Source organism: Nocardiopsis alborubida (assembly GCF_012396365.1).
In the GTDB taxonomy this organism is placed as follows: Bacteria; Actinomycetota; Actinomycetes; order Streptosporangiales; family Streptosporangiaceae; genus Nocardiopsis; species Nocardiopsis alborubida.
This window is the reverse complement of sequence record NZ_JAAXPG010000011.1, coordinates 115,344-173,014: the sequence shown is the minus strand read 5'-3', so window position 1 is coordinate 173,014 and position 57,671 is coordinate 115,344. Positions and strand designations below refer to the sequence as shown.

Annotated in this window: 50 protein-coding genes and 1 riboswitch (2 of these 51 cut by a window edge); of the genes, 13 read left to right on the top strand and 37 right to left on the bottom strand. The window is 73.3% G+C overall.

Annotated elements, in window-relative coordinates:
* From pheT to HGB44_RS13725, 15 genes are all read right to left on the bottom strand, one after another.
* Positions 1-2,017: the 5' portion of a phenylalanine--tRNA ligase subunit beta gene (gene pheT, locus HGB44_RS13795; protein WP_061082715.1), read on the bottom strand. 470 nt of this gene lie to the left of the window's left edge; 2,017 of the gene's 2,487 nt are visible here — the first part of the coding sequence; it begins with the start codon at positions 2,015-2,017; the stop codon falls past the left edge of the window.
* A complete protein-coding gene (pheS, locus tag HGB44_RS13790; RefSeq protein ID WP_061082714.1) occupies positions 2,017-3,135 on the bottom strand; it encodes a phenylalanine--tRNA ligase subunit alpha in 1,119 nt (372 codons plus the stop codon). Before pheS ends, pheT begins: the two co-directional genes overlap by 1 nt.
* A 186-nt stretch (positions 3,136-3,321) precedes the next feature.
* Positions 3,322-4,461 (bottom strand): sensor histidine kinase, encoded by a 1,140-nt coding sequence (locus tag HGB44_RS13785; protein ID WP_061082713.1) that lies wholly within the window; start codon positions 4,459-4,461, stop codon positions 3,322-3,324.
* 536 nt (positions 4,462-4,997) lie between these two features.
* Positions 4,998-5,849: a TrmH family RNA methyltransferase gene (locus HGB44_RS13780; protein ID WP_061082712.1), complete on the bottom strand. Its 852-nt coding sequence runs from the start codon at positions 5,847-5,849 to the stop codon at positions 4,998-5,000.
* Positions 5,850-5,859: 10 nt separating this feature from the next.
* Positions 5,860-6,231 carry a 50S ribosomal protein L20 gene (gene rplT / locus HGB44_RS13775; RefSeq protein ID WP_061082711.1) on the bottom strand — a complete coding sequence of 124 codons (372 nt, stop codon included), beginning with the start codon at positions 6,229-6,231 and terminating at the stop codon, positions 5,860-5,862.
* A gap of 162 nt (positions 6,232-6,393) precedes the next feature.
* A complete protein-coding gene (rpmI, locus tag HGB44_RS13770) occupies positions 6,394-6,588 on the bottom strand; it encodes a 50S ribosomal protein L35 (RefSeq protein ID WP_013154086.1) in 195 nt (64 codons plus the stop codon).
* A 176-nt stretch (positions 6,589-6,764) separates the two neighbouring features.
* Positions 6,765-7,331: a translation initiation factor IF-3 gene (infC, locus tag HGB44_RS13765; RefSeq protein ID WP_071622443.1), complete on the bottom strand. Its 567-nt coding sequence runs from the start codon at positions 7,329-7,331 to the stop codon at positions 6,765-6,767.
* A gap of 418 nt (positions 7,332-7,749) precedes the next feature.
* On the bottom strand, positions 7,750-8,586 hold the full coding sequence (locus HGB44_RS13760) for a shikimate dehydrogenase (RefSeq protein ID WP_210751608.1): 837 nt from the start codon (positions 8,584-8,586) through the stop codon (positions 7,750-7,752).
* A gap of 11 nt (positions 8,587-8,597) precedes the next feature.
* Positions 8,598-11,102: an endolytic transglycosylase MltG gene (gene mltG, locus HGB44_RS13755; RefSeq protein ID WP_168444016.1), complete on the bottom strand. Its 2,505-nt coding sequence runs from the start codon at positions 11,100-11,102 to the stop codon at positions 8,598-8,600.
* Positions 11,102-11,587, bottom strand: coding sequence for a Holliday junction resolvase RuvX (gene ruvX / locus HGB44_RS13750; RefSeq protein WP_061083573.1), 486 nt, complete (start codon positions 11,585-11,587; stop codon positions 11,102-11,104). The genes mltG and ruvX overlap by 1 nt, the downstream gene beginning before the upstream one ends.
* Positions 11,588-12,178: 591 nt before the next feature.
* On the bottom strand, positions 12,179-14,845 hold the full coding sequence (gene alaS, locus HGB44_RS13745; RefSeq protein WP_061083574.1) for an alanine--tRNA ligase: 2,667 nt from the start codon (positions 14,843-14,845) through the stop codon (positions 12,179-12,181).
* A gap of 237 nt (positions 14,846-15,082) precedes the next feature.
* Positions 15,083-15,580, bottom strand: a complete 498-nt coding sequence (locus tag HGB44_RS13740; protein ID WP_231972669.1) for a hypothetical protein — start codon at positions 15,578-15,580, stop codon at positions 15,083-15,085.
* Between the two features lie 392 nt (positions 15,581-15,972).
* Positions 15,973-16,518 carry a hypothetical protein gene (locus HGB44_RS13735; RefSeq protein WP_061083581.1) on the bottom strand — a complete coding sequence of 182 codons (546 nt, stop codon included), beginning with the start codon at positions 16,516-16,518 and terminating at the stop codon, positions 15,973-15,975.
* Between the two features lie 54 nt (positions 16,519-16,572).
* The gene (locus tag HGB44_RS13730; protein ID WP_061083575.1) at positions 16,573-16,851 is read right to left on the bottom strand and encodes a hypothetical protein; all 279 of its coding nucleotides are present in this window, start codon (positions 16,849-16,851) and stop codon (positions 16,573-16,575) included.
* Complete coding sequence (locus HGB44_RS13725) at positions 16,848-17,240, bottom strand: DUF948 domain-containing protein (RefSeq protein ID WP_061083576.1); 393 nt, start codon at positions 17,238-17,240, stop codon at positions 16,848-16,850. The genes HGB44_RS13730 and HGB44_RS13725 overlap by 4 nt, the downstream gene beginning before the upstream one ends.
* A gap of 384 nt (positions 17,241-17,624) precedes the next feature.
* On the opposite strand from HGB44_RS13725, the gene HGB44_RS13720 reads away from it, so the two are divergent.
* Complete coding sequence (locus HGB44_RS13720) at positions 17,625-19,208, top strand: serine/threonine protein kinase (RefSeq protein ID WP_061083577.1); 1,584 nt, start codon at positions 17,625-17,627, stop codon at positions 19,206-19,208.
* Positions 19,209-19,320: 112 nt separating this feature from the next.
* Here the strand turns inward: HGB44_RS13720 and HGB44_RS13715 are convergent, their stop codons facing one another.
* From HGB44_RS13715 to HGB44_RS13700, 4 genes are all read right to left on the bottom strand, one after another.
* Positions 19,321-20,664 carry a replication-associated recombination protein A gene (locus tag HGB44_RS13715; RefSeq protein WP_061083578.1) on the bottom strand — a complete coding sequence of 448 codons (1,344 nt, stop codon included), beginning with the start codon at positions 20,662-20,664 and terminating at the stop codon, positions 19,321-19,323.
* A gap of 30 nt (positions 20,665-20,694) precedes the next feature.
* Positions 20,695-22,725: a SpoIIE family protein phosphatase gene (locus HGB44_RS13710; protein WP_061083579.1), complete on the bottom strand. Its 2,031-nt coding sequence runs from the start codon at positions 22,723-22,725 to the stop codon at positions 20,695-20,697.
* Positions 22,726-23,395: 670 nt separating this feature from the next.
* Entirely contained in the window at positions 23,396-25,150 is a 1,755-nt protein-coding gene (gene aspS, locus HGB44_RS13705; RefSeq protein ID WP_061080903.1) for an aspartate--tRNA ligase, read from the bottom strand.
* A 275-nt stretch (positions 25,151-25,425) separates the two neighbouring features.
* Positions 25,426-26,103, bottom strand: coding sequence for an MBL fold metallo-hydrolase (locus HGB44_RS13700; RefSeq protein ID WP_061080904.1), 678 nt, complete (start codon positions 26,101-26,103; stop codon positions 25,426-25,428).
* A 453-nt stretch (positions 26,104-26,556) separates the two neighbouring features.
* Between HGB44_RS13700 and HGB44_RS13695 the strand changes: the two genes are divergently transcribed.
* Positions 26,557-27,789, top strand: coding sequence for a DUF349 domain-containing protein (locus tag HGB44_RS13695; protein ID WP_061080905.1), 1,233 nt, complete (start codon positions 26,557-26,559; stop codon positions 27,787-27,789).
* A gap of 57 nt (positions 27,790-27,846) precedes the next feature.
* Here the strand turns inward: HGB44_RS13695 and HGB44_RS13690 are convergent, their stop codons facing one another.
* The 14 genes from HGB44_RS13690 to pyrR form a co-directional block, all read right to left on the bottom strand.
* Positions 27,847-28,827 (bottom strand): DUF11 domain-containing protein, encoded by a 981-nt coding sequence (locus HGB44_RS13690; RefSeq protein ID WP_061080906.1) that lies wholly within the window; start codon positions 28,825-28,827, stop codon positions 27,847-27,849.
* Positions 28,828-29,008: 181 nt separating this feature from the next.
* Positions 29,009-30,202 carry a methionine adenosyltransferase gene (gene metK / locus HGB44_RS13685; protein WP_061080907.1) on the bottom strand — a complete coding sequence of 398 codons (1,194 nt, stop codon included), beginning with the start codon at positions 30,200-30,202 and terminating at the stop codon, positions 29,009-29,011.
* A 291-nt stretch (positions 30,203-30,493) separates the two neighbouring features.
* Positions 30,494-31,687 carry a bifunctional phosphopantothenoylcysteine decarboxylase/phosphopantothenate--cysteine ligase CoaBC gene (gene coaBC / locus HGB44_RS13680; RefSeq protein WP_061080908.1) on the bottom strand — a complete coding sequence of 398 codons (1,194 nt, stop codon included), beginning with the start codon at positions 31,685-31,687 and terminating at the stop codon, positions 30,494-30,496.
* Positions 31,688-31,933: 246 nt separating this feature from the next.
* The gene (rpoZ, locus tag HGB44_RS13675) at positions 31,934-32,200 is read right to left on the bottom strand and encodes a DNA-directed RNA polymerase subunit omega (RefSeq protein WP_013154112.1); all 267 of its coding nucleotides are present in this window, start codon (positions 32,198-32,200) and stop codon (positions 31,934-31,936) included.
* 120 nt (positions 32,201-32,320) lie between these two features.
* Positions 32,321-32,908, bottom strand: a complete 588-nt coding sequence (gmk, locus tag HGB44_RS13670) for a guanylate kinase (protein ID WP_061080909.1) — start codon at positions 32,906-32,908, stop codon at positions 32,321-32,323.
* 351 nt (positions 32,909-33,259) lie between these two features.
* The gene (gene mihF / locus HGB44_RS13665; protein ID WP_017565056.1) at positions 33,260-33,583 is read right to left on the bottom strand and encodes an integration host factor, actinobacterial type; all 324 of its coding nucleotides are present in this window, start codon (positions 33,581-33,583) and stop codon (positions 33,260-33,262) included.
* A gap of 408 nt (positions 33,584-33,991) precedes the next feature.
* Complete coding sequence (gene pyrF / locus HGB44_RS13660) at positions 33,992-34,708, bottom strand: orotidine-5'-phosphate decarboxylase (RefSeq protein ID WP_061080910.1); 717 nt, start codon at positions 34,706-34,708, stop codon at positions 33,992-33,994.
* Between the two features lie 318 nt (positions 34,709-35,026).
* Positions 35,027-35,968 carry a dihydroorotate dehydrogenase gene (locus HGB44_RS13655; RefSeq protein WP_061080911.1) on the bottom strand — a complete coding sequence of 314 codons (942 nt, stop codon included), beginning with the start codon at positions 35,966-35,968 and terminating at the stop codon, positions 35,027-35,029.
* A gap of 52 nt (positions 35,969-36,020) precedes the next feature.
* A complete protein-coding gene (locus HGB44_RS13650) occupies positions 36,021-36,920 on the bottom strand; it encodes a dihydroorotate dehydrogenase electron transfer subunit (protein ID WP_061080912.1) in 900 nt (299 codons plus the stop codon).
* A 309-nt stretch (positions 36,921-37,229) separates the two neighbouring features.
* Positions 37,230-40,532, bottom strand: coding sequence for a carbamoyl-phosphate synthase large subunit (gene carB / locus HGB44_RS13645; RefSeq protein ID WP_061080913.1), 3,303 nt, complete (start codon positions 40,530-40,532; stop codon positions 37,230-37,232).
* A 16-nt stretch (positions 40,533-40,548) separates the two neighbouring features.
* Positions 40,549-41,685 (bottom strand): glutamine-hydrolyzing carbamoyl-phosphate synthase small subunit, encoded by a 1,137-nt coding sequence (gene carA / locus HGB44_RS13640; RefSeq protein WP_061080953.1) that lies wholly within the window; start codon positions 41,683-41,685, stop codon positions 40,549-40,551.
* Between the two features lie 53 nt (positions 41,686-41,738).
* Positions 41,739-43,040, bottom strand: coding sequence for a dihydroorotase (locus tag HGB44_RS13635; RefSeq protein ID WP_061080914.1), 1,302 nt, complete (start codon positions 43,038-43,040; stop codon positions 41,739-41,741).
* Positions 43,041-43,206: 166 nt separating this feature from the next.
* Positions 43,207-44,115, bottom strand: a complete 909-nt coding sequence (locus tag HGB44_RS13630) for an aspartate carbamoyltransferase catalytic subunit (protein ID WP_061080915.1) — start codon at positions 44,113-44,115, stop codon at positions 43,207-43,209.
* Positions 44,115-44,744, bottom strand: a complete 630-nt coding sequence (gene pyrR / locus HGB44_RS13625; protein WP_061080916.1) for a bifunctional pyr operon transcriptional regulator/uracil phosphoribosyltransferase PyrR — start codon at positions 44,742-44,744, stop codon at positions 44,115-44,117. The genes HGB44_RS13630 and pyrR overlap by 1 nt, the downstream gene beginning before the upstream one ends.
* A 499-nt stretch (positions 44,745-45,243) precedes the next feature.
* Here pyrR and bldD point away from each other — a divergent pair, with 499 nt between their 5' ends.
* Together bldD and HGB44_RS13615 are read left to right on the top strand one after the other, a co-directional pair.
* A complete protein-coding gene (gene bldD, locus HGB44_RS13620; protein ID WP_013154123.1) occupies positions 45,244-45,738 on the top strand; it encodes a transcriptional regulator BldD in 495 nt (164 codons plus the stop codon).
* Between the two features lie 394 nt (positions 45,739-46,132).
* Complete coding sequence (locus HGB44_RS13615; protein ID WP_061080917.1) at positions 46,133-46,747, top strand: GNAT family N-acetyltransferase; 615 nt, start codon at positions 46,133-46,135, stop codon at positions 46,745-46,747.
* Here the strand turns inward: HGB44_RS13615 and metF are convergent.
* Positions 46,659-47,588: a methylenetetrahydrofolate reductase [NAD(P)H] gene (metF, locus tag HGB44_RS13610; RefSeq protein WP_061080918.1), complete on the bottom strand. Its 930-nt coding sequence runs from the start codon at positions 47,586-47,588 to the stop codon at positions 46,659-46,661. The genes HGB44_RS13615 and metF overlap by 89 nt on opposite strands.
* 258 nt (positions 47,589-47,846) lie before the next feature.
* Here metF and HGB44_RS13605 point away from each other — a divergent pair, with 258 nt between their 5' ends.
* The 4 genes from HGB44_RS13605 to HGB44_RS13590 all read left to right on the top strand — a co-directional run bounded on the left by HGB44_RS13605 (position 47,847) and on the right by HGB44_RS13590 (position 52,574).
* Positions 47,847-48,929: a polyprenyl synthetase family protein gene (locus tag HGB44_RS13605; RefSeq protein WP_061080919.1), complete on the top strand. Its 1,083-nt coding sequence runs from the start codon at positions 47,847-47,849 to the stop codon at positions 48,927-48,929.
* A gap of 114 nt (positions 48,930-49,043) precedes the next feature.
* On the top strand, positions 49,044-50,369 hold the full coding sequence (locus tag HGB44_RS13600) for a DUF418 domain-containing protein (RefSeq protein ID WP_061080920.1): 1,326 nt from the start codon (positions 49,044-49,046) through the stop codon (positions 50,367-50,369).
* A gap of 106 nt (positions 50,370-50,475) precedes the next feature.
* Positions 50,476-51,369, top strand: a complete 894-nt coding sequence (locus HGB44_RS13595; RefSeq protein ID WP_061080921.1) for an SDR family oxidoreductase — start codon at positions 50,476-50,478, stop codon at positions 51,367-51,369.
* A gap of 200 nt (positions 51,370-51,569) precedes the next feature.
* Positions 51,570-52,574: a zinc-binding dehydrogenase gene (locus HGB44_RS13590; RefSeq protein WP_061080922.1), complete on the top strand. Its 1,005-nt coding sequence runs from the start codon at positions 51,570-51,572 to the stop codon at positions 52,572-52,574.
* Here the strand turns inward: HGB44_RS13590 and HGB44_RS13585 are convergent.
* Positions 52,571-52,831 (bottom strand): hypothetical protein, encoded by a 261-nt coding sequence (locus tag HGB44_RS13585; RefSeq protein WP_061080923.1) that lies wholly within the window; start codon positions 52,829-52,831, stop codon positions 52,571-52,573. The two genes, HGB44_RS13590 and HGB44_RS13585, sit on opposite strands and share 4 nt — an antisense overlap.
* Before the next feature lie 27 nt (positions 52,832-52,858).
* On the opposite strand from HGB44_RS13585, the gene HGB44_RS13580 reads away from it, so the two are divergent.
* A complete protein-coding gene (locus HGB44_RS13580; protein WP_061080924.1) occupies positions 52,859-53,056 on the top strand; it encodes a hypothetical protein in 198 nt (65 codons plus the stop codon).
* A 104-nt stretch (positions 53,057-53,160) separates the two neighbouring features.
* On the opposite strand, the gene thiE is transcribed toward HGB44_RS13580, so the two are convergent.
* Positions 53,161-53,829 carry a thiamine phosphate synthase gene (gene thiE, locus HGB44_RS13575; protein ID WP_061080925.1) on the bottom strand — a complete coding sequence of 223 codons (669 nt, stop codon included), beginning with the start codon at positions 53,827-53,829 and terminating at the stop codon, positions 53,161-53,163.
* A 76-nt stretch (positions 53,830-53,905) separates the two neighbouring features.
* On the bottom strand, positions 53,906-54,259 hold the full coding sequence (locus HGB44_RS13570; RefSeq protein ID WP_061080926.1) for an Rv2175c family DNA-binding protein: 354 nt from the start codon (positions 54,257-54,259) through the stop codon (positions 53,906-53,908).
* A gap of 82 nt (positions 54,260-54,341) precedes the next feature.
* Positions 54,342-54,453: riboswitch (TPP riboswitch) on the top strand.
* Here HGB44_RS13570 and thiO point away from each other — a divergent pair.
* From thiO to pknB, 4 genes are all read left to right on the top strand, one after another.
* Positions 54,422-55,633, top strand: coding sequence for a glycine oxidase ThiO (gene thiO, locus HGB44_RS13565; RefSeq protein ID WP_168444015.1), 1,212 nt, complete (start codon positions 54,422-54,424; stop codon positions 55,631-55,633). Its footprint overlaps the riboswitch before it by 32 nt.
* 5 nt (positions 55,634-55,638) lie before the next feature.
* Positions 55,639-55,845: a sulfur carrier protein ThiS gene (thiS, locus tag HGB44_RS13560; protein WP_061080928.1), complete on the top strand. Its 207-nt coding sequence runs from the start codon at positions 55,639-55,641 to the stop codon at positions 55,843-55,845.
* A gap of 2 nt (positions 55,846-55,847) precedes the next feature.
* On the top strand, positions 55,848-56,606 hold the full coding sequence (locus HGB44_RS13555) for a thiazole synthase (protein WP_061080929.1): 759 nt from the start codon (positions 55,848-55,850) through the stop codon (positions 56,604-56,606).
* Positions 56,607-57,027: 421 nt separating this feature from the next.
* A protein-coding gene (pknB, locus tag HGB44_RS13550; RefSeq protein ID WP_061080930.1) for a Stk1 family PASTA domain-containing Ser/Thr kinase crosses the window boundary here: on the top strand, positions 57,028-57,671 show its 5' portion. Its footprint extends 1,393 nt past the window's final position; the window shows 644 of its 2,037 coding nt (coding positions 1-644); its start codon is at positions 57,028-57,030; its stop codon lies off the right edge, out of view.

The window sequence follows — 57,671 nt, the reverse complement described above, 5'->3', positions numbered from 1 at the left end:
GCCACGGAGCGTGCTGGTCGGCCTCGACCTCCAGCTCGACCCCCGCGACGCGGGCGACGTCGCGCGCGGTCTGGATCGCGTCGGCCCAGCCGGCCTCCCGGCCCGGGCCCCACCATCCGGCGCGTTCGGCGTGGCCCGAGATCACCGCGCCCACCCGGCGCGGCTGGTCCGGCAGTGCGGCCTCGATCCGGGCCAGTTCCTCGGCGTCGGGCCCGCGGTCCACCGCCAGCATGGGCGCGCGCGGGGCGCCGGGCCGGGGCCGGTAGACCAGGCCCGTCTCGTACAGGGCCACGTCGGTGAATCCGCGACCCGCGTTGCGGGCCAGCGCCTTGAACAGGCCCGGCAGCAGCGTGGTGCGCAGCAGCGGCTCGCCCTCGTTGAGCGGGTTGGCCAGGCGCAGGGCGACGCGGCGGTCGTCGTCGGCCGCCAGCTGGAGGCCGTCGAGGTCGCGTTCGCCGACGAAGGGGTAGTTCAGCACCTCGTGGAAGCCGGTCCCGGCCAGGGTGCGGCCGACCGCGCGGCGCAGGCGCTGGCTCGCGGTCAGGCCGCGGCCCGAGGCCCGCGGGCGGACCGAGGGGATGTTCTCGTAGCCCTCGAAGCGGATGACCTCCTCGGCGAGGTCGTTGGGGTCGGTGATGTCGGGTCGCCAACTGGGCGGAACGACCCTCAGCAGGTCCCCGTCGGCCTCCACCTCGCAGCCGACGGCGCGCAGCCACCGCCGCGTGGTGCCCTCGGGGTAGTCCACCCCGGCGACGGCGCCCGCGTGGGAGGCCCGCACCGTGACCGGCTCGCGCGCGACGGTGCGGTCCAGGTGGGTGTAGGCGGTCTCGACCGTGGCGCCGCCCAGCTCGGCGAGCAGCTCGACCGCGCGGGTGGCGGCGGCCAGCTGAACGGCAGAGTCCACGCCGCGCTCGAAGCGGCGGGAGGACTCCGAGGACAGCTGGTGGCGCCGCGAGGCGCGGGCGATGTGCATGGCGTCGAAGTGCGCGGCCTCGACCAGCACCTCGGTGCTGGTGAGGGAGATCTCCGTGGTCAGGCCGCCCATGACCCCGGCGATGTTGACCGGGCCGCTGTCGTCGGCGATGACGATGTCGTCGGTGTCCAGGGAGCGCTGGACGTGGTCCAGGGTCTCCAGCTTCTCCCCCGCCCCGGCGGCGCGCACCCGCAGGGGGCCCCGAAGCCGGGCGCGGTCCCAGGCGTGCAGCGGCTGGCCGAGTTCGAGCATCACGTAGTTGGTGACGTCGACGGCCAGGGAGACGGGGCGCACGCCGCACTGGTGCAGGCGGCGCTTCATCCACAGCGGGCTGGGCGCGTCGGGGTCGAACCCGGTGGCGCCGCGCAGGACGTAGCGGTCGCACAGGGCGGGGTCGATCTCGGCGGGGTGGCCCTCGCCGCCGGACTCGGCGACGGCGACGTCGGCCGGGTCGCGAAGGTCCACCCCGTACAGCGCGGCGGCGTCGCGGGCCACGCCGCGCAGGGACAGCGCGTAGCCGCGGTCGGGCGTGACGGCGATGTCCAGGACGTCCTCGCGCAGGCCGAGCGGTCCGATGGCGTCCTCGCCCACCGCGCCGAAGCCCTCGGGCAGGACGACGATGCCGCTGTGGTCCTCCCACAGGCCCAGCTCGCTGGCGGAGCAGATCATGCCCGCCGACATCCGGCCGTAGGTCTTGCGGGCGCCGATCCGGAAGCCCCCGGGCAGTTCGGCGCCGGGCAGGCAGACCACGACGAGGTCGCCCTCGGAGAAGTTGCGGGCGCCGCAGACGATCTCCTGCGGCTCGCCGGTGCCGTTGGCCCCGCCCACGTCGACCCGGCAGTAGCGGATGGGCTTCTTGAACCCGGTGAGCTCCTCGATCTCCAGCACGCGGCCGTACACGATGGGGCCGGTGATGTCGGAGCCGAGCTCGTCGACGGTCTCGACCTCCAGGCCCGCCAGCGTGAGGCGGCCGGCGAGTTCGCGGGCGGTGGTGCCGACCGGAAGGTCGACGTACTCCCGCAGCCAGCTCAGGGGGACGCGCATCAGTTCTCACTCCCGAACGCCGAGGTGAAGCGGATGTCGCCCTCGACCATGTCGTGCATGTCGCGCACCCCGTGCGCGAACATCAGTGTCCGTTCGATTCCCAGGCCGAAGGCCCAGCCCGTGTAGACCTCGGGGTCCACGCCAGCGGCGGTGAGCACGCGGGGGTTGACCACGCCGCAGCCGCCGATCTCGATCCAGCCCTCGCTGGAGCAGGTGCGGCAGGACGCGTCCGGGTTGCCCACGGAGGCGCCCCGGCACACGAAGCACTCCATGTCGACCTCGGCGGAGGGCTCGGTGAAGGGGAAGTAGGAGGCGCGGAAGCGCGTGCGCAGTCCCTCGCCGAACACACCCTCGACGTAGGCGTCGATGGCCCCGCGCAGGTGCGCCAGGGTGACGCCCCGGTCCACGACCAGTCCCTCCAGCTGGTGGAAGACGGGGCTGTGGGTGGCGTCGAGCTCGTCGGTGCGGAAGGTCTTGCCGGGCGCGACCACGTACACCGGCAGCTCCCGCGAGAGCAGGGCGCGGATCTGCACCGGCGAGGTGTGGGTGCGCATGACCAGGCCGGTCTCGCCCCCGTCGGGGCCCTGCACGAAGAAGGTGTCCTGCATCGTGCGGGCGGGGTGGTCGGGCTTGAAGTTGAGGGCGTCGAAGTTGAACCACTCCGCCTCGATCTCGGGGCCCTCGGCGATCTCGAAGCCCATGCCGACGAAGATGTCGGCCACGCGCTCGGCGACGGTGGTCAGCGGGTGGCGGGAGCCGCGCGGGGCCCGGTCCCAGGGCAGGGTGACGTCGACGCGCTCCTCGATGAGGACGCGCTCGTCGCGCTCGGCCTCCAGGACCGCCTGGCGGGCCTTGAGGGCCTGGCCGACGTCGCGGCGGGCGCCGCCCACGCGCTTGCCCGCGTCGGCCTTGGCCGCGGGGGGGAGCGCGCCGATCTCCCGGTTGGCCAGGGCCAGCGGGGAGCGGTCCGAGGCGTGCGCGAGCCGGACCTCCTTGAGTTCGGCGAGGTCGGCGGCGGCCTCGACGGCGGCCAGCGCCTCCTCGCGCATGCGGGCGACCTCGTCGGGGTGCAGGGGGGTCACCTCGACCGGGTCGAAGGAATTGTTCGGTGCAGACATGGTTGGTTGCCTCGCCGCCGACGTCCCCGGCATGGAGGACGGGCGGCAGTCACGGTCCGCGGCGGGGCGGACGAAGCCGACAGGAAGAGCACAGGCGGATTTCGGGCGGGCCCGGCCAAGGACGTGTGTCGCGGGGCCCGGGGCACGCCGTTGCGCCCACCGGGGAGGCTGGAGGGTCTGAGGGCCTCAGACGAACTCGGGTGCCCCGGCGGGCATGGTAAATCGGAACTCCGCGCCGCCGCTGGGGGCGCGTCCGACGGTGATCGTGCCGCCGTGGGCCTCGACGAGGCCCTTGACGATGAACAGTCCGAGGCCGGTTCCGCCCCGGCGCTTGCTGCGCCAGAACTGGCGGAAGACGCGCGGAATGGTCTCGGGCGCTATGCCCTGGCCCTCGTCGCGCACCGACACCGCTGTTCCTCCCTCGCAGGGCTCGATCACGACACTGACAGTACCAGCGCCGTGCCGCACCCCGTTTTCCACGAGGTTCGACAGGATCTGCTCGATCTTGTCGGCGTCGAGCCACATGCGCGGGAGCTCCCCGCGGGTCTCGACCCGGAAGCGCTCCTCCGGTTCCCCGGAGGCGACGCGGCCGGCCACGACCCGGCGCACGGCTTCGGGCAGGTCCACCACCTGGCGGCGCACCTCCAGGCGTCCCGACTCTATGCGGGAGACGTCGAGCAGGTCGTGGATGAGGCGCGTGACACGGTCGGCGTCGGCGTTGACCGTCTCCAGCATGAACAGCTTCTGCTTGTCGGTGAGCCGTTCCCACTTGGCGAGCAGGGTGGAGGTGAAGCCCTTGACGCTGGTCAGGGGTGAGCGCAGTTCGTGGGCAACCTCCGAGACCAGGTCGGCGCGGGAGCGCTCGGCGTGCGCGGAGGCGTCCCGGAGGGTGACGACCAGGCGGACGAGCTCTCCCCCGGGGCGGGCGCGCACGTAGCGCGCGGCGACGAGGACCTCGCGGTCGTCGGGCAGCAGGAGGGCGCGCTCGGCCTGGCGGACGCGGTCGCGCGCGCCGCCGTAGGGGTCGCTGGCCTGCCACCAGTCGTTTCCGTCGATGCCCAGGAGGGGCAGGACGGCGCGGTAGTCGCGACCCAGGGCGGACTCGGCGGGGATGCCCAGGACATGGGCGGCCTGGGTGTTGAAGAGCACGACGCGACCGCGGGAGTCGGCCACGACGACGCCGTCGGGCAGGTCGTCCGCGTGCAGCGGGGTGCCGCCAGGTCCCGCGGGCGAGCCGCCGTCGACCTCCCACAGGGCCGCGGGGACGTGAGCGGTCCCGCTGCCCGAGTCCTCCGCCGGGTGGTCCACCTGCCGGCCGCTGCCCACGCCTCTCCCCGCTCCCCTTGAAGGTCCACGACCACAGGCTCCTGGGCCGAGGACCGCTGACCGGTCGTGTCCGCAACACCCGTGGTCACCACCGCAGGTTGTCTACCCTGCACTTCCACCTGGTACGCCTCGCGACCCGGGAACGGGCGCCCGACGACAGACGAGCGTACAAGCCCCCTACCGGCGGCTCACCGCCCGGGAACGGGGACCGCGGGCCCGAGCGCGCGGCGCGTGCTCACGCGGTGTCGTCAAGCCTGCCGGGTGGGGCAGGAAGGACACAGCGTCGCACCCGTGACACGGGTAGCCCGCCGGGCCCTACGCGTGACGCGCATGGACCCTCCCGGGATCCCTCGGCCCCGACCCTATAGGCAGGCGGTGCCGGTGCACGTGCACTTCGGACGAACGCGGCACCCGGAACCCGCACGGGCGCCGGGGGTCGGACCCGCGCCCGGGAGCCCCGAAAACGCACCCGGACAGTAACCCTCAGTGACTGACCCCGCCGTGAGCTGGGCCGATCCGAATCAGTCCGGACCGGCTCAGGAACGCCGCTGCTGCCGCGCGGTGGTGTAGAGGCAGACCGCGGCCGCGGTGGCCAGATTCAGGCTTTCGGCCCCGCCGTAGATCGGAACGCTGACCGCGCCGTCGGTCAGGGCGACGGTCTCCTCGGGAAGTCCCCAGGCCTCGTTGCCGAACACCCAGCCGACCGGGCCGTCCAGGTCGCCGCTGTCGGCGACGGCGTGCAGGTCGCGCTGGCCGCTGCCGTCCGCGGCCCACACCCGCGCTCCCACGCCGCGCAGGAAGTCGACGGCGCGCGCCACGGGGACGCCCACGACCACGGGCAGGTGGAACAGGCTTCCCGCGGAGGCCCGCACGCACTTGCCGTTGTAGGGGTCGACGGAGGCGTCGGTGAAGATGACGACGTCGGCGCCGGCCGCGTCGGCGGTGCGCAGCACCGTACCCGCGTTGCCCGGGTCGCGGACGTGGGAGAGCACGGCCGCGAGTCGGACGTCGCCGACCTGCTCCAGGGGGACGTCGACGAACTCGCAGACCGCGATGATCCCCTGCGGGGTGACCGTCTGGGCCAGCTCCGACATCACGTCCAGGCTGACCCTGTGGGTGGGCACGTCCACCGCGCGGGCGGCGTCCACCAGGTCGATGTGGCGCTGCATGGCCTCCGCGGTGGCGTAGACCTCGACCACCCCGGGGGCGGTCCCTCCGTGGGGGGACCGCCCCCGGGTACCGTCGACCGCGGCGGCCAGGGCCTCGCGCACTGCCTGCGGGCCCTCGGCGAGGAAGCGCCGCTCGCGTTGGCGGAAGGTGCGCTTGGCGAGCCGCCGAACCCCCTTGATCCTGGGTGAGCGGATGCTCGTGAACTCGTGGCTCGCCATCACCGCTCGCCTAGGCCGCGGCCTCGGTGGGGAGGGCCTTCTTGGCCGTCTCCACCAGGCTGGCGAAGGCGGCCTGGTCGTTGACCGCCAGCTCGGCGAGCATACGGCGGTCGACCTCGATGCCGGCCAGCTTCAGACCCTGCATGAAGCGGTTGTAGGTCAGGCCCTGGGCGCGGGAGGCGGCGTTGATGCGCTGGATCCACAGGCGACGGAACTGCCCCTTGCGGTCCTTGCGGTCCCGGTAGGAGTAGGTCATCGAGTGGAGCATCTGCTCCTTGGCCTTGCGGTACAGGCGCGAGCGCTGCCCGCGGTAGCCGCTTGCCCGGTCGAGGACGACCTTGCGCTTCTTCTTGGCGTTGAGAGCCCGCTTCACGCGTGCCACTGGAACTCCCTAGTTGTCTCTTCCGGCGCGCGCGGCGCGCCGACCGGCCCGGCTGCGTCGAACCCGGCGGCCGTGTTGCTTCGGTGGTTCCCTCCCGGGGGCCGTCACCGCACCGGCCGTGGCCGGCGGATGGGCGCTTCCGCGGAGGGGAGGGGCCCGGGACTACTTGCCGAGCAGCTTGCGCATGTTCTTGGCGTCCGCGGGGGAGAGCACGGCCTCGTTGCCCAGCTTGCGCTTGCGCTTGGAGGTCTTGTGCTCAAGGATGTGGTTCTTGTTGGCACGGCGGCGCATGATCTTGCCGGAGCCGGTGACCTTGAAACGGTCCTTGGCCCCACTGTGGGTCTTGTTCTTCGGCATGTCGCCGTCGTCTCCTACTCCGTCGGAGTGCCACCCGCCCCGAGGGGGCGGACGACACGGTTCTTCCGCTGCTCTGGCGGGGACACCGCGCGCCGAGGCGCCGCATCCGGGCCGTGCGCAGCCCTGCTCACCACCCGGCCCCTGCCGGTGACCGGGCGGTGGAGGACTTCGCGCCGCTAGGCGTCCGTGCTCTGCTCGCGGCGGGTCTTGTCCCCCGCCGCCGCACGGGCCTCGGCCTTGTGCTCGGACCGCCGCTTGTGCGGGCCGATCACCATGACCATGTTGCGACCGTCCTGCTTGGGCTGCGACTCCACGGTGCCGAGGTCCTGGACGTCCTCGGCCAGGCGCGCCAGCAGGCGGCGGCCCAGCTCGGGCCGGGACTGCTCGCGTCCGCGGAACATGATCGTCACCTTGACCTTGTCCCCGCTCTTGAGGAACCGCACCACGTGACCCTTCTTGGTCTCGTAGTCGTGCGGGTCGATCTTCGGGCGGAGCTTGATCTCCTTGATGATCGTGTTCGACTGGTTCTTGCGCGACTCTCGGGCCTTGACCGCGGACTCGTACTTGAACTTGCCGTAGTCCATCAGCTTGGCGACCGGCGGGCGCGCGGTCGGCGCGACCTCGACGAGGTCGAGGTCGGACTCCTGGGCGAGACGCAGGGCGTCCTGCACGGAGACGATGCCGACCTGCTCGCCGTTGGGTCCGACGAGACGGACCTCAGGCACCCGGATACGGTCATTGATGCGGGGCTCTGCGCTGATGAGACCCCTCCCTAGCTATGTCGATTACCTGGGACCGGTCGCCCGCCTGGTGGCGGACGGCCGTGTGGACCGGGCCGCCCTCGTCCGTCGGGCCGCCGATCGCGTCGGGGTCCGCGTACAGCGAAAACCCCGCCAGCGTGTGCAAGCGGGGTGATCCGACCGGATATTCCCAGCGAGGACGGACGCGCGGACCGGGCACCCCGGACACGGGTGCTCGGTCGACAGAACGCGGCACGATCGATCGCCGGGCCGGAACCTACGCGGGCGGTACCCGGCAGGTGGGAGGATCACCTCCGCTTGCGGTTCCGGTGTGAGGCACACCGGACCAAGTCGATACCTCATAGTACCAGTGCCCGAAGCCCGTTCGTCCCACCCTGCCGGACGCCGCCTCCGACCGCGCTCAGGCGGAGGCGGAGCGGCGGGCCAGTTCGGCCTCACCCGCCGCGCGCATGGCCTCCACGGGCACGTCCCGGACACCGGTCATCAGGCGGACCTGTTCGACGGCCTGGTGCAGGAGCATGGGGAAGCCGCCGACCACGCGTCCGCCGCGCGCGGCGACGGCCGCCGCGGCGCGGGTGGGCCAGGGCGAGTAGACGACGTCGAACAGGTCGGCGCGCGAGGCGGCGAGCAGGTCGGCGTGGGCGTCGGCCGCACCCGAGGGCAGGGAGGACACGACCAGGTCCGCGTCCAGGTGCTTGTCCACATCGGCGAGCGGCGCGACCTCCAGCGGGTGGCCCATCCGGCGGGCCGCGGCGGCCACCTGCCCGGCTCGGGCCGTGTCGCGGGCCAGCACGGTGACCGGGGCGGTCAGGCCGAGCAGGCGCAGGGCGGCCAGCGCGGAGGCCGCCGTGGCCCCGGCGCCCAGGACGACCGCGCTGCGCGGAGCGCCGGTTCCGGCCTCGGTCAGGGCCGCGGCGATCCCGGCGACGTCGGTGTTGGAGGCGTGCCACCCCCGCGCCCCCCTGACCAGGGTGTTGGCCCCGCCCACCTGGAGGGCCAGGTCGTCGACCGTGTCGGCCAGCTCCAGGGCGCGGCGCTTGAGCGGCATGGTCAGGGACAGCCCTGCCCACTCCCCGCCGAGCCCGGAGAGGAAGGGTGCGAGCTCCTCCTCCCCGCATTCGTGCAGGCCGTAGGACCACTCGTCCAGGCCCATCGCCGCGTAGGCGGCGGTGTGCAGGACCGGTGAGAGCGAGTGGGCCACCGGCGAGCCCAGGACGGCGGCGCGCACCGGTCCCATGTCAGCTCTCCCTACCATTCGGCCTGGTTCTCGGCCACCATCTGGTTGTGCTCCTCCAGGGTGGTGGAGAAGCCGGTCTCACCGTTCTCGGGGTCGACGAGCGCGAAGTAGAGGTAGCCCTCGTCGGCCGGCTCCAGCGCCGCCTCGATGGCGTCCACTCCGGGGGCCACGAACGGCCCGACGGGCAGTCCGGTCATGCCGTAGGTGCTGTAGCCGCGCGGGTCGGCCTCGCAGGAGGCGCGCTGCTCGTCGTTGAGGAAGGTGCCCTCCTCGCCCAGGACGTAGAAGCACGTGCTGTCCATCTGGAGCTGCATGCCCTCCTCCAGGCGGTTGTGCACGACCGCGGAGATGAGGGGCATGTCCTCCTTGGTGCCGGTCTCGGCCTGGACGATGGCCGCGATCGCCATGATCTCGTTGGCGTCGTAGCCCAGTGCCTCGGCCCTGATCTCCAGGTCGAGCTCCTCGGCGACCTGGGTGTGCTGGGTGACCATCGTCCTGAGCACCGAGAGCGCCTCGGTCCCCGGGTCGAACCGGTAGGTGGACGGGAACAGGTAGCCCTCGGGCCCCTCGGTGGCGTAGTCGGGCAGGCCCAGCTCGTCGGTCTGGGCGTAGGCCTCGTCCAGCTCCTCCACGGTCAGGTCGGTGGCCTCGGAGATCCTCTCGAAGATCCCGTCCGTGCGCAGCCCCTCGGGAATGGTGACGCGACCGCCGACACGGCTGGCCGGGTCGAGCAGGGCGGCCACGGCGGCCTCGCCGCTCATCCCCTGGGCCAGGGAGTAGGTTCCGGGGGCCAACCCGGAGCCGAGCTCCTCCTCGGGGACGGCGCCCAGAGCGTTGAGGAACGCGCGGGAGCTGGCCACGACCCCGGCCTCCGCGAGGTTGTCGGCCACGATCGAACCCGCGTCGCCCTCCTCGATGACGAACACGGTCTCGCCGCTGCCCTGGCCGTCGAAGTCGGCGGGCAGGACGTAGGTGCGGATGACGGCGTAGCCGCCGCCCACCACCACCAGGAGCAGGACGAGGACCAGCACGATCGTCAGGGCCCTGCTCCTGCGGCGGCGCTTCCTGCCGCCCTTGCCCGCGTTGGCGCGGGCCCTCTTGAGCTCCTTGGCCTTCCGGCGGCTGCTGCGGCCGCCGCCGTAGGCCTCGGCGATGTCGGCGAGGTTGGGCTCCTCGTACTCGTCCTCCTCGGGCTCCTCCTCCGGTTCCTCACGGCGGCCGCGCCTGCGGCGGCCGCCGCGCCGGCCGCCGCCGTCGTCGGCCGCGGGCGCGCGGCGGGAGCGGCGGGGACGGGGCTCGGCCTCCTCCTCGGGCTCCTCCTCGGCGAAGGACTCGTCGGGCTCCTCCTCAGGGGCCTCGTCCTCCTGCGGGACCTCCTCCACGGGGGCGCCGCGCCTGCGGCGTCCGCCGCGGCGGCGGCCTCCACGGTCCTCCTCCGCCTGCCTGCGGCGGGAACGGCGCGAACGCGGCTCGGGCTCCTCCTCCGGTTCCCCGTCGAAGTCCTGGGCCTCGAACGCGCCGGAGTCGGGCTCCGGAGCCGGGGTGAAGGCGTCGGTACCGGGAAAGGCACCGCTGTCGGCGGGGGCGTCGGAGCGCTCGTCCCACGGGTCGCGGTCGGCGCGCGCGCGGCGGCTGCGACGGGCCGGGGGCTCCTCGACCGCGGCGAAGGCGCCGGTGTCGGCGGAGCCGCTGACGCCGGGGAAGGTCCCGGAGTCGAAGACCCCGCTGTCCTCGGGGGCGTCGTCCAGGAAGCCGCCGGTGGGCTCGTCGTCGCGCCTGCCGCGCCTGCGGCGGGCGCGACGGCCGCGGGGCTCCTCCTCGGGGGGCGGGGCCGCGGCGGCCGGGGCCTCGTCGGCCGGGGCGCCGCGCCTGCGGCGTCCTCCACCGCGGCGGGGCTCCTCGGGCTGGGGCTCGGGCGGGGGTTCGGGTTCGTGCTCGGGGCGGGCGCGGCGGCCGCGCCGGGTCGGCTCCTCCTCCGCGGCGGGCGCGGCCGGAGCGCTCTGCGCGGGCCGGGCGGGCGCGGCGGACTCGCCCAGGTTGGCCAGGGCGGCCAGGGCGTCCTGGGTCGGGTCGCCCGCCGGGCCGGTCTGCCGGGAGCGCGCGGGGCCCTGGGAGCGGGGCGGCGCGGGCTCCTGGGGCCGGGGAGCCTCCTGGTCCTGGCGTCGGGGGGCGCTGGAGCGGGCGGCGCGTCCACCGCGCAGGGCGTCGGCGGCGCCTCCGCGCCGGGCGGGGCCCGAGGGGCCCTCCGCGGGCGGCTCGGCGCGGTGCCGGCGCCCGGAGCGCTGTCCTTCCGGGCTCAGCGGGTCGTATCCGCCGCCGCGGGGCCCGTACCGGGGCGTGCGGAACTCACCCGTGCCGGACTCCTCGTTCCAGTCCGCCGGTTCGGGGCGCGCCCTGCGGCCGCGCGGGGGCGGCTGCGCGGACGGGGGGTCGCTGAGCGGGTCGTAGTCGTAACCGCGCTCGCGGTCGGCTCGCCCACGATAGGGAGTGTCGGGGTAGTCGTCCCTGTCGTTCATCATTCTCCCTGGCTGGAGCGGACGATCTCGCCCGGGGGATGGCCTGTTGACCGTTCCTGGTCCAAGGCGCTCTGGAGGAGCACGGTGGCGGCGGCCTGGTCGATGACCGACCTGCGGGCCCGGCCGCCCTTGGCGCCCTTGGCGGCGAAGGAGGCGCCGGAGAGCAGCTGGCCCTGGGCGGTCACCGTGGTGAGGCGCTCGTCGACCAGGCGGACGGGGACGGGGTGCAGGAGAGCGGCGAGCGTGCGCGCGAACTCCCTCGCGGAGCGGGCCGCCGGGCCCTCCTCCCCCGACAGTGAGGCAGGGTAGCCCACCACGACCTCCCGTGCCTCCCGTTCCAGGACCAGCAGGGCGATGCGCTGGGTGTCGCCCCTTCCGCGCCGGATGGTCTCGACCGGGCTGGCGAGCGTACCGCTGGGGTCGCTCGCGGCGACTCCGATACGGGCGTTGCCGGGGTCGACGGCCAGGCGCACACCGTGCCTCACGAGGACCTCTCCCCAGAACCGGGAGCGGTGCTCGGGCGGGCCGTGCCATTGCGGACACGGCACCGCGGCTGGGAAATCCTCAACACGGTGGTCCTGTTCATCAGCTGGATCGCGGGAAACTCCGCACAGACAGCCGTGTGATCGGCTGTGACGCGCCACAGTATGCCCGATTCGATGACAGCACGCAGCCTCAACGGCGTTGATCGCCGTGCGGGGCCGCGGGCCGCGTCGGCCGCCTCGTACGGGGCGGTTCCGGCGGGGCCCGGGTCGGACGCGTTCCGTCAGAGTGTAAAACACCCCGGAGCCGGTGCTGCGCGGACGGACGCCGCAGCGGTACACGGCCGCCGGACCCGGGGCGGTTCCCCCGCAGGTGGCGACGGGTTCGATTCCTCTGGGGACCACCGTGCCCGAGCGCCGCGAAATCCTCCACATGATCACTCTTGGTTATGCTACATATTCATTTCGTGTCCATGTGGGGTTCGGCTGGCGCGTCCGAGGAAACGGACGGGTCCCGTGGTACTCGTCACGTCCGCGCACACGCGTCGGGCGTGTGCGGCACCGGTGCCGCACACGCCCGTTCGAGCGGTCTGCCTAGCCCCTGGCCACGCGCTCCTCGACTGCGCGCAGGGCCTCGTCCACCTTGGTGGCGTCGCTGCCGCCGCCCTGGGCGATGTCGGGCTTACCGCCGCCACCGCCGCCGAGCGCGCGGGCCGCGATGCCCACCAGCTCGCCCGCCTTGATCCCGGCCTTCTGCGCGGCCTTGTTGGTCGCGATCACCACGACCGGGCGGTCCTTGGGCACGGCGGTCATCGCCACGACCGCGGGCTCGTCCTCGCCGAGGCGACCGCGCACGTCCAGCACCAGCTTGCGCAGATCGTCGCCGCTGGCGCCCTCCGGCGCGGGGGCGGCCACGACCAGCGCGGCGCCGTGGCGGCGGGCGCCCTCGGCGATCGAACCGGCCGCCTGGAGCACCTGGGCGGCGCGCAGCTTCTCGATCTCCCGCTCGGCGGCGCGCAGCCGGGAGACCATGGAGTCGATGCGCTCGGGCAGTTCCTCGCGCGGGGTCTTGAGCTGCTCGGACAGCTGCCCGACCAGGGTCGACTCCTTGGACAGGCGCCGGAAGGCGTCCACGCCCACCGCCGCCTCCACGCGGCGCACACCCGAGCCGATGGAGGACTCGCCGAGCAGCTTGACGATGCCCAGCCTGGCGGTGGAGGGCACGTGGGTGCCGCCGCACAGCTCGACGGAGTAGTCGCTCATCTCCACGACGCGTACACGGTCGCCGTACTTCTCGCCGAACATGGCCATGGCGCCCATCTTCAGCGCGTCGTCCAGGCTCCTCTCCTCGGTCTGCACCGGGATGTCGCCCGCCAGGACGGTGTTGACCTCCTCCTCGACCTCGGCCAGGCGCTCGCCGCCCAGCGCGCTGTCGGCGGTGAAGTCGAAGCGCAGCTGGCCGGGGCGGTTCTCCGAACCGGCCTGGCCCGCGGACGGGCCCAGCGCGTTGCGCAGCGCCGAGTGGATGAGGTGGGTCGCCGAGTGCGAGCGCTCGATGGCGTGGCGGCGGCCGGTGTCGATGCCCGCGTGCACGGTGTCGTCCAGGACCACCTCCCCCGAGCGGACGGTGCCGCGGTGCACGAACAGGCCGGGCAGAGGCTTCTGCACGTCCTCCACGTCCACCACGCCGCGGCCGTCCACGGTCAGCGTGCCGGTGTCGGCGAGCTGGCCTCCGCTCTCGGCGTAGAACGGGGTGCTGTCCAGGACGATCTCGACCTTGTCCCCCGCGCGGGCCGCGGGCGCCGAGACGCCGTCCACGACGATGCCCTTGACGTGCGACTCGCTCTCGGCCTCGGTGTAGCCGAGGAAGTCGGTCTCCCCCGCGCCCTCCAGCAGCCGCGCGTACAGGGAGATGTCGGCGTTGCCGAGCTTCTTGGACCTGGCGTCGGCCTTGGCGGTGTCCTTCTGGCGCTGCATGAGCTCGCGGAAGGAGGACTCGTCCACGGACAGGCCCTGCTCGGCCGCCATCTCCAGGGTGAGGTCGATGGGGAAGCCGTAGGTGTCGTGCAGCTGGAAGGCGTCCGAACCGGAGAGGAGGGTGCCGCCCCCGGCACGCGTGCGCTCGGCGGCGCGGCCGAACAGCGCGGTGCCCGCGCGCAGGGTCTCGGCGAAGTTGCGCTCCTCGGTGTCGACCACACCGTGGATGACGTCGGCCCGGTCCAGCAGGTCGGGGTAGATGTCCTTCATCGCGTCGATGCTGACCTCGGTCAGCTCGTGCAGGAAGGCGGTGTCGGTGCCCGAGAGCAGGCGCAGGTTGCGGATGGAGCGGCGCAGGATGCGGCGCAGGACGTATCCGGCCTTCTCGTTGCCGGGCCGCACGCCGTCGCCGACGAGCATGACGGCGCTGCGCACGTGGTCGGCGACCACGCGGAGCATGACGTCCTGGTCCTGGTCGTCGCCGTAGCGGGTGCCGGTGAGCTCGGCGGCGCGGTGCAGGACACGGCCGATGATGTCGGTCTCGTAGATGTTGTCGACACCCTGCATGACCGCCGCGAGGCGCTCCAGGCCCAGGCCGGTGTCGATGTTCTTCTTGGGCAGCTCCCCGAGGATGGGGTACTCCTTGCCGCTGCCCTCACCCCGCTCGTACTGCATGAAGACGAGGTTCCAGATCTCGATGTAGCGGTCCTCGTCGGCCTCGGGGCCGCCCTCGACGCCGTACTCGGGACCGCGGTCGTAGAAGATCTCGGAGCAGGGGCCGCAGGGACCGGGCACGCCCATGTCCCAGTAGTTCTCCTCCTTGCCCATGCGCTGGATGCGCTCGGGCCGCACGCCCACCTTGTCTCGCCAGATCGCCTCGGCCTCGTCGTCGTCGAGGTAGACGGTGACCCACAGCCTCTCCGGGTCGATGCCGAAGCCGCCCTCCTCCACAGGCGTGGTGACCAGCTCCCAGGCCAGCGGGATCGCCCGCTCCTTGAAGTAGTCGCCGAAGGAGAAGTTGCCCAGCATCTGGAAGAACGTGGCGTGCCGGGAGGTCTTGCCGACCTCCTCGATGTCCTTGGTGCGGATGCACTTCTGCACGCTGGTGGCGGTGTCGTGGGGGGGCGTGCGCTGACCCAGGAAGTAGGGCTTGAACGGGACCATGCCTGCGGGCACCAGCAGCAGCGTGGGGTCCTCGGCGATGAGGCTTGCCGAGGGCACCACGGTGTGTCCGTTCTTCTCGAAGAAACTGAGGAAGCGGCGCGCGATCTCTGCCGTCTCCATTGATGCCCTCCTGCTGCTCGGCTCCGCCGCCCCGGGCGGCGTGCGTGTCCCTGTACGGGACCGTTGTCACGCGTGGTCGGTAGGCGCCCATCGTAGAGGGAACCGTGGTGCCAGCGCGCGTGGTTTGCGGGTGGCCGCCGGGGCCGCCCTGATCAGGACAACGGCGGCGGCCTGGTTGTTCCAAGGCTATCGCCGCCGACCACCGCCGGGCCCCGTTCGGACGGGGCCGCGTCGGTGCTAGGACAGGTAGAACGCCCGGACCCGGGGGGTGAGCATCAGGCCGATCATCACCGCGGCGAAGGCGAGCGGGACGAGGGAGAAGTAGTCGCCGGCGATGACGGCGACGAGCAGGATCAGGGACGCGACGCCGTGGAAGGCGACCACTCCCCACAGCAGGCCGCCGCGGCGGCGCCCCATCAGGGAGGCAAGGGTGGTGGAGACGACGCCGTAGGCCAGGGGGACGAGGGCGACGGCCCCGGTGAAGGCGGCCAGGAAGCTGAAGGCGCCCTCGTCGGCCCCTCCCGCCATCTCTCCCACGCCGAAGCCCAGGAGGGCGATGGCGCCGAGGAAAAGGCCCAACAGGATGCCGATGGGCCCGCCGATGAACATGAGCACCCGGACGGCGACGGCCTGTCCCGGCATGCCCTGGAAGGCCGGGTACACGGGGGGCGGGGGGACCTGGCCCGGGAAGCCGTAGCCGACCGGAGGATGGCCGGGGACGGGGTGACCCTGCATCGGCTGAGCTGCCGGAAGTCGCCCCGGAGCGGGCTGGCCGGGTACCGGATAGCCGGGCGGGAGCTGCCCGGGGAGGGGCTGGCGGGGGTCGGGCTGCGGCGAGGGGTGCACGGGTGATCCCTTCCGGATCGCGAGGGGGGAGCGTCTGAGGCCGCGGACGACCGGGGATGGCGGGGACGGCCGCCCCGCCGGGGCGGGCCCGAGGCGGCGGGAGGTCGCGGGCACGGAGCCGGGGGTTTCCCTTTCGGTCTTTCCGTAACACCGACCGCCAGGACACGACTGTACAGAGAGCCTCCGACAGGACACGAAACGCGCAGGTGGAACGCGATACCGCACACGGCGAGGGGGACCGCGATCCCTCGCGGTCCCCCTGCGGCGCCGGCCGGCCCGCCTCAGTAGGCGGCGGGAGCGGAGCGGGTGTAGTAGGCGCGCGTGCCCCCCAGCAGCATGAGCACGATCATGAGGACGGCGAAGGCCAGCGGGACGACTGACCCCACGGCTCCGGTGACCGCGTTGAACACCAGGGTGAGCGCTGCCAGGGCCTGGAAGACCACGACCGACCACAGAACGACCGCGCTGCGGCGGCCCATCAGCGCGGCGAGGAGGGTGGACAGGGCTCCGTAGACGAACGGGACGGCACCGACGAGCGCGAAGAGCAGTCCCGCACCGGTGGAGGAGATGGGAAAACCCGCCCCTTCCCGCACGCCCTGCATGAACTCCTCGCTGAACCGGCCGCCGCCGGAGGCCATCGCGGCGGCCAGCCACAGCAGCCCGCCGAACAGCAGGCCGCAGACGCCGCCGATGAACATCAGCACCCGCACGGCAACCGCCGCGCCGGGCATCCTGACCGGTCCCGACGGGAAGTGGGCGCCGTAGGGCACCGGCTGCTGCGGATGACCGCCCCGGTAGGGGCCGTTCGGAGGCTGCTGCGGGTGCACGGGCGGCTCCAGCGTGAGGGGGATGCGTGTCTCGCGGACCACTTTAGGGGACGGCTAACCGGCCCCGGGCAGCCCGCGGTCGCCGGCCCCCGGCAGGGGGCGGCGCCCCTTCTCGGGGGCGTACCGGCGCAGGAGTTCCTCCTCCTGCTCGCGCACGGCCTCGGCCAGGTCCTCGTTGAGCTCGCGCAGGGCGCCCCGGTACTCGTCGACCCGGCCCTCCACGCGCTCGGCGATACCGTCCGGGGTGAGTGCGCGCCGGGCGCGGTGGACGCGGTGGACCGCGTAACCGCCGATGGCGGCCCCCGCGGCGAGGTAGAACAGTCTGCCGATCACCGGGTCGCCTTCCTCCTGCGGGTGCGCACGACCGCCAGGGCCCTGCGCTGGCCGAGGACGCGGCGTACGCCGTAGGACAGCGAGGCCACCTTCACCAGCGGACCGGTGAGCACCGAGCGGGTCAGCGCGGTCATCGTGGAGACGTCCTCGGAGCTGGCCTGAACGTTGGCGGTGATCTCCTCGACCCGCTCCAACGAGGTGTTGGTGCGCTCCACCGTGGACGCGACGTCGTCCAGCAGGGGCGGGGTGCGCTCCCCCAGTTCCGACACGACCTTGGTCGCCTCGTCGATGAGCTTGATGAGTTTGACGAGCGCCACGCACAGGAACGTGGCCAGCACCGCCCAGACCACCGCGGCGACGAGCGCGGCGACCTCTCCTCCGGTAAGCATGCGGGCTCCGTGGGCAGATAGAGGGTGACTTCGAGGGTGTGCGGCGGCCCCTCGCGCACGCGCCGGGACCGGGGACCGGGGGACGCCGGCGACCGCGCCGGGCCGGGCGCCGCGAACGGGCGTTCCCTGGCTCGGCGGATCCTCCCCTGTGGTCCGCGCGGGACGGGCCGGTTTCGGCCGACCCTATCGCGTCCCGCCTCCGGGTGAGCGAGGACGCCACGGCGCGTCCGCACCCCCGCGGGATGGCCGGTCCGGGCCACGGGGATCGACGGCCCGCCCGCCCCGGGGGACAATCGTCCGCAAGCCCGGTCCTTCCGAAAAGCTGACTACGATGTGCGGACACTCAGCCGCCCCCTCGGCCCCAGAAGCATCGACAGGACGCTCATGAGCCCTCGTTCTCCCCGAGAGATCTCCGTACTGGTACCGCCGGACCTGGCCCCCCTCTATCCGGACGACCCCTCACGGATCGGCCCCTACCTCGTCCTCGGGCGCCTCGGGCAGGGGGGCAGCGGCACCGTCTACGCCGCCGTGGACACCGCCTCCGCCAGCGCGGGCGACCGCCTGGTGGCAGTGAAGGTCCTCACATCCCCCGAACTGGAGTCCGCGGACGCCTACCCCGCGCTGGAGCGGCGCCTGCGGGCCCTGTCCGGCGTCGACCCCGCGCGCGTGGTCGTCCCCCTGGTCTTCGACAGCGACGCCAACCCCCCGTGGCTGTCCATGCCCTACATGGCGGGCGAGCGGCTGTCCCACTTCGTCACCAAGCGCGGCGGGCTGGGCACCGGCAAGCTCGTCGCGCTGGCCACCGGCCTGGCCGAGGGGCTGTCCGCGCTGCACGCGCGCGGCGTGGCGCACGGGTCGCTGCGCCCCAGCGAGATCCTGCTGGAGTCGAACGGCCCGCACATCATGGAGTGCGCGGTCGTCGCCTCCCCGGAGCGGATGCGCGGGTCGGGTGCCACCTGGCTGAGCCCCGAGCGCTTCCGGGGCGGGGCGGCCACGCCCGCAGCCGACGTGTTCGCCTGGGGCGCCGTGGTCGCCTTCGCCGGGACCGGGCGCCTGCCCTTCGGCCCCGGGGAGCCCGAGGAGATCGCCGAGCGCGCCGCGCAGGGCTCCTTCGACCTGACCGGTCTGGCCAGGGGGCTCCAGCCGGTGGTCGGGCGCTCGCTGGACCCCGACCCGGACGGCCGCCCCAGCCTGCGCGAGGTGATCGGCGCGGTCATCGCGGTGTGGCAGGCCCAGAACGCCGTGGAGGGCGGCGGGGGCTCCCACGCCGGGGGCGCGACCGCGGCACCGGACCGCGACGAGCTGGCGCGCATCCTGGAACGCGAGTGGCACGCCGTGGAGCCCCCCGCGCGGGTGCCCGAGGTCATCCGGCTGGAGGGACGCATGTCCAACCGGCGCCCCACCCGGGCGGTGTTCCTGGCCGGGAGCGCGGTGCTCGCGCTCGCGCTGGTCGGCGGCGGCGTGTGGGGCGTCTCCCGGCTGCTCGCCCCCGGGCAGGGGGACGCCCTGGCCTCGGATGCCGCCGGGGAGGAGGCCGCGTCGCCGAGTCCCGTCGCCGAGGAGGACCCGCTGACCCTGGTGGTGCGGTTCGACCCCGCCGAGCAGGAGTCCCCCGAGTCCGGGCCGTGGGTGTACACCCCCGTCGACCGCGAGGACGAGCCGGTCCGCGGCCAGGGCATCCCCAGCCATTCGGCCTGGGCCGAGCAGTGGGACGCGGCCGGGGAGCCCGGGGAGGCCGTCATCGCCCCCGACGCCGCGGTGCTCTGCGCGAAGTTCTGCGCCGCGCCCGAGCACCTGTTCATCGACGACGAGGGCCGGGGCACCTGGGAGCTGACCGGGAGCGACTTCGTCGACTACCTGTCGTGGGGCCCGGTGGTGATCGTGGAGGTGACCTTCGCCGAGCCCGCCGAGGAGGGGGACGACGGCCCCCGCGAGATCGTGCGGGTCACGGAGCTGTTCACCGACTGACCGCCGTGGACGGGCACCCGTGCCCGGGTGCCCTCCCCGAAGGCGTGCGCTGTCCGGTCCCGTCCGCCGCACGCGCGGCTCACCGCGGCATCGCGGACCCGCTCCCCCGCGCTCAGCCGCGTTGGCCGCCGCCCCGCAGGACCTCCTTGATGCGTTGGAGGACCTCGCTGAAGCGCCGTTCGGCGCCGTGCTGGGTGGGCCGGTAGTACTCGCGGTCGGCGAGCCCGTCGGGGGCGTGCTGCTGGGGGGCGACGCCGCCGGGGAAGTCGTGGGCGTAGCGGTAGCCCTTGCCGTGGCCGAGTTCGGCGGCGCCCCGGTAGTGGCCGTCGCGCAGGTGGGCGGGGACGGGTCCGGCCAGGCCCGCGCGCACGTCGGCCGCGGCGGCGTCGATGGCGGAGATGACCGCGTTGGACTTGGGGGCCAGGCTGATGTGGATGACGGCCTGGGCGAGGTTGATGCGGGCCTCGGGCATACCGATGAGCTCGACGGCCTGGGCGGCGGCCACGGCGGTCTGGAGGGCGGTGGGGTCGGCCATGCCGACGTCCTCACTGGCGTGCACGACCACGCGGCGGGCGATGAAGCGGGGGTCCTCCCCCGCCTCGATCATGCGCGCGAGGTAGTGCAGGGCGGCGTCGGGGTCGGAACCGCGCATGCTCTTGATGAAGGCGCTGACGACGTCGTAGTGCTGGTCACCGGAGCGGTCGTAGCGCACGGCGTGCCGGTCGACGGCGCGCTCGACGTGTTCGGCGGTGATGGTGACCGGCTCGGCCGCGGGCGGGCCGGCGACGAGCGCGGCGGCCTCCAGGTAGGTCAGGGAGCGGCGGCCGTCGCCGCCCGCGAGGCGCACGAGGTGGTCCGCCCCCTCGTCGGAGAGCGTGTAGCGGCCGTCCAGTCCGCGCTCGTCGGCGACGGCCCGGTCCACCAGGGCGCGGATGTCGGCGTCCTCCAGCGACTCCAGGGACAGCAGCAGGGAACGCGACAGCAGGGGGCTGACCACGGAGAAGAAGGGGTTCTCGGTGGTGGCGCCGATGAAGCTGACCCAGCGGTTCTCCACGGCGGGCAGCAGCGCGTCCTGCTGGGTCTTGTTGAAGCGGTGGACCTCGTCCACGAAGAGCAGGGTGCGGGTGCCGTGCATGCCCATGCGGCGCCGGGCGTCGTCGACGACGGCGCGCACGTCCTTGACCCCGGCGTTGACGGCGGACAGCTCCACGAAACGGCGCTTGGTGACGCGGCTGACCACGGTGGCCAGGGTGGTCTTGCCTGTGCCGGGCGGTCCCCACAGGAACACGGACATGGGCGCGTCGTCCTCGACCAGGCGGCGCAGCGGGCTGCCCCCGCCGAGCAGGTGGCGCTGGCCCACGACCTCGTCGAGGGTGCGGGGGCGCATGCGCACGGCGAGCGGTTCCTGGCCCCTGGCGGCCTCCGCGCCGGCGTCGTCGAAGAGCGTTTCGGACACCTGTCCAGAGTAGGCGGCCAAGGGCACCGGTCAGGTCGTGGACACCACGGCGGCGCGGTCCCTCGCGGGCTCGGCCGAGGGGATCATGCGGGTGATGAGCAGGGCGATGTCGTCGCCGCGTCCGGCCGGGGCCATCTCGGCGATGACGTGCGCTGCGGCCTCGGGGCTCTCGTGGTGCTCGGCGAGCGCCGCGCCGACCCGGGCCAGCCCGTCCCCCATGGGCACCTCGGAGCTCTCCACGAGCCCGTCGGAGCACAGCAGCAGGGCGGTGCCGGGCGTGAGCATGCGGGTGGTGACCGTGTACTCGGGGTCGGAGAGCACGCCCAGCGGAGGACCGGTCTCGGGTTCCCAGAGCTCGTAGCCGCTCCGGGTGGCCAGGACGGCGGGCGGCTGTCCTGCCCAGGCCGCCTGCATGACGCCGCTCTCGCGGTCCACGACGAGGTAGCCGCAGGTGGCGAAGACGATCTCGCCGGTCTCGGTGAGCAGGCGGTTGGTCTCGCCCAGGACGACGCCGGGGTCGGACTGGTTGGTGGCGTAGGCGCGGAAGGCCACGCGGATCTGGCCCATGGCGGCCGCCGCCTCGACGCCGTGCCCCTGGACGTCGCCGACCAGGAGGCCGACCTTGTTCTCGGGGAGTTCGATGACGTCGTAGAAGTCGCCGCAGATGCGCCAGTCCGCTCGGGAGGGCAGGTACTTGGTGGCGATGTCCATGTCCGGGAAGCTGGCCACCTGGCGGGGCAGCATCCGGCGCTGGACCGCGTCGGCCAGTTCCAGCTCGGCCTGCTGCGCCTTGATGCGCTGGAGGGCCTGCCCGGCGAGCCCGGCGAAGGTGAGCATGAGGGCGCGCTCGTCGCGGCTGGCGTGGTGGGGGCGGTCCCAGACCATCTGCCACACGCCCAGGGCGACCTTGCCGTCGCCGAAGATGGGCACGGTGGCCCAGGCCTGGCCGCGCACCTGGCGCATGAGCTCGACGGCGGCGGGGAAACGGCTGATGATCTCGGCGCGGCTCTCGAAGAAGCGGGGCTGGCGGTCCTGGATGACCGCGCCCATGGGGAAGTCGGTGTCGTCGGCGCGGCGGCCGTCGATGCGGTCGATGTTGCTGTCGCCGCCCTTGGTGTGGGCGCTGGGCGAGCTGCGCAGGAGCCCGTTCTCGACGTAGAGGGCGACGGCGTGGACTCCGCCGAAGATGGGCAGGAACTCCTCGCTGAGCAGGTCCATGACCTTGTCGACGGTGGTGGCCGAGACGAGTTTGGAGGACAGCTCGGTGACCAGGCGGCCGTGCTCGGCCTCGGTGCGTCGGCGGTCGGCGAGGCGGCGCACGAGCTGGACGTGCTCGGTGACGTCGTCGACGATGCCCACGAGGCGGTCGGGGTCGCCGGGCACGTAGCGGGCGCGCACGTGCAGGGAGCGCTCGTCGCCGAGGCGGTCGAAGACGCGGAAGCGCTGCTCGTAGTCGCGTCCGGCGAAGGAGGCGGAGATGGCGTCGCGCACGCGGGCGATGTCGTCGGGGTGGACGCGTTCCAGGATGCGTTCGAGCTCGCGGTCGTTCCCGGCCAGCAGCGCGCCGAGCGGGGTGGGGCCGAACATCTCGCGCAGGCGTCCGCTGACCGGGTCCAGGCTCCACAGGACGGAGTCGGAGTTGTCGGTGCGCAGCTCGCCGATCACGCGCAGATCGGCCTCCTCGGTGGAGAGCACGTGCAGCAGGACGACCACGCGGGCGCCCTCCGCACCGTCCCCCGGCAGGGGACGCAGCTCGGCCTCCACCAGGTGGGCGGCCTTGTCGGCGACGTTCAGGCGCAGGCGGGACCGGCGCCCCCAGCGCCCGGCGAGGGCCTCGTCGTGGACGCGTGCGCCGCGCTGGGCGTCGTCACCGTCGAGGAGGTCGAACCAGGCCCCTCCGGCGAGCTCGGGGGCGTCGCGGCCGAAGAGTTCGGTGAAGGCCAGGTTGGCGTGCACGATCGCGCCGTCGGCCAGGGCGAGCGCCATGGGCTCGGGGGCGTGGGAGAACGCCTCCGCGAGAGCGCTCTCGGAACCATCGCCTGAAGCGCGTTTTCCGTTCACGTATGACTCATCCTCATGTCGTCTCGGACGTCACACCCGCGCTCAGGCGCGGTCACCCTTGAAACGTTCCGACCGGCTCATTCTAGTGTCCGGGGCTGGGCCGGATCCGGTGCCGGAACGGGGGCAGGGCCGACGCACGCGTCGTCCGGCGTCCGTGTGGGCTGGCTGGACGCGGACCCGCGTGCTCCATCGGCGCGACGGGAGGGCGCCGGATTCCGCACCCGCGGTCGCACCCGACCGACCGCAGGATGGAAATCGTTACGCCCGTGTGACTCAACAGCGCAGAATGCACTCCGCCACCACTTCCACCCGCGGGCGGGGCGTCCCCGTGAGATCCGTGTCCACTCCACAACACGTTCTCATCGCGGCTCGGAAGGGGTGATTCGCCCTCAACGGTAGGGGATGACGGCTGTCCGCGCATCCGTACCGGGGCCCCGAGGCCGTGTCCGGCCACGCGCACACCCTTTCATGACGCCCGATAATCACCTGTTTTCGCCGAGTGACCGAATGAGACAGGTTCAAAATAGGATGAATTCGGGCACCTCACGGAGACCGCGAATTTCTTCGGCGCCCGGAGGACGGATCCGGTGCCTTCGGCGCCCTCCCCGGAACACGCGTCGGGGACGGCGCGCGCCGTGCGCGCGCCGTCCCCGACGGGGTCCGCGGACCCCTACTTCTGCTTCTCCCGCTCCTCGGCCTCGGGGTCGGCGTCCACCCCGGCCTCGGCCCGCTGGTCAGCGGTGATCGGCGTGGGGGCGCCCGTCAGCGGGTCACCGCCCGAGGCGGTCTTGGGGAAGGCGATGACCTCGCGGATGGTCGGCTGACCGGCCAGCAGCATGACGATGCGGTCCCAGCCCACGGCCAGGCCGCCGTGCGGCGGCGGGCCGAACTTGAACGCCTCCAGCAGGAACCCGAACTTCGACTCGGCCTCGGCCTTGCTCAGTCCGATGACGTCGAAGATCCGCTGCTGCATCTCGGCCCGGTGGATACGGATGGAGCCCGACACCAGCTCGTAGCCGTTGAGCACCAGGTCGAAGGCCCGGGAGTCGGTGGTGCCCGGGTGGTCCTGGAAGTCGGCCTCGGCCTCCACCGCCGGGGCGGTGAAGGGGTGGTGCACCGGCTTCCAGGAGCCCTCCTCGTCGGCCTCCTCGAACAGGGGCATGTCGGTGATCCACAGGATCTCCCACCGGGAGGTGTCGACCAGGCCGCAGCGCCTGCCGATCTCCAGGCGGGCTGCGCCCAGCAGCTCCTGGCTCCCGGTCCGGGGGCCCGCGGCGAAGAACACCGCGTCGCCCGGCGCGGCGCCGACCTGGGCCGCCAGGCCCTCGCGCTCGGCCTCGGAGAGGTTCTTGGCCACCGGGCCGCCCAGGGAGCCGTCCTCCTGGACGAGCACGTAGGCCAGGCCCTTCGCGCCGCGCGAGCGCGCCCACTCCTGCCAGGCGTCCAGCTCCTTGCGGGTCTGGGAGGCGCCCCCCGGCATGACCACGGCACCCACGTAGGGGGCCTTGAAGACCCGGAAGGGGGTGTCGGCGAAGTAGGCGGTGACCTCGACCAGCTCCTGGCCGAAGCGCAGGTCCGGCTTGTCGGAGCCGAAGCGGTCCATGGCCTCGGCGTAGCGCATCCGCGGGAAGCGCTCGGGCAGCTCGACGCCGCGCACCTCGCGCAGCAGGCGGGTGAACAGCTTCTCGCCGACGGCGAAGAGGTCCTCCTCGTCGACGAAGCTCATCTCCAGGTCGATCTGGGTGAACTCCGGCTGGCGGTCCGCGCGCAGGTCCTCGTCGCGGAAGCAGCGGGTGAGCTGGTAGTAGCGCTCCATGCCGCCGACCATGAGCAGCTGCTTGAACAGCTGCGGGGACTGCGGCAGCGCGTACCAGTGGCCCGGCTGGAGGCGGACCGGGACGAGGAAGTCGCGGGCGCCCTCGGGCGTGGAACGGGTCATGTAGGGGGTCTCGACGTAGGTGAACCCCAGGTCGCGCATGACCTCGTGGGCGACGTAGGTCGCCTTGGAGCGCAGGCGCAGGTTGTCGGCCATCTCCTGACGGCGGATGTCCAGGTAGCGGTAGCGCAGCCGGGTCTCCTCGGCCACGTCCGCGGCGCTGTCCAGCTGGAAGGGCAGCGGCGCGGCCTCGCTGAGCACCTCGATCTCGTCCGCGACGACCTCGACGGCGCCGGTGGGGATCTCGGGGTTCTCGTTGCCCTCGGGGCGGACCCGGACCGAGCCGGTGACCTTGATGCAGTACTCGGCGCGGAGGTCGTGGGCGAGGTCGTCCTCGCGGACGACGACCTGGACCACCCCGGAGGCCTCGCGCAGGTCGAGGAAGACCACCCCGCCGTGGTCGCGGCGGCGTGCCACCCACCCGGCGAGGACGACGGTCGCGCCTGCGTGCTCGGCGCGCAACGCACCTGCCTCATGCGTGCGTATCAACGGACTACTCCTTCAGCGTCTTCAGTTCGTGTCAAGTGTGCCCGACCTGCGCTCGGGTGCGGGCCAGATCCTGCGCACACGGCCTTCGGGCACCCCGGTGGGGGGAGCCCGGGAAGGGCGTGCGGAGCCACCGGCGGCCCGCCCTCAGGCGGGGCCGGTGCGGGTATCTCGTCCGCCGTGCGGCCGCGCGGGCGCGCTCGGGCGGTGGGCGCCTCGGTGGCGTGGGGTGGTCATACGTCGTTCCTGCGGGACGGGAGGGCGGCCGGGACGCGGGGTCAGCCGGTGATATCGCGCAGGTAGGGGTTGGTGGCGCGCTCGCGCTCGACGGTGGTGGCCGGGCCGTGGCCGGGCAGGACCTGGGTGGTGTCGGGGCGGCCCAGCACCGCGCTGGCGAGGCTGCGCAGCATGGCGGCGTGGTCGCCGCCGGGGAAGTCGGTGCGGCCGATGGAACCGGCGAAGACCAGGTCCCCGGCGAACATCACGGGGACGCCGTCCTCGGTGGTCACCGTGTACACGACCGATCCGGGGGTGTGGCCGGGGGTGTGCTCGACCCCGAAGTCCAGTCCGGCCAGCGTGAGGGTCTCGCCGTCCGAGACCTCGACCAGGTCGTCGGGCTCGGCGTGCGGGCCCGGGCCCAGCAGGGCGGACAGCTGCGCGGCGAAACCGGGGTCCACCCCCGCGGCGGGCTCGGTGAGCAGCCCTCGGTCCTCGGCGTGCAGGTGGACGGGGACACCGTGGCGCGCGCACAGGTCGGCGGCCGACCACACGTGGTCGAAGTGGCCGTGGGTGAGCAGCACCGCGACGGGGGTCAGCCCGTGCTCGGCCAGGACCTTGTCGACCTGCTCGGTGGCCTCCTGGCCGGGGTCGACGATGACGCAGTCGCCGCCCGGGGCCGGTGCGAGCACGTAGCAGTTCGCGGCGAGGGGCCCGGTGGGAAGTGCGGCGATGAGCACGGCGGATGTCGTCCTGTCCTCGGTCGGGTGCGCGGTCGCGGGGCGGCGGGTCCACGGTCCGGACGCAGCGCCCCCCGGGTGCAGCCTACCGAGGCACGGGAGGGTCGGCGACCCGGTTGTCTTGCCCCGGTACGCGTTTGATCACCATTCGATCACCGCCCGCGGCTGGCCTCTTTGCCAAACCGCGTGGTAATGCCATATTGGTCACCGTCCTTGGTGCACACCGGGGCCCCGACCTGCGCCTGCGCTGGGCGGGCGGGCGGCCCGGCCCGATACCCGAGGGCGCGCGGACCAGTGTGATCCGCGCAGACGTGAATTCACGGCGCGGCGCCCCTCACCGGATCACGGGGATATCGTGCTCAGCACGGTGGTTCCCATCGTGGACCGGCGAGGAGTGCGACGCGACGACCCGAACCCGCCCCACGGCCGGGTTCATGACAGCAGGAGGACACGGTGACCACGGACCCTTGGGGCCGCGTAGACGACGAAGGCACGGTCTACGTGCGCACGAGCGAAGGCGAGCGGGTCGTCGGATCGTGGCAGGCGGGGGCGCCTGAGGAGGCGCTGACCTTCTTCCGGCGCAAGTACGACTCCCTGGTCACCGAGGTGGAGCTGCTGGAGAACCGGCTCCGCAACACCGACCTGTCCGCCTCCGCCGCGATGTCGAACATCGACAAGCTGCGCGACTCGGTCCGGGAGGCGAACGCGGTCGGCGACCTGGAGTCTCTGATGGGGCGCCTGGACGCGCTGGCGGGCCGCGCCGAGGAGCGCAAGGTCGAGCAGAAGCAGGCGCAGGAGCAGGCGCGCGGCCAGGCCCGTGAGGTCAAGGAGCGCATCGTCGCCGAGGCCGAGCGGGTCGCGGTGGAGACGACGCACTGGAAGTCCGGCGGCGAGCGGATGCTCCAGCTCATCGAGGAGTGGAAGAAGGCCCCGCGGGCCGACCGGCCCACCGAGCAGGCGCTGTGGAAGCGCATGTCGGCGGCGCGCAACTCCTTCTCCAAGCGGCGCAAGGCCTACTTCGCCAGCCTGGACCAGGAGCGCGAGTCGGTGCGCGTGGAGAAGGAGCGCATCGTGGTGGAGGCCGAGGCCCTGTCGGGCTCCACCGACTGGGGGGCCACGGCCCGTGCCTACCGCGACCTGATGCAGCGGTGGAAGCGCAGCGGCCGCGCGGACCGGGCGAGCGAGGACAAGCTGTGGGCGCGCTTCAAGGCCGCGCAGGACACCTTCTTCGACGCGCGCAACGCGACCTTCGCCGAGCGCGACGCCGAACTGCGGGTCAACGCCGAGGCCAAGGAGCGGATCCTGGCCGAGGCCAAGGCGGAGATCCCGGGGATCTCCGACCCGCGCCGGGCGCGTGCGCGGCTGCGTGACTTCCAGGACGCCTGGGAGGAGGCCGGTGAGCTGCCGCGCGACGTGCGCGACCAGCTGGAGGGCGCCTTCCGCCAGATCGAGGACGGCGTGCGCCGGGCCGAGGACGCCGAGTGGGAGCGCAGCAACCCCGAGGCGCGGGCCCGTGCCAGGGACACGGCCGCCCAGCTGGCGTCGGCGATCGCCGACCTGGAGGCCAAGCTGGACAAGGCCAGGGAGAAGGGTGACGAGCGCCGGGTCAGGGAGTACGAGGACGCGCTGGAGGCCCGCCGCTCGTGGCTGGCCGAGGCTGAGAAGGCCCTCGACGAGCTGAGCTGAGCCCCGGACGGGCCGCGCTCCCCCGGCGAACTCTAGGGGGCGCGGCCCGTCCGCGTGTCAGGCGCGCGGTCCGGCGACCGGTTCGGGTTCCTCCGCGGACTCGGGTGCGGACTCGGCGGGTACGCGCTCCCGCTCGGCCCGGGGACCGGCCTCGGGCTCCGGCTCCGTCGCGGGGTCGGGCACGCGGACGGTCTCGGGCGCCTCTCGCGGTTCGGGCTCCTCCCCGGCCGCGAGGACCCCCTGGGCCCGCGCTCCGACGGGCTCCCCCGTGACGTGATCGGGCGCCGCCCTGTGGACGACCAGCGATTCGAGCACGGGCCGCGGCCGGTCAGCGGCCCTCTCCGCCTCCGGGAGGGACCCGGCCCCGGCGGGCTCCCGGGGCGCGTCCGCCGCGCTCCCCCGCGCTCCGTCAGCGCCCGCGGAGACGAGCGCCGCCTCCGGTCCGTGCTCCCGCTCCCGCCGCGCCCGGGTGTCGCGGTGGCGCACCAGGCCGCCGACGCACAGCGCCACGGAGGCCGCGAAGGCCAGTGCCGTGACCACCCACACCGGCGGCACCACACCGTGGACCCGGTGCACGGCGGCGTCACAGGAGACCAGCACCGCTCCCGGCTCCGGACGCGCGCAGACCGTGGCGACCGGGTGCAGCCCCCCGCCGCGGACCGCGGTGATCTCGCCGGTGAACCGCATGGTCGCGCGGTCGCCGGGTTCCAGTGACCGCGACCAGGTCACCCGTCCCTCCCCCGTCTCGGCCCCGGGCGTCCCCGAGACGTAGCGCACCGTCGGAGGGAGGAACTGCACGATCTCCGCGTCGGACACCGCCTTCCCTCCGGCGTTGCGCACGTCGACCGTGTAGTGGATCCGGTCGCCCGGGCCCGGCCGCTGCGCGTCGGCGCGGGACTCCAGGGCCACGTGCAGGCTGTCCGCGCCGGGCACGACCTCCCCTCCGCCGCCGCCCGGCTCGCCGGGTGCGTGGTGGGCGCCGGGCAGGGCGAGCAGGGCCACCAGCCCCACCGCAGACACCGCCGTTGCTACGGCCATGGTCTCCTCCGCGTACGAGCACAGAAATGACATTACGTCTATATGGAATAACACGGAGTAGTCACTTCGATCGTGCGCCATGCGGAGGAACCCGGAACACGCGCGAGGGCGCGCACGGCCGGTGACGGCCGTACGCGCCCTGGAGGTCCCCACCGGGGGGGACCGGCGCCGCTGGTGCGGGTCAGGCGCCCACGAAGGAGCGCAGCGCGGCGGCGCGCTCGGTGCTCTCCCACGTGAACTCGGGCAGTTCACGCCCGAAGTGCCCGTAGGCGGCGGTCCGGGAGTAGATCGGGCGCAGCAGGTCCAGGTCGCGCACGATGGCGGCCGGACGCAGGTCGAAGACCTCCTTGACGGCCTTCTCGATCAGTTCCGGGGCGACCTTCTCGGTGCCGAAGGTCTCGATGAACACGCCGACCGGGTGCGCCTTGCCGATGGCGTAGGCGACCTGGACCTCGGCGCGCTCGGCGAGCTCGGCCGCGACGATGTTCTTGGCGACCCAGCGGGTGGCGTAGGCGGCCGAACGGTCCACCTTCGACGGGTCCTTGCCGGAGAAGGCGCCGCCGCCGTGGCGGGCGTATCCGCCGTAGGTGTCCACGATGATCTTGCGGCCCGTGAGCCCGGCGTCGCCCATGGGGCCGCCGATCTCGAACCGGCCGGTCGGGTTGACCAGGAGCCGGTAGTCGTCGGACTCCAGGCCGTAGGCGGCCACGACCGGCTCGATGACGTGCTCGCGGATGTCGGGGGCGAGCATCTCGTCGAGGTTGATGTCGGCCGAGTGCTGGCTGGAGACCACGACGGTGTCCAGGCGGACCGGGGTCTGGCCGTCGTACTCGACCGTGACCTGGGTCTTGCCGTCCGGGCGCAGGTAGGGCACCGTGCCGTTGCGGCGGACCCCGGCCAGGCGCTCGGAGAGGGAGTGCGCCAGCTTGATCGGCAGCGGCATGAGCTCGGGGGTCTCGCGGTTGGCGTAGCCGAACATCAGGCCCTGGTCGCCCGCGCCCTGCCGGTTGAGGTCGTCGTCCTCGTTGCCGACGCGCGCCTCGTAGGCGGTGTCGACGCCCTGGGCGATGTCGGGGGACTGCGCGTCGATGGAGACGTTGACCCCGCAGGAGTCACCGTCGAACCCCTTGGCGGAGGAGTCGTAGCCGATCTCAAGGATCTTTCCGCGCACGATGGCGGGGATGTCGACGTAGGTCTGGGTGGTGACCTCTCCCGCGATGTGGACCTGACCGGTGGTGATCAGCGTCTCGACCGCGACCCGGCTGCGCGGGTCATGGGTGAGCATCGCGTCGAGGATCGCGTCACTGATCTGGTCGGCCATCTTGTCGGGATGGCCTTCGGTGACCGACTCGGAGGTGAAAAGGCGGCGGGACACGTTGCGTGACTCCTTGCAGCGGCTGCTGGCTGACATGTAGCCGGTGCGGCACGGGCGCCCCCGGCTGCCTGCCGGGGCGGCCAATACCGACCGACGGGGTTGGTTATTGGTCCACTGTAACGGGACTGCTGGGGGCGGGCACCCCGCGGCCGACCTCCCCGGTCGTCACGGGTGCACGTCGAAGTCTGACGTACTCGGCGGTGGGAATCCAGTCCTGGGCACGCGTGGTTCGACCGGGCCGGGCCCCGGCGGCCGCCGTCCGCGCCGGGGCGCCGGAAACGCGCGGGCCTCTCACCCCAGACGCGGCAGGACCAGGTCCCAGATCCGGTCGGCGAGGTCCTCCTTGGGGCCGGTGGGCACGTCCACCGCGGTGCCGTCCGAGCCCAGGATGACGGCCTGGTTGTCCTCGGTGCCGAACGCGCGCCCGCCGCCGACCTGGTTGACCACGAGCAGGTCGCAGCCCTTGCGGGCCAGTTTGGCTCGGCCGTTGGCGATCACGTCGTCGGTCTCGGCGGCGAAGCCCACGACGGTCTGCGCCAGTCCCTCGGCGTCGCGGGAGGCGACCAGGCCGGCGAGGATGTCGGGGTTCTCGGCCAGTTCGATGGGCGCGGGCGCCGCGCCGGGCCTCTTCTTGATCTTGGAGGCGGCGCTGGCGACCGGACGGAAGTCGGCCACCGCGGCGCTCATCACGACCGCGTCCGCGCCGACGCGTTCGGCCTCCATGGCCTCGGCCAGTTCCACGGCCGAGCCCGCGCGTACCACGCGCACCCCGGCCGGGTCGGGCAGGGAGACGTTGGCGGCGACCAGGGTCACGTCGGCGCCGCGGGCGGCGGCGGTCCGCGCCAGGGCGTACCCCTGCTTGCCCGAGGAGTGGTTGCCCAGGAAGCGGACCGGGTCGACGGCCTCGCGGGTGCCGCCCGCGGAGACCACCACGCGCCGTCCGGCGAGGTCGGGGGCGGCCGCGCCGCGGCGCAGCACGAGGCGGGCGGCCTCGAACAGCTCGGAGGGCTCGGGCAGGCGCCCCCGTCCGGTGTCGGCGCCGGTCAGGCGGCCCACGGCCGGGTCGAGGACGACGGCGCCGCGCGAGCGCAGGGTGGCCACGTTGGCCTGCGTGGCGGGGTGCTCCCACATCTCGGTGTGCATCGCGGGCGCGAACACCACCGGACAGCGCGCGGTGAGCAGGGTGTTGGTGAGCAGATCGTCGGCCAGGCCCGCGGCGGCCCTGGCCAGGATGTTGGCGGTGGCCGGGGCGACGAACACCAGGTCGGCCTCCTGGCCGATGCGCACGTGCGGGACCTCGTGGACCCCGTCCCACACTCCGGTGGCGACGGGCTGGCCGGACAGGGCGGCCCAGGTGGGCTCACCGACGAAGCGCAGGGCCTCGGCGGTGGGCACGACCCGGACCCGGTGGCCGGACTCGGTCAGGCGGCGCAGCAGTTCGCAGGCCTTGTAGGCGGCGATGCCTCCGCCGACGCCGAGGACCACGCGGGGAACGTTTGTGTCACTCACAGAAAGGAGTTCTACCAGCCCCCGGCCGCCCCGCGCGCGCCAGGGGCGCCGCGGGCGGACCCGCGAGCACGTGGAGCGCGAGGGGCACACCCGGGGCCCGCGAGACGAGCCGGGCCGCCGACGGGGGACGGGCCAGGCGCGGCGAGGACACCGTGCCCCTCCGGACGCGAGACCCGGTCCTCCGCGCCCCGTGCGCGCCCGCGAGCGCGCGGAGAACGCCGGTCAGGAACCTTCGTAGGGCTCAGCGGTGAGCAGGCCCGACCTGACCTCGCGCAGGGCGATGGACAGGGACTTCTCCTGGACCTGGGTCTCCACCAGCGGGCCGACGTACTCCAGCAGGCCCTCGCCCAGCTGGGCGTAGTAGGCGTTGATCTGGCGGGCCCGCTTGGAGGCCATGGTGACCAGGCTGTACTTGCTGTCCACCAGCTCCAGCAGATCGTCGATCGGCGGGTTGGTGATGCCTTCGGCGACGGGCTCGGTACCAGCCACTTCATTACCCCCAGGAATGGTCCGCGGCTCGTCGCGGAGCCGCGGTGGACGGACGTTGGGGCGCCGTCGGGACGGTTCCCGGCGCGGCGCGGGTGGCGCGGGCCTCGGGCCCGGCCGCTATCACACCTTGGGCGCGGTGATCAACGCTAGCAGCTCGTCGCCCACTTCCTGCACGGACGTGTTGACGAGGGTGGTGTCGAACTCCTTCTCGGCGGCCAGCTCGACCCTGGCCACGTCCAGGCGGCGCTGGATGACCTCGTCGGACTCGGTGCCGCGTCCGGTGAGACGGCGCACCAGCTCCTCCCAGGAGGGCGGAGCGAGGAAGACGTGCAGGGCGTCGGGCATGGAAGCGCGCACCTGGCGGGCGCCCTGGAGTTCGATCTCCAGCAGGACGGGCACTCCGGCGCGCAGGCGCTCCTCGACGGGTCGGCGCGGGGTGCCGTAGCGGTTGCCCGCGAACTGGGCCCACTCCAGGAGCTGGTCCTCGGCGACGAGGCGGTCGAACTCCTCGTCGGTGACGAAGTGGTACTGGACTCCGTCCTGTTCGCCAGGGCGGGGCCTGCGCGTGGTGACCGAGACCGAGAGCCACACGTCGGGGTTCTCACGGCGCAGGTGGGCCACCACCGTGCTCTTGCCCACACCCGAGGGTCCGGACAGAACGGTCAACCGCTTCTGCGCCGGGCGGGACTGGGATCCGGGATCGGGCATGTGTGTTCGAGGCTTCCCTTCGGGCCCGTCCGCCACGGGCGGGGCCGTGGCCCTCGCGTCGCGCTCCGGCTGGCCGGAGCCGGTCCGGGCGCCGTCACCGTGCGGGCGGTCTGGTGTGCGGGGTGTCCGCGTACGGTCGCGGGAAGCCTCCTTTATACCACCGGGCCGCGGCGCGGCGGACGGTCGTGGCCTGGGGCCACCCGTCCGCCGGCCGCGGCCCGGCCAGAGCTCACCGGGGGTCGGCCGCTGTCGCGGCGTGGTGTGCGCCGCGACTGTGGGGGACGCGGCGGACCGGTGCACTGCGTTCAGGTGCTGCTCGGTACTGCTCGGTGTTGCGGGTACTGCCTGGTGCTACTTGGTGAGGTCGCCGAACTCGGCCTCGAGGGCGGCGCGCTGGTTGGTTCCCAGACCGCGGACACGGCGCGACTCAGCGATGTTGAGCCGCTCCATGATCTGCTTGGCCCGGACCTTGCCGACGCCGGGAAGGGATTCGAGCAGAGCCGAAACCTTCATCTTGCCGATGACGTCGTCCTTGAGGCCGTTGGAAAGGACCTCGGACAGCGAGATGCCGCCGTTCTTCAGCTTGTTCTTGACCTCCGCGCGCTCTTTTCTGGCCTTGGCGGCCTTGGCCAGAGCCGCGGTGCGCTGTTCGGGTGTCAGGGGAGGAAGGGCCACGCCGGGTCACCTCGGTTTTCTACTCGTTTGTAGAGGGCGGACGCCTGCGCAAGTTAGTAGGTCCGACCCCTGTTAGGCAACGCAAAGTGCCCTTTCAGCGGCTATTTCGTCGAACTAACTACTGAGAGTTGTTAACCGACTGCATGCGGATACGAAAACCAGGACTTTGGTCCCGATTGGAGGAGGCTCGGAGGGTGCCACCAGCGCAGGTCACACAGGGGTGACGCGGGTCACTCTCGGCAGTGCCTGGCGAATTTCGGACACACCAAATTAGTGACCGACAGTGACACATAACCGGACCCGTGGGACCCCGTGCACTGGTTCGTCTCCCCGTTCCGTCGATCCCTTCGCCCAGCGCCTCCCGGCACCGTCGAAGGGCACCCGCGCGGCCCCCTCCCCCTTCGCTCCCTAGACGCGGACACCCGCCCTCCGCACGGCCGCCGCGAGGGAGGCCGCCGCCGCCCCCGGGTCCGGCGCGCGGGTGATGGGACGGCCGACGACCAACAGGTCCGCACCGGCCGCCACGGCCTCCTCCGGGGTCGCCACGCGCGACTGGTCGCCCCTGTCCGCCCCCGCCGGGCGCACTCCCGGCGTGATGAGGGTGACGTCGGGCCCGACCTCGGAGCGGAGCAGGGCCACCTCCTGCGGCGAGCAGACCAGCGCGCGGGCCCCGGCGCCCACCGCCAGGGCCGCCAGGCGCCGCACCGCGTCGCGGGCCGGACCGAGCAGCCCCACCTGCTCCAGGTCGTCCTCGTCCATCGAGGTGAGCACCGTCACGGCGGCGATCCTGGTCTCCGGCGCGGCCTCCACCGCGGCCCGGATCATGTCCGCCCCTCCCCCGGCGTGCACGGTCAGGATCGAGGGCCGCAGGCCCGCGACGCTGCGTGCGGCGCCGGCGACCGTGGCCGGGATGTCGTGCAGCTTCAGGTCGAGGAAGACCCCCAGCCGGCTGGCGCCGCGCACCGCGCTGACCACGTCGGGCCCGTAGCGCAGGTACAGCTCCAGCCCCACCTTGACCGTGCTCACGTGCGGTGCGACCGCGGAGGCCCAGGTGGCCGCGGTCTCCAGGTCCCTGGCGTCGAGCGCCACGGCGATGGGCGCGGAGGGCGCGGTGGTCTCGGTCATGTCGGTATCTCCCATCGTGTGCCGCCGACCGGGGTCGGCGCGTGCAAGGCACGGACGTACTTGCGGACGTGCTTACCGCGGCACCTGAGAATGCACGTTCGCTGTCATGTGCACACCATCAAGGTGTGCGGTTCCCCGGATGAGCCGCTTCATGCGCCCCACCCGTGTCACTTCCCCGTAACGGCCTCCCAGGCGGCCGCAGACGGGTCGTAGCGGTCAAGGCAGTGGTAGAGACCAATTGCGCGTGTTTGGTCGCACAGCGCCATCTGAACGCCGTTCAGGCCGGTCAGGGCCCTTGTGCGGCGCGTGCCCGGCCTGTCACGCCCCCACACCCGTCCGGTGGGCGGCGCCCACCAGGTCGGCGGCCCGTCTCAGCCCGCGGGCCTCCAGCAGTTCGGTGAACTCGCGGAGCACGCGGGCGCACGCCGAGGGGTCGGAGAAGTTGACCGTGCCGACCGCCACGGCGGAGGCCCCGGCCGCCATGAACTCCATCACGTCGGCGCCCGTGCGGACCCCGCCCATCCCGATGATGGGCACGTCCGGCATCGCCTCGTGCACCCGGTAGACGCACCCCACCGCCAGAGGGCGGATCGCCGGTCCCGACAACCCGCCCATCCCCCCGGCGACCGCCGGGCGCAGCGTGCGGGTGTCCACGGCCATGCCCCGCACGGTGTTGACCATGGACAGCCCGTCCGCGCGCGCCTCCACGCACGCGGCCGCCAGTTCCACCACGTCGGGGACGTCGGCGGCGAGCTTGGCCAGCACCGGCAGCCCCGACCGGGTGTGGGAGCGCACCGTGCGCACCACAGCCGCGGCCTGGGCGGCGTCGTCGACGTAGCGGCGCCCCGCGGGGTCGGACGGGTCCGGACTGGAGAGGTTGACCTCGATCGCGCTGACCCCCTCGGCCGCGGAGACGCGTCTGGCGAGCTCGCCGAACTCACCCATGCCGGTGCCCGCGACGGAGACGATCGCGCGGCCGCCGCGGGAGAGCAGCCAGGGCAGGTCCCGTTGGAGGAACACGTCCACGCCCGGGCCCTGCATGCCCGTGGTGCTGAGCATCCCGCTGGGCGTCTCGGCCATGCGCGGGGACGGGCGCCCGGCGTGGGGCTCCAGCATCACCGACTTGGTGGTGACGGCGCCGATCGAGGCGATGTCGAAGAACTGGGCCAGTTCGCGGCCCGCTCCGGCGCACCCTGCGGCGGTCACCACGGGGTTGGGCAGCTCCCAGCCGCCCAGCCGGGTCCTGAGGTCTGCGTTCAACTCTCTCACCCACTGTCTGGTGGTGGTCGGGCCCGGGGCGGGGCCGGGACCCTCAGGCGATGTCGCGGGCCGTCTCCGCGGCGCGGGCCGCGCTGGAGCCCTTCCAGCCCGGAGCGCCCAGGGCGTCGAAGGGGATCGTGCCCACGTCGTCGAAGCGCACCTGCTCGCCCCGGAAGACCGGGCCGTCCACGCAGGAGCGCACCATGCGGGTGATGCCGTCCTCGCCCACCACCGGGATGACGCAGGTCATGCAGATCCCGGTGCCGCAGGCCATGGTCTCCTCCACCGCCACCTGGACGGGGATGCCGTGGCCGGCCGCCACGGAGGTGACCGCGCGCAGCATCGGCATGGGACCGCAGGCGTAGACGGCGTCGGAGCGGCAGTCCTCGATCACCCTGCCCAGGACGTCGGTGACGCGGCCGCGGGTGCCGAAGGAGCCGTCGTCGGTGGTGAAGGCGGCCGTCTCGGCGATGCGGCGGGCGGTGATGGCGCTGAACACCCGGTCGGCGGAGGCGGCGCCCAGCACGAAGTCCACCCGGCAGCCGCGTCTGCGCAGCGACTGGGCGAGCGGGAACAGCGGGGCGCTGCCCGAGCCCCCGCCCACCAGCACGCAGTTGACCGGCTCGCGGGGCAGCGGGAAGGGGCGGCCCAGGGGGCCGACCACGTCCAGCAGGTCGCGCGAGCGGCGCTCGGACAGCCAGGCGGTGCCCGCGCCCCGCACCGAGAACAGGAACTCGACGGTGCCGCCGTAGTCGGGTTTGACGTCGTGGATGGCGAAGGGGCGGCGCAGCAGGGTGCTGGAGTGGTCGCCGCCGACGGCCACCGACACGAACTGCCCGGAGCGGAACCGCTCGGCTATGCCCGGGGCGACCACGGTGATGGCGTAGTAGGCGTCCACCCTGCGCACGTTCAGCACGGGGCACCTGGTCTGCACCGGTCCGTTGTCGCTCATCAGGTCGTGGCGCCCGAGCCCTGTGTCGCGGACACCGGGGCGTCGGCGCCGCCCTCCCCCCTCTGGGATTCCTGCGTCTTCCTGTGCGCCAACCGTATAGGCGGGGACGCCGTGGACACACCGTCCACGACGCCCCCGTCCGCAGCTCCAGCCGGTTCGGGCGCCCGCCGGGTTCGGAGGTGGCGGAGGCGGGTCCGCGAGGAACGGGCGGACCCGCCGGAGACACCGCCGTGCCTGCCACGACCCGGTTCCCGCTCTCCGGGCGCCGGACACGGGCCGAAGCGGAGCGGAGGCCCGAGGAGGAACAGCCTAGGCCCGGCTGGCGGTGAGGGTGCTCGCGTGCTCCTGGAGGGAGCGCACGCCGACGTCCCCGCGCACCCGCGCCTCGATGGCCTGGACCGCGGCGGCCAGGCCCTGCACGGTGGTCACGCTGGGCACGCCGCGCACCACGGCCGCGGTGCGGATCTCGTAGCCGTCCAGGCGCGGACCCGCCTGCCCGGCGCTGCCGAAGGGCGTGTTGACGATGAGGTCGACGCCCCCGGCGTGGATGAGCTGGACGATGGTGGGCTCGCCGGCCGGGCCGCTGCCCTCGCTGTGCTTGCGCACCACGGTGGCGTGCACGCCGTTGCGGCGCAGGACCACGGCGGTGCCCTCGGTGGCCAGGATCTCGAAGCCGAGGTCGGCCAGGCGCTTGACCGGGAAGATCATCGACCGCTTGTCGCGGTTGGCCACCGAGACGAACACCCGGCCCCTCTCGGGCAGGGAGCCGTTGACGGCCAGCTGCGACTTGGCGTACGCGGCGCCGAACTCGGTGTCCAGGCCCATGACCTCGCCGGTGGAGCGCATCTCGGGGCCGAGGATGGTGTCGACCCCCTCGCCCTCCTTGTCGATGAAGCGGTTGAAGGGCAGCACCGCCTCCTTCACCGACACCGGGGCGTCCGCGGGCAGGTCGCCACCGTCGCCGCTGGCGGGCAGCATGCCCTCCTCGCGCAGTTCGGCGATGGTGCTCCCGGCCATGACGCGGGCGGCGGCCTTGGCCAGCGGCACCGCGGTGGCCTTGGACACGAACGGCACGGTGCGCGAGGCGCGCGGGTTGGCCTCCAGGACGTTGAGCACGCCGGCGGCGAGCGCGTACTGGACGTTGATCAGACCGCGCACGCCCGTGCCCCGGGCGATGGCCTCGGTGGAGTAGCGGATGCGCTCGATGTCCTCGCGGCCCAGGGTGATGGAGGGCAGGGTGCACGCCGAGTCGCCGGAGTGGATCCCGGCCTCCTCGATGTGCTCCATGACCCCGCCCAGGTACAGGTCGCGGCCGTCGTAGAGGGCGTCGACGTCGATCTCGATGGCGTCGTCGAGGAAGCGGTCGATGAGCACCGGGTGCTCGGGGCTGACCTCGGCGTTGCGCTCGATGTAGTCGGCGAGCATCGTCTCGCTGTAGACGATCTCCATGCCGCGGCCGCCCAGCACGTAGGAGGGGCGGACCATGACGGGGTAGCCGATCTCGTCCGCGGCGGCCTTGGCCTCGGCGAAGGAGTGGGCGGTGCCGTACCTGGGCGCGGGCAGCCCGGCGTCGGCCAGGACCTTGCCGAACTCGCCGCGGTCCTCGGCCAGGTCGATGGCCTCGGGGCTGGTGCCGATGATGGGCACTCCGGCGTCCTTGAGGCGGCGGGCCAGGCCGAGCGGGGTCTGGCCGCCCAGCTGGACGATGACCCCGGCGACCGGTCCGGCGGCCTGCTCGGCGCGCACGACCTCCAGCACGTCCTCCAGGGTGAGCGGCTCGAAGTAGAGCCGGTCGCTGGTGTCGTAGTCGGTGGAGACCGTCTCGGGGTTGCAGTTGACCATCACGGTCTCGTACCCGGCGTCGGAGAGGGCGAAGGAGGCGTGGACGCAGGAGTAGTCGAACTCCACGCCCTGGCCGATCCGGTTGGGTCCCGAGCCCAGGATGATGATCTTGGGGCGGTCGCCCGTGGGGACCTCGGTCTCCTCGTCGTAGCTGGAGTACAGGTAGGGCGTGCGGGCCTCGAACTCGGCGGCGCAGGTGTCCACGGTCAGGTAGACGGGGTGGACGCCCAGGGCGTGGCGCAGTTCGCGGACCACGTCCTCGCTGCGGCCGGTGATCTGGCCGATCTGGAGGTCGGAGAAGCCCAGCCCCTTGACCTGGCGCAGCAGGTCGGCGTCGAGCTTGGGGGCGTCGGCCAGGACGCGGGCCGCCTCCTCCAGGCGCAGCATCTGGTCCACGAACCAGGGGTCGATGCGGGTGGCCTCGTGGACCTCCTCGACGGTGGCCCCGGCGCGCAGGGCCTGCTGGACCTGGCGCAGGCGGTGCTCGGTGGGGGTGGCGGCCAGGCGCAGCAGCTCGTCCTTGTCGCCGGGCCGGCCCTCCCAGGTCAGGCCGACGCCCTTCTTCTCCAGGGAGCGCATGGCCTTCTGGAGGGCCTCGGGGAAGGAGCGGCCGATGGCCATGGCCTCGCCCACCGACTTCATGGTGGTGGTCAGGCCGGGGTCGGCGCCGGGGAACTTCTCGAAGGCGAAGCGGGGCACCTTGACGACGACGTAGTCGAGCGTGGGCTCGAAGCTGGCCGGGGTCTCCCGCGTGATGTCGTTGGGGATCTCGTCCAGGGTGTAGCCGACGGCGAGCTTGGCGGCGATCTTGGCGATCGGGAAGCCGGTGGCCTTGGAGGCCAGCGCCGAGGAACGCGACACGCGCGGGTTCATCTCGATGACGATGACCCGGCCGGTGGTGGGATGGACGGCGAACTGGATGTTGCAGCCGCCGGTGTCCACACCGACCTCGCGGATGACGGCGATGCCGATGTCGCGCAGCTTCTGGTACTCGCGGTCGGTGAGGGTCATGGCGGGGGCGACGGTGATGGAGTCGCCGGTGTGCACGCCCATGGGGTCGAGGTTCTCGATGGAGCACACGACCACGACGTTGTCGTTGGTGTCGCGCATCAGCTCCAGCTCGTACTCCTTCCAGCCGAGGATGGACTCCTCCAGGAGCACCTCGGTGGTCGGGGAGAGCGCCAGTCCCTGCCCGGCGATGCGGCGCAGCTCGGCCTCGTCGTGGGCGAAGCCCGAGCCCGCGCCGCCCATGGTGAAGGAGGGGCGCACGACGACGGGGTAGGAGAGCTCCTCGGCCGCGGCCAGGCACTCCTCCAGGGTGTGGCAGATGCGCGAGCGGGCGGACTCGCCGCCGATGCGCTCGACGATGCCCTTGAAGCTCTCGCGGTCCTCGCCGGACTGGATGGCCTCGATGTTGGCGCCGATGAGCTCGACGCCGTACTTGTCGAGGACGCCCGCCTCGTCCAGGGCGACGGCGGCGTTGAGGGCGGTCTGGCCGCCCAGGGTGGGCAGGAGCGCGTCGGGGCGCTCCTTGGCGATGATCTTCTCGATCATCTCGGTAGTGATCGGCTCCACGTAGGTGGCGTCGGCGATCTCCGGGTCGGTCATGATCGTGGCCGGGTTGGAGTTGACCAGGATGACCCGCAGGCCCTCGGCCCGCAGAACCCGGCAGGCCTGGGTGCCCGAGTAGTCGAACTCGGCCGCCTGCCCGATCACGATCGGGCCGGAGCCGATCACGAGGACGGATGAAAGGTCACTACGGCGCGGCATGCTCTGCTTCCTCTTGCTACTTGGCAGCCGGAGCGGGCTGGGCGGACATCAGGTCGACGAACGCGTCGAAGAGTTCGGCGGCGTCGTGGGGGCCGGCGGCGGCCTCCGGGTGGAACTGGACGCTGAACGCGGGGCGGTCCAGCAGCCGCAGGCCCTCGACGACGCGGTCGTTGAGGCCGATGTGGCTGACCTCGGCCCGGCCGTAGGGGGTGTCGAAGGGCGTGTCGAGGGGGGCGTCGACGGCGAAGCCGTGGTTCTGGCTGGTGATGGCGACCCTGCCGGAGCGGGTGTCGATCACCGGCTGGTTGACGCCCCGGTGCCCGAAGGGCAGCTTGTAGGTGCCCAGGTCCAGGGCGCGGCCCAGGATCTGGTTGCCGAAGCAGATGCCGAAGAGCGGCCTGCCCGCGTCCAGGACGCCGCGCATGGCGGCGACGGGTCCGTCGGCGGTGGCGGGGTCTCCGGGGCCGTTGCTGAAGAACACCCCGTCCGGGTCCAGGGCGAGGATGTCCTCGGTGGTGGCGCTGGCGGGCAGCACCGTGACCCGGCACCCCCGCTCGGCCAGGCGCTGGGGGGTCATGGCCTTGATGCCCAGGTCCACGGCGGCGACGTGGAAGCGGGCGGGCACGCCCTCGGGCGGCATGACCTCGTAGGGCTCGCGGGTGCTGACCTCGGCGGCCAGGTCGGCCCCGGCCATGGCGGGCTGCTGGCGCACGCGCTCCAGCAGGGCCAGCGGGTCGGTCTCGGTGGTGCTGATGGCGGCACGCATGACGCCCCTGTCACGCAGGTGGCGGGTGAGGGCGCGGGTGCCGGTGAGGGAGACGCCGACCACGCCCTGGCGGCGCAGCTCCTCGTCCAGGGTGCGCTCGGCCCGCCAGTTGGAGGTGATGCGGGCGGGCTCGCGCACGACGTACCCGGCGACCCAGACGCGGCCGGACTCGGGGTCGTCGTCGTTGACGCCGGTGTTGCCGATGTGGGGGGCGGTCATCACCACGATCTGGCGGTGGTAGGAGGGGTCGGTGAGGGTCTCCTGGTAGCCGGTCATGCCGGTGTTGAAGACCGCCTCTCCGAAGGTCTCCCCTGTGGCGCCGAAGGAGCGGCCGTGGAAGACCCGGCCGTCCTCGAGTACCAGAATCGCGGGTCCGCTCTCGGACACGTTCGCCCCCTCCTCCGCCGGGCCGTCGGCGGCCCGGGTGTTCTGTTCTGTGCTCACTGGATCTTCCCCTCCAGGACGGTCGGGGCGCCGCGCAGGAACGTGGCGCGCACCTGACCGGGCAGGGTCATGCCCCGGAAGGGCGTGTTGCCGCTCTTGCTGGCCATGGCCGCGCCGTCCACGTCGACGGCTGCGGCCGGGTCGTACAGGACCACGTTGGCGGGCTGGCCGACGGCCAGGTCACGCCCGTGGTCGTGGACGCGGCCGATGCGGGCCGGTGCCGCGGACATGCGGTCGGCGACGTCGGCCCAGGTCAGGAGACCGGTGTCGACCATCGTGCGCTGCACGACCGCCAACGCCGTCTCCAGGCCGACCATTCCCATGGCGGCGGTGGACCACTCGGTCTCCTTGGCCTCCGCGGGGTGGGGGGCGTGGTCGGTGGCGACGATGTCGATCGTGCCGTCGGCCAGGCCCTCGCGCAGCGCCTGGACGTCCTCGGCGGTGCGCAGGGGCGGGTTGACCTTGTAGACGGGATCGTAACCCTCCACCAGCTCGTCGGTCAGCAGGAGGTGGTGGGGTGTGACCTCGGCGGTGACGTCGCAGCCGCGGGCCTTGGCCCAGCGGATGATGTCGACCGAGCCCTTGGTCGAGACGTGGCACACGTGCAGGCGCGAGCCCACGTGCTGGGCGAGCAGGCAGTCCCGGGCGATGATCGCCTCCTCGGCGACCGCGGGCCAGCCGGGCAGGCCGAGGCGGTCGGAGACGCGGCCCTCGTTCATCTGGGCGCCCTGGGTCAGGCGCGGCTCCTGGGCGTGCTGGGCGACGACGCCGTCGAAGGCCTTGACGTACTCCAGGGCGCGGCGCATGAGCAGGGCGTCGGAGACGCAGATGCCGTCGTCGGAGAAGACGCGCACGCCCGCGGCGGAGTCGGCCATGGCGCCGATCTCGGAGAGGCGCTCCCCGGCCAGGCCGACGGTGACGGCGCCGACGGGGCGCACGTCGCAGTACCCGGCCTCGCGGCCCAGGCGCCAGACCTGTTCGACGACCCCGGCCGTGTCGGCGACGGGGTCGGTGTTGGCCATGGCGTGGACGGCGGTGTAGCCGCCCATGGCGGCGGAGCGGGAGCCGGTGGCGACGGTCTCGGCGTCCTCTCGGCCCGGCTCGCGCAGGTGGGTGTGCAGGTCCACCAGGCCGGGCAGGGCGATCAGGCCGGTGGCGTCGACGGTCCGGACGTCCTCGGGGGCTTCCAGGTCCCGGCCGGCCGCGGCGATGCGGCCGTCGGCCAGGAGCAGGTCGACGGGGTCGCCGCCGAGCGGGCGGGCGCCGCGGATCAGGTGCGGTCCGTGGGTGTCGGGCATCGCGGTGTTGGCTTCCTCGTGTTCTGGGGCGGGGAGGGCGGCGCGGGGCTACGGCCGGGCGGTTCGGGCGCCGCGGGGGCCGGGGTCTCCGGACCCGCGGCGGGGCCTCGCGTCCCTCGGATGCGGTGGCGCGGGGCCGCGGGGCGCGCGCCCCGCGGCCGGGCTGTCAGGAGCCGCTGAGCAGCAGGTAGAGCACGGCCATGCGCAGGCTGACGCCGTTGGCGACCTGCTCGGTGACGGTGCAGCGGGGCGAGTCGGCGACCTCGGCGGAGATCTCCATGCCGCGGACCATCGGGCCCGGGTGCATGACGATCGCGTTCTCGGGCATGCGGGACAGGCGCTCGCCGTCCAGGCCGTAGTTGCGGCTGTACTCGCGCGTGGACGGGAAGAAGGACTCGTGCATGCGCTCGGCCTGCACGCGCAGCATCATGACGACGTCGGACTTGGGCAGGACGTCGTCGAGGTCGTAGGAGACCTCGCACGGCCAGGTGTGCACCGAGACCGGCAGCAGGGTGGGCGGCGCGACCAGGGTGACGTGCGCGCCCAGGGTGGTGAGCAGCAGCACGTTGGAGCGGGCGACCCGGCTGTGCAGGATGTCGCCGACGACGGCCACCCGCAACCCTTCCAGGCGCCCCAGGCGCGAGCGCATGGTGAAGGCGTCCAGCAGGGCCTGGGTGGGGTGTTCGTGGGTGCCGTCGCCCGCGTTGAGGACGGACCCGTCCACCCAGTTGGCGAGGCGGTGGGCGGCGCCTGAGGCGCTGTGCCGGATGACGACGCCGTCGGCGCCCATGGCCTGGAGGGTCAGCGCGGTGTCCTTGAGGCTCTCGCCCTTGGAGACGCTGGAGCCCTTGGCGGAGAAGTTGATGACGTCCGCGGACAGGCGCTTGGCGGCCAGCTCGAAGGAGGTTCGGGTACGGGTGGAGTCCTCGTAGAAGAGGTTGACCACGGTGCGCCCGCGCAGGGTGGGCAGCTTCTTGACGGAGCGGTCGCCGACCTGGGCGAGTTCGGCGGCGGTGTCCAGGACGAGGGTGGCCTCGTCGCGGGAGAGGTCGCCGGCGGAGAGCAGGTGGCGCATCAGTCGTTCCCCTCGTTGGTGCCGGGGCGGGGGCGGGACGGGCCGAGCAGCACCGCGTCGTGTCCGTCGGTCTCCTCCAGGCGCACGGTGACGCTCTCGCGCAGCGAGGTGGGCAGGTTCTTGCCCACGTAGTCGGCGCGGATGGGCAGTTCGCGGTGGCCCCGGTCGACCAGGACGGCGAGCTGGACCGCGCGGGGGCGCCCCAGGTCGCCGAGGGCGTCCAGGGCGGCGCGGACGGTGCGGCCGGAGAAGAGGACGTCGTCGACGAGGACGACGACGCGGTCGTCGAGTCCGCCCTGGGGGATCTCGGTCCGGCCGAGGGCGCGGACGGGGGCGGAGCGCAGGTCGTCGCGGTACATGGTGATGTCGAGCGAGCCCGCGGGGACGGTGAGGTCCTCCACCCGTTCGATGCGCCGTGCCAGGCGGTGGGCGAGCGGGACCCCGCGCGAGGGGATGCCCAGGAGTGTGACGTCCCGGCCGCCCTTGGTGCGTTCGAGCACCTCGTGGGCGATGCGGGTCAGCGCCCGGTTGATCTCGTTGCCGTCGAGGACGGCGCGGGTGCCCTCGGGCACCTCGGGTGCGGAGGAACCGCCACCGGCGTCACCGGACGTCGGTTTTTGCGCACGCAAAGTAGTGACCCCCTTCCCTGCCTCACTGAACAGGTCGTTAAAGGATGTCGATCGGATCCACGCTACCAGCGGTGCCCGCGACCCCCGCGAGGCGGTCGATGACCCGAGGTCACGAATGTGACTCTGGTCACACACCAAGCGAGCATGTATCCCCTGAAATGTGGTCATGTCGTCACCCAGTGGATACGGCAACGAAGGGGCCGAAACCTGAAATACCCAGGAGGAGCGGGCTTTTCATGCCATCGTGACGCACGACTCGCCCCGTTCGGTCCGGACATGAGAGGTGTCTCACTTACGCACGGTTTGGCCACTGATTAGTCGCGTTTCACACCAACGGCTTGACCTGGAAGGCAGACCCCCCTACCGTCACTGTCTGTAACCACTGCCGGGTGGGGTTGCATCCCGTGACCATCCGCTGGACCGCCCAGGCGGCCCGCCGAGTATGAGCGGACGTCCCCCCACCACGCCAGCCACTGTCACGGCCGGGAGCGACAAGAAGATGCCATCCGAATACGCGAAGTCCCTCGGTGCGCGACTGCGTGCCATCCGCACCCAGCAGGGCCTGTCCCTGCACGGGGTGGAAGAGAAGTCCCACGGTCGCTGGAAGGCCGTCGTGGTGGGCTCCTACGAGCGCGGCGACCGCGCCGTCACCGTCCAGAAGCTCGCCGAGCTGGCGGACTTCTACGGTGTGCCGATGTCGGAGCTGCTGCCGGGCGGCGCGGCTCCCACCCCGCTGGGCCCCACGCCCAAGCTGGTCATCGACCTGGAGCGCATGCAGCAGCTGCCGCAGGAGAAGGCCGGACCGCTGTCCCGCTACGTCGCCACGATCCAGAGCCAGCGGGGTGACTACAACGGGCGGGTGCTCTCCATCCGCCAGGAGGACCTGCGCTCACTCGCGGTCATCTACGACAAGTCGCCCGGCGACCTGACCGAGGAGCTCATCAACTGGGGCGTCCTCGACCCCGAGGCGCGCCGCGCGGTCGACGCCTTCTGACCGGTACCCGACACCGGGACGACCGAAGAGTTCCACACCCGCTCGACGAGAACCGGCGGCCCCGGCGGGGCGCCGGTTCTCGTCGTGTCCGACAGGCCGGGGACTGGCCGGCGGACGGGGCCGGGTCGTGTCCCCCGGGACGTCTCGGACTCGGAGGCCTCCAGCGGAACACTCCCCGGAGCGGCGCGACCGGACGTGGGGCTTCCCCTCCCCAACCCGGCCGCGCCGCCCTCCCGCCGGAGGGGGGTCCGACGGAGTGTGTCGAACTCCTGTTCGACACGATCCAGTTAACCCCAGGCCGCCGAACCCGTCAAGAACCCCGCGCGGCACCGCTCGCGCCCCGTCCGCACCGAAATCCCGGGACGCCGGGACGCCGGGGAACTACCCTTGGCCCGTGGTAGCCGATACCGAGTTGCGCGAGCTGGCCCCACCCGCCTTCACGCACGCCGTCCCCGCGCTGCTCCAGGTGTACGAGGCGGCCATGCGGCCGCCCCCGGAGCAGCTGCCCGGGCGCGCCTCCGTCATGAACGGCCACGCCCGCAACCCGGGCTTTCGCGCCGTGGTGGCCGTGCGCGGCGGCCTTCCGGTCGGCTTCGCCTACGGCTTCCACGGACACGGCGGCCAGTGGTGGCACGACACGGTGGCGGAGGGGCTGCGCGCGGGCGCGGGGGCCCGCCAGGAGCGCCGCTGCCTGTCGGACGCCCTGGAGGTCGCCGAGGTGCACGTCCACCCGGACGCGCAGAACCGGGGCGTGGGCCGCGCCCTGCTCCACGCCCTGTGCCGGGGCAGGCCGGAGCGCACCGCGGTGCTGTCCACGCGTTCGGGACCCTCCGCGGCGCGCCACCTGTACCGCTCGTGCGGGTTCACCGAGGTGCTGGAGGACTTCCGCTTCCCCGGCAGCCCCGATCAGCCCTTCTCGATCATGGCCGCCCGGCTCCCTCTGACGGGCTCCGGTGGCCGGAGATCTCCCGGTAGATCTGCCTGGTGGCCGTGGACCGGTTCGAGGTGATGAAGTGGATGCCCGGCGCGCCCTCGGCCAGCAGCCGCTCGCACATGCGCTGGGCGTGCTCGATGCCGAAGGCCCGCACGGACTCGGCGTCGTCTCCGAAGGAGGCGAACCTCTCCGCCAGGTCGGCGGGGAAGGGCGCGCCGGAGAGCTGCTCCGAGCGCGGGATGAACGAGGTGCGCACCACCGGGAAGACCTCGGGGATGATCGGCACCTCGCAGCCGCGTGCGGCCACCCGGTCGCGCAGGCGCAGGTAGTCCTCGGGGTCGAAGAACATCTGCGTGATGGCGTAGTCGGCGCCCGCCTCGCACTTGCGCACGAAGTGGTCGGTGTCGGTCTCGACGTCGGCCGAGCGCGGGTGCTTGAAGGGGAAGGCGGCCACGCCCACGCAGAAGTCGCCGCTGTCCTTGATCAGGCGCACCAGTTCCTCGGCGTAGGTCAGCCCCTGGGGGTGGGCGATCCACTCCCCGTCGGGGTCGCCGGGCGGGTCTCCGCGCACGGCGAGCATGTTGGACACACCCGCGTCGGCGAGGCGGCCGACGAGGTGGCGCAGCTCGGCGACGGAGTGGTCGACCAGGGTCATGTGCGCGACCGGCAGCAGTGTGGTGTCGGTCGCGATGCGCTCGGTGGTCTCCACGGTCAGCCCGCGCGTGCTGCCGCCCGCGCCGTAGGTGACCGAGACGAAGGCGGGGCCGAGGGCCTCGATCTCCCTGATCGCACGCCACAGGCGCTCCTGCGCCTGTGGCGTGCGGGGCGGGAAGAACTCGAAGGAGAACATCGGCTCGCCCGCGTCGAGGAGTTCGCGGATGTGACGCGGCCTGGCGGCCGGGCCTCGGGGCGCCACAGGGAGTGTCGGTGCAGCCAGCATGCGCACCAGCTTAGGTCAGACGTTCCACGCGGTGGGGGCCGTGTCCCGCCCTGTGAGATCCGTGGTGCGCGCCACTCCCGCGCCGCGACGTGCGAGGACGCGTCATGGCCCCGTCCGGGCCGGGCGCGTGGGCGCTGCCGGTGACGGTGCCGTCCGTGCTGGTGGCCGGACCGAAGCGGCCCGGTCGGGCGAACCGGGGCCGGACCGTGCCCGACAGCCGATAATCTGCGACTCATGGTGCCTTCCTCTTCCCAGTCCGCCCCCGCCGTCTCCGCGGTCCGCTCCGGCGTGGACCGCGAGCTGACCTCGTTCTGCGCCGACCACCGAGCCCAACTTCTGGAGATCGGGGAGGAGCTGGCCCCGGCCATGGACGCGCTGGAGGCGATGGTCTCCGGCGGCAAGCGCCTGCGCCCGACCTTCTGCTACTGGGGTTGGCGGGGAGCGGGCGGCGCGGCCGACGACGAGCGGGTGGTGCGGGCGGCGGCCTCCCTGGAGTTCCTCCAGGCGTGCGCGCTCGTCCACGACGACGTGATCGACAACAGCGACACCCGGCGCGGGCTGCCCGCCACGCACAAGCGGCTGGCCAAGCTGCACACCGACCAGGGGTGGAGCGGCGACAGCGAGGGCTTCGGCCAGGGCGCGGCCATCCTCATCGGCGACCTGTGCCTGGCCTGGTCGGATGAGATGTACCAGGCCAGCGGCTTCCCGACCGAGGTGCTGGGCCGGGGGCGGCGTCCCTTCGACGCGATGCGCACCGAGGTCATGGCCGGGCAGTACCTGGACACCCTGGAGCAGGTGCGGGGCACCGGCACCCGCGAGGCCGCGCTGCGCGTGATGCGCTACAAGTCCGCCAAGTACACGGTGGAGCGCCCGCTGCACCTGGGCGCGGCCCTGGCGGGCCGCTACGAGGAGCTGGCCGGGGTCTACACCGCTTACGGCATAACGCTGGGGATCGCCTTCCAGCTGCGCGACGACGTGCTGGGCGTGTTCGGCGACCCGTCCACCACCGGCAAGCCCGCCGGGGACGACCTGCGCGAGGGCAAGCGGACTCTGGTCGTGGCCGAGACCCTGACGCGCGCGGGGACGGCCGACGCCGAGCGGTTCCGTTCGCTGCTGGGGGCGCCGGACCTGTCGTCGGCCTCGGTGGAGTGGATGTGCTCCCTGATCGAGGAGTCGGGCGCGCTGTCCGTGTGCGAGGAGATGATCTCGGAGTACACCGACCGGGCCGTCGCGGCCCTGGAGAGCCCCCGGCTGGACGCCTCCGCCCGCGAGCCGCTGCGCGCACTGGCGGTGGCCGCCACCTCGCGCTCCTTCTGAGGGTCCTTCCCTAGGGGGCTTTCCCGGGTCCGCGCCCGCCGGGGGCGTGTTGTGCCCGGCTGCCCGCTCCGGTTGAATCGCTGACACGACATATCGCGAAACCGGGGGTCTCCCATGTCTGGGCACACCGTTTCCCGCGGCCCGGCCGGCGCGGGCGAAAGAGCCCTCGCGCCGGACCTGGCGCGCGGGTCCATGCTTCTGTTCATCGCGCTCGCCAACACCGTCTGGTACCTGTGGGCGCTTCCGGGGAGCGGGGGCGGCGTCCACCCCGAGCCGGGCGGCGCGCTGGACCGGATCGCGCAGTTCTTCGTCGTCATGGCGGTGGACATGCGCAGCTATCCGATGTTCGCCTTCCTGTTCGGGTACGGCATGGTGCAGTTGGCCCGGCGCCAGGAGGCGGCGGGCTCGTCCGTGCGGGAGGTGAACGCGCTGCTGCGCCGCCGCAACCTGTGGCTGCTCGCGTTCGGGTTCGTCCACGCCCTGCTGCTGTGGATGGGCGACATCCTGGGCGCCTACGGCCTGACCGGACTGCTCCTGGGCTGGCTGTTCCTGCGGCGCAGGGACGTCACACTGCTGGTGTGGGCGGGCGTGTTCACCGGGCTGGCCGCGCTGCTGGCGGCGTTCAGCCTGCTGGGCCTGGCCCTCATGCCCGCGGACACCTCCTCCTCGGCCGCGTTCAGCACGGACCTGATGGCCGACAGCATAGGCAACACCTCGGTCCTGGGCGCCGCGCTGGGCCGCGTCCTGGACTGGCCGCTGATCACGCTGGGCCAGGGGCTGCTGGGCATGGTCGTGCCCGCGGCGATCCTGCTCGGCTACTGGGCCGCGCGCCGGCGGATCCTGGAGGAGCCTGGCGGGCACCTGGGCCTGCTGCGCTGGACCGCGGCCTTGGGCGTCGGCGTGGGCTGGCTGGGCGGACTCCCCCTGGCCCTGGCCCAGATCGGGGTCTGGGACCTGTCCCCCGCGCAGGCGGGCATGCTGACCATGCCGCACATGGTGACCGGGCTGGCCTGCGGCCTGGGCTACGTGGCGCTGATCGCGCTGGCGGCGCACCGGATCCAGGCGCGCGGTCGCGCACCGGGCGCGGTGGTCGGCGCTCTGTCGGCGACCGGCAAGCGCTCGCTGTCGGCCTACCTGGCCCAGTCGGTGCTGTGCGCGCCGGTCCTGGCGGCCTGGGGCCTGGGGCTGGGCGGCGAGCTCACCTCGTGGTCGATGGCCCTGTTCGCGGTGGGCGTGTGGCTGGTGACCGTGGCGGCGTCCTACGCGCTGGAGCGCGCGGGCAGGCGCGGACCGGCCGAGGTGCTGCTGCGCCGACTGGCCTACCGGCGCCCGGTCGCCCGGGGGGCTCGGGAGGCGGAGGAGCCCGGACGCGAACCGGGTCAGGGGGTCGGGCACGGCCCGGCCCGGGGGCCCGCGGGCGGCGATCGCCCCGCGCCCTGACCCCGGCGCCACCGCGGTGCCGACCGCACCGCGCCCGACCCCGCGGCGCAAAAAGGCGCGTGCCGCTCAGCGTCCGGCAGGCCCTCGTAACGCAGGATGGGGTGTCATGGGCGACGATCACACGACAAACCACACCATAGGGGTGACGGGGGCGACCGGGGCACTGGGCGGGCGGGTCGCCGCGCGGATCGCGCGGCTGGGCAGGCCCCAGCGGCTCATCGTACGCGACATCAACCGCGCTCCCGAGTATCCCGGCAGCAGCGCGGCGATGGCGGCCTACGAGGACTCGACGGGCTTCGAGCGGGCGTGCCGGGGGGTCGACACGCTGTTCCTGGTCTCGGCCACCGAGTCCGAGGACCGGATCGACGTCCACGTGAACGCGGTGGACGCGGCGGTCAAGGCGGGGGTGTCCTGGATCGTCTACCTGTCCTTCCTGAGGGCGGGACCGGCCTCGACCTTCACGTTCGCGCGCACGCACTTCTTCACCGAGGCGCACATCCGCTCGACGGGGGTGCGGTACACCTTCCTCAGACCCAGCCTGTACCTGGACCTGCTGCCCGGCTGGGTGGACGACGGGGGCGCGGTACGGGGCCCGGCCGGCGACGGCCGGATCGCGTGGGTCTCGCGCGACGACGTGGCGGACGTGGCCGCGGCGGTGCTGACCGACCCGGCCGCCGCACTCGCCTCGCGCGACACCAGCCACGACGTCACCGGCCCGGAGGCGCTGTCCCTGGGCGCGACGGCGGAGAGGCTGGGCGTGCTCACCGGGCGTTCGGTGCGCTACGTGCCCCAGACCCGGGAGGAGGCGCTGGAGTCGCGCCGCTCCAGCGGCGCCCCCGACTGGGCGGTCGAGGGCTGGGTGACCTCCTACGCCGCGATCGCCGCCGGGGAGCTCGACGTGGTCTCGCCCGTCGTCCCCGACCTGACCGGCCACCCCGCCCAGTCCATCGAGGGCTTCCTGCGGCGCCATCCCAGCGCCCTGTCGCACGTCTCGGTCTGACCGCGTCCCGTCCCCCGCCGCCGCACCCCGTGCGCGGCGGTCTCCCCGCACCGTGGACCTTCCCGCGCCGTGGGCCTTCCGTGCCGTGGGCCTTCCCGTGCCGTGGGCCTCACCTCCACCCGGCACTTGACCTCAATAAATGTTGAGGTAAGAGGCTGGGCGGTGTCGGAAACAGGCAGTGCGCACCGAGGGAGAACGGCATGCGAGCGGTACAGGTCGAGGAGTTCGGCGGCCCGGGGGTCCTGGTGGTCCGGGACGTGCCCGAGCCCGAGGTGGGACCGGGTCGGGCGCTGGTGGAGGTCACCGCGGCGAACGTGATGTACCTGGACACCCTGGTCCGCGGCGGCTGGGGGCTGGACTACTTCCCCGTGGCTCCTCCCTACGTCCCCGGCGCGGGCGTGGCCGGGCGGGTGGTCCGGGTCGGCCCCGGCGTGGACCCGGGTTGGGAGGGGGGCACGGTGGTCGCCGACACCGGGCACACGGACGCGGCGCCGGAGGGACCCACCCTGCCCGTGGACGGTTACGCCGAGCGGGCCGTGGTCCCGGAGTCGGCTCTGGTCAGGGTGCCCGAGGAGGTGGACTCCCGGGCGGCGCTGGCCCTGCTGCACGACGGGCCGACCGCGCTGGCGCTGGAGCGGGCGGCGGGCTTCGGTCCCAGCACCACGGTCCTGGTCGCCGCGGCCGCCGGAGGCGCGGGCACCCTGGCCGTCCAGCTGGCCCGCACGGCCGGGGCCCGGGTCATCGGCGCGGCCAGGGGCGGGGCCAAGCTAGCCCTGGTCCGTGGACTGGGCGCACAGGAGACCGTGGACTACTCCGAGCCGGACTGGCAGGAGCGGGTGCGCGCGCTGACCGGCGGCGCCGGGGTCGACGTGGTCCTGGACGGCGCCGGGGGCGCGCTGGGCGCGGCGGCCTTCGAGACCCTGGCCGACGGCGGCCGGTTCATCGGCTACGGCTCCGCGGGCGGGAGCTTCACGGAGGTGGACGCGGAGGAGGCGGGGCGCCGCGGGATCGAGGTCCTGGGCCTGTTCGACCTCAAGGCGGCGGACGGCGACCGGCAGGACGCCCTGCGGATGGCGCTGGAGATGGCCCGCATGGGCAGGATCACCCCGCACGTGGGGCTGACCCTGCCGCTGGAGCGGGCCGCCGAGGCGCACGCCGCGCTGGAGGGGCGCACGGTGCTCGGCAAGGTCCTGCTGGTCCCCTAGGACCGGGCGGCGCGCTCGGCCCCGGACCCGTCCGGGCCGTCCGCCGCGCGGGCCCGTTCCGGGTCCCCGGTGGGACCGGCCTCCGCGCGTGCGTAGGTCCTCAGCATGACCATGGCCTGGATCCCCCCGTCCGGGGGCGGGCCGCTGTCCTCCAGGGCGCCCGGCCCCTGCCCGGACCGGCGCACGGAGGCGGGCGTGAGGGGCCCGCCCGCCACGGCACCGCCGACCGCCTGCGGGAGGTGCTCGTCGACCGCCACCGCCGTGCACGCCGAACTGTCTCGGGGGTGGTACAGCGCCTGCGGACCATGCCGGTGCGGGCGTCGGCCGTGGCCACCGGACACATGGCGGCCAGCGTCGTGCGCGACCTGGTCTCCACCCTCGTGGTGCTGCTGGTGGCGGTGGGCTGGGCTCCCGGCCCGAGGCGGGGCCGCTGGAGCGGCCGGGAGCGCTCGCGCTGCTGGCCTGGTACGTCCTGGCGCTGACCACCGCGGCCGCCGCGTGGGGCCCGGCCTCACGTTCGGCGGACGCCGCGGCCGCGTTCGCCTTGTTCGGTCCCCGGCGCGGGCGGACCGGGGACCGGTGCCGGTCACTCCCCGGCGCGGGCCGCCAGGCGCTGGCGCAGAGCGGCGGCGGCGGACCGGGGATCCTCCGCCTCCGTGATCGCGCGCACGACCACGACCCGGCGGGCCCCGGCGTCCAGCACGCGGTCGATGTTGTCGGCGTCGATCCCGCCGATGGCGAACCAGGGACGGTCGGTGCCCAGCGCGGCCGCCTCCTCCACCAGCTCCAGCCCGGCGGCCGGACGGCCCGGCTTGGTGGGGGTCGCCCAGGTCGGCCCGACGCAGAAGTAGTCGCTGCCGGGCTCCTCGGCGGAGGCGGCCGCGGCGGCGACGTCGTTGTTGGAGCGGCCGATCACGGGGTCGGCGCCGATGATGTCGCGGGCCATGGGCACGGGCAGGTCCCGCTGGCCCAGGTGGAGGACGTCGGCGCGCACGGCGCGGGCGATGTCGGCGCGGTCGTTGACCGCGAGCAGGGCGCCGTACCGCTCGCACGCCTCCTTCATCACCTCCAGGGCCGCGATCTCCTCGCGCGCCTCCAGGCCCTTGTCCCGGAGCTGGATGATGTCCACTCCCCCGGCCAGGGCGGCGTCGGCGAACTCGGCGAGATCGCCCCGACCGGTCCGGGCGTCGGTGCACAGGTACAGAAGCGATGCGTCCAGGCGCTTGCGCAGGCTGGTTCCGTGGCTGGTCCTCACACAGTCCACCCTAGGCCCTGGCGCGTTCGCGCCCAAGGGGGAGGGACGCGGCGGCGCGCCCCTCCCCCGCGGCCGGCTAGAAGGCCATGCTCTGGGCCCGGCGGCGCACCTCGGTGCCCCGGTTCTCGCGCATGGCCTGGATCGGCGTGCCCGGCAGCGAGTCGTCGGGGGTGAACAGCCAGCGCAGGGCCTCCTCGGAGGAGAAGCCCGCGTCGGTGAGCAGCAGCAGTGTCCCGGGCAGGCCCTTCACCAGGTCGTCACCGTCGATGAAGGCGGCGGGGATGGACAGTTCGCCGTCGCGGACCACACCCATCATGCGGTTCTCGCGGATCAGCGTCTTGATCCGGTTCGGGCTCACGCCCAGCGGCACGGCCGCCTCCTTGAGGGTCAGCCAGTCGCCGATGAGCGTGTCGATGTCGCGTTGTGTCACACCACCAATCTGCCACATCCGCGCACCTCCTTCCCCCCGGCACGGGGCGCGTCGGGTACAGGTCCTAGAATGGGGACAGACCCCTACATCCCGCGGGAGCCGGGTGGGACCCGGCTGAGAGGGAGGCTGTGAGCCTCCGACCGCACGAACCTGATCCGGATCATGCCGGCGAAGGGAGTGGAAGCCGCAGCCGTGCGCACCTCCAACGATTCCCACCGCGACCGCGTCGTCGTGGTCGGCGGCGGCCTCGTCGGGCGGGTCACCGCCTGGCGCGCCGCCCAACGCGGACTGCGCGTCACCCTGGTCGAGTCCGACCCGTCCCGCGCCGCCTCCACCGTGGCGGCGGGCATGCTGACCCCCGCCACCGAGGCGGTGTTCGGCGAGGAGCCCCTCATGGAGCTGGGCGTCCGCTCGGCCCGCATGTACGCGGACTTCGTCGCCGAACTGGAGGAGGCCAGCGGCCTGGACGTGGGCCACCGCGCCACCGGCACGCTCCTGGTCGCCTTCGACCGCGACGACCTGGCCGTCCTCACCGAACTGCACGCGCTCCAGCAGCGGCTGGGCCTCGCCGCCGAGCGCCTCACCGGCCGCGAGTGCCGCCGCCTGGAGCCCATGCTCGCCCCGTCGGTGCGCGGCGGCGTCCTGGCGCCCGACGACCACTCCGTGGACCCGCGGCGGCTGCTGCGCGCCCTGGCCGCGGCGGGCGGGCGCGCGGGCGTCACCGAGGTCCGCGGGCGGGTCGGGGAGGTCCTCTCCCCCGGCCCCGGGGGCGCCCGACTGGGCGTGCGCCTGGCCGGGGAGGCCCCGGTCGGGGGCGCCACGGCCGGGGAGACCCTGCCCGCGCACCAGGTGGTGCTGGCCGCGGGCTGCTGGGGCAACGCCGTCGGGCTCCCCGAACCCGTGGTGCCGCCGCTGCGCCCGGTCAAGGGACAGCTGCTGCGCGCCCGGGTGCCCGACGGCGAGCCGCCGCTCGTCAGCCGGACCGTCCGCGGCCTGGTCCGGGGCTTTCCCACCTACCTGGTGCCGCGCGCCGACGGCGAGGTCGTCATCGGCGCCACCCAGGAGGAGCTGGGCCACGACACCTCCCTCACCGTCGGGGGGCTCTGGCAGGTACTGCGGGACGCGCGCGAGCTCGTCCCCGGGGTGAGCGAGCTGGAGGTCACCGAGACCTGCGTCGGGCTGCGCCCCGGCTCCCCCGACAACGAACCCCTCCTGGGGCCCACCCGGGTCCCGGGACTGCACCTGGCCGCCGGGCACTTCCGGCACGGGGTGCTGCTGACCCCGGTGACAGGTGAGGCCATGGCCCGCGCCCTGGCCGACGGAGACCTGCCGGAGTACGCCCGCCGCTTCACGGCACGACGCGCAAGTAGGTAGTAGCAGTGGAACTGATCATCAACGGCGACCGCCGCGAGTTCACCGACGACACGACCGTGGAAGCGGTCGTACGCGACCTGACCGGCACCGAGGTCCCCGGCGGTATCGCCGTGGCCGTCAACGACGAGGTGGTGCGCCGGGCCGCGTGGGCCGCGAGCCAGCTCAACCAGGGCGACCGCGTGGACGTCCTCACCGCAGTGCAGGGAGGCTGAACTTGAACGACGACCTCGTGATCGCGGGAACCTCCTTCGGGTCCCGACTGATCACCGGAACCGGAGGGGCCCCCTCCCTGGAGGTCCTGGAGGAGGCCCTGATCGCCTCCGGCACCGAGCTGACCACCGTGGCGATGCGCCGGGTCTCGCCCGGCACCCAGGGGTCGGTGTGGGACATCCTGACCCGCAACGGGATCCGGGCGCTGCCCAACACCGCCGGGTGCTTCACCGCCGTCGACGCGGTGCGCACCGCCCGGCTGGGGCGCGAGGCGCTGGACACCGACTGGGTGAAGCTGGAGGTGGTGGCGGACGAGCACACGCTGCTGCCCGACCCCGTCGAGCTGCTGGACGCCGCCGAACAGCTGGTGGACGAGGGCTTCACCGTGCTGCCCTACACCAACGACGATCCCGTACTGGCCCGGCGGCTGGAGCAGGTGGGCTGTGCCGCGGTGATGCCGCTGGCCGCCCCGATCGGCTCGGGGCTGGGCATCCGCAACCCGCACAACCTGGAACTGATCGTCGAGCAGGCCGGCGTGCCGGTCATCGTGGACGCGGGGATCGGCACCGCCAGCGACGCCGCCCTGGCCATGGAGCTGGGCTGCGACGCGGTCCTGCTGGCCACGGCCGTGACCCGTGCCCAGGACCCGGTGCGCATGGCCGCCGCGATGCGCGACGCCGTACGCGCGGGCCGCGGCGCGCGCCTGGCGGGCCGCATCCCGGTGCGGCGTCACGCCCAGGCCTCCTCGCCGTCCGTGAGTTAGGCCACCTCCACCCCGCGGACCGGTGCGTCCCACCTGGGGCGTTTGGTGCCGTCCTCTACCGTGGAACGAGTGTGCGGCCCGGAAGGGAACACCCCACACACCACGACAACCCAGGCGCGAGCGTCCCACCGCGAACAGAGCGGGCCTCACCGGGAACGGGACAATCCACCGACCGGTGAAGCACACACCACCCAGACCGGGCTAGCCCCGGCCGGGGACCGGGATCCACCCCCGGGAGGCCGAGCAGGCCTCCCCGGGGCCCCACGGGCCCCACCGACACTGGAACGGGACGGCGCGACCGCGAACCGCGGGGCAGACCTGGCGTGGGCTTCCGCTATCGTGTCGGTTCGACACCCGGTGTCGGGTACGCGCCACCGGCCGCGACAGCCCGCGCTCCCCGCAGCAAGGACACTACTCCGCCGTGGACATGACGACTTCCGACCCGCTCGTAGGCGCCACCCTGGACCGACGTTACTTCGTGGAGTCCAGGATCGCCGGAGGCGGGATGGCGACCGTCTACGTCGCCCACGACCTGAGGTTGGACCGACGGCTGGCCCTGAAGGTGATGCACCCTTCCCTGGCCCAGGACCCGACCTTCGTGCAGCGCTTCATCAACGAGGCGCACTCCGTCGCCAAGCTCTCCCACCCCAACGTCGTGCAGGTCTTCGACCAGGGTGAGGACCAGGGGCACGTCTTCCTGGCCATGGAGTACGTGCCCGGACGCACCCTGCGCGACCTGCTCAAGTCTCGGGGCAGGCTCGGCGCCCACGAGGCCCTGAACGCCATGGCCCCGGTGCTGGCCGCGCTCGGCGCCGCCCACCAGGCGGGCATGGTGCACCGCGACGTCAAGCCCGAGAACGTCCTCATCACCGAGGACGGCCGGGTCAAGGTCGCCGACTTCGGCCTGGCGCGCGCCGTGGAGCAGTCCAACCAGGGGCTGACCCGCACGGGCACCCTCATGGGCACCGCCGCCTACCTGGCCCCCGAGCAGATCGAGAAGGGCGTCGCCGACGCCCGCAGCGACGTGTACGCGGCGGGCATCATGCTCTACGAGCTGCTCACCGG

What these genes read in the sequence shown, in the direction of transcription:
- pheS (WP_061082714.1), bottom strand. Translation starts at nt 3,135, where the DNA reads ATGTCTGCACCGAACAATTCCTTCGACCCGGTCGAGGTGACCCCCCTG.
- pyrF (WP_061080910.1), bottom strand. Translation starts at nt 34,708, where the DNA reads ATGACCGAGACCACCGCGCCCTCCGCGCCCATCGCCGTGGCGCTCGAC.
- HGB44_RS13595 (WP_061080921.1), top strand. Translation starts at nt 50,476, where the DNA reads ATGGGCGACGATCACACGACAAACCACACCATAGGGGTGACGGGGGCG.
- HGB44_RS13600 (WP_061080920.1), top strand. Translation starts at nt 49,044, where the DNA reads ATGTCTGGGCACACCGTTTCCCGCGGCCCGGCCGGCGCGGGCGAAAGA.
- mltG (WP_168444016.1), bottom strand. Translation starts at nt 11,102, where the DNA reads ATGAACGACAGGGACGACTACCCCGACACTCCCTATCGTGGGCGAGCC.
- HGB44_RS13740 (WP_231972669.1), bottom strand. Translation starts at nt 15,580, where the DNA reads ATGCAGGGTCACCCCGTCCCCGGCCATCCTCCGGTCGGCTACGGCTTC.
- HGB44_RS13780 (WP_061082712.1), bottom strand. Translation starts at nt 5,849, where the DNA reads ATGGCGAGCCACGAGTTCACGAGCATCCGCTCACCCAGGATCAAGGGG.
- bldD (WP_013154123.1), top strand. Translation starts at nt 45,244, where the DNA reads ATGCCATCCGAATACGCGAAGTCCCTCGGTGCGCGACTGCGTGCCATC.
- alaS (WP_061083574.1), bottom strand. Translation starts at nt 14,845, where the DNA reads ATGGAGACGGCAGAGATCGCGCGCCGCTTCCTCAGTTTCTTCGAGAAG.
- HGB44_RS13635 (WP_061080914.1), bottom strand. Translation starts at nt 43,040, where the DNA reads ATGCCCGACACCCACGGACCGCACCTGATCCGCGGCGCCCGCCCGCTC.
- HGB44_RS13650 (WP_061080912.1), bottom strand. Translation starts at nt 36,920, where the DNA reads ATGAGCGACAACGGACCGGTGCAGACCAGGTGCCCCGTGCTGAACGTG.
- HGB44_RS13590 (WP_061080922.1), top strand. Translation starts at nt 51,570, where the DNA reads ATGCGAGCGGTACAGGTCGAGGAGTTCGGCGGCCCGGGGGTCCTGGTG.
- gmk (WP_061080909.1), bottom strand. Translation starts at nt 32,908, where the DNA reads ATGCCCGATCCCGGATCCCAGTCCCGCCCGGCGCAGAAGCGGTTGACC.
- carB (WP_061080913.1), bottom strand. Translation starts at nt 40,532, where the DNA reads ATGCCGCGCCGTAGTGACCTTTCATCCGTCCTCGTGATCGGCTCCGGC.
- HGB44_RS13605 (WP_061080919.1), top strand. Translation starts at nt 47,847, where the DNA reads ATGGTGCCTTCCTCTTCCCAGTCCGCCCCCGCCGTCTCCGCGGTCCGC.
- thiO (WP_168444015.1), top strand. Translation starts at nt 54,422, where the DNA reads ATGCCGGCGAAGGGAGTGGAAGCCGCAGCCGTGCGCACCTCCAACGAT.
- HGB44_RS13760 (WP_210751608.1), bottom strand. Translation starts at nt 8,586, where the DNA reads ATGGGACCGGTGCGCGCCGCCGTCCTGGGCTCGCCGGTGGCCCACTCG.
- rpmI (WP_013154086.1), bottom strand. Translation starts at nt 6,588, where the DNA reads ATGCCGAAGAACAAGACCCACAGTGGGGCCAAGGACCGTTTCAAGGTC.
- HGB44_RS13720 (WP_061083577.1), top strand. Translation starts at nt 17,625, where the DNA reads ATGAGCCCTCGTTCTCCCCGAGAGATCTCCGTACTGGTACCGCCGGAC.
- HGB44_RS13630 (WP_061080915.1), bottom strand. Translation starts at nt 44,115, where the DNA reads ATGCGCCACCTGCTCTCCGCCGGCGACCTCTCCCGCGACGAGGCCACC.
- HGB44_RS13690 (WP_061080906.1), bottom strand. Translation starts at nt 28,827, where the DNA reads ATGGCCGTAGCAACGGCGGTGTCTGCGGTGGGGCTGGTGGCCCTGCTC.
- HGB44_RS13725 (WP_061083576.1), bottom strand. Translation starts at nt 17,240, where the DNA reads ATGCTTACCGGAGGAGAGGTCGCCGCGCTCGTCGCCGCGGTGGTCTGG.